The sequence below is a fragment of the Methylosinus sp. Ce-a6 genome, from assembly GCF_009811655.1.
Lineage (GTDB): Bacteria > Pseudomonadota > Alphaproteobacteria > Rhizobiales > Beijerinckiaceae > Methylosinus.
This window is the reverse complement of record NZ_BGJX01000018.1, coordinates 1-55,084: the sequence shown is the minus strand read 5'-3', so window position 1 is coordinate 55,084 and position 55,084 is coordinate 1. Positions and strand designations below refer to the sequence as shown.

The window sequence follows — 55,084 nt, the reverse complement described above, 5'->3', positions numbered from 1 at the left end:
CGGCGGCAAGGATTATTGGACCTATGGCGTCGACGAGCTCGCCACGGCCGCGAGAGCGCGCGGTTTCGCGCTCGCCATCGTCCCGGGCGATACGCATCGCGACGAGCGATTGGAGCGCGCCTCCACCGTTCCGCCCGAAGACCTCGAGCGCATCTGGTCCTTCTTGCGCGACGGCGGACCGGAGAATCTGCGTTCCCTCCTCGGTTTCGCCGCGACTCTCGCCGGAACGCCCACGCCCTGGCGCGAAAGCGCGCCCGTCCCGCTCGCCGGCCGCTGCGAAGAAGCCTGCCGCGCCGTCCTTGGCGCCAACCCTCCCCCTCATGCCGAGGAGGTCGCGAAGCGACCGTCTCGAAGCACGAGGGGGCGCTCCAAAACGCGCCGCGAAACGGCTCCCTCCTCCTTCGAGACGCGGCCTTCGGCCGCTCCTCAGGATGAGGGAGCCTCGACCCGAGCAACTGCGCCCCGCGCGCTTCTGACCTTCTATCGTTCCGCCTGGCTCGCCGGCGATCATGCGCCGATCGTCGCGCTCGCCGATGCTCTGCATTCGCGCGGCTTCGCCGTGGAGGCGCTTTTCGTCTCGAGTCTCAAGGACCGCGCCTGCGAAGAGCGTCTCGCGAAAACGCTGGCGGAATTTCGCCCCGATGTGATTCTCAACGCGACGGCGTTTTCCGCACGCGCGGACGGCGGCTCGATTCTCGACCGCGCCGACGCGCCCGTTCTGCAGGTCGCGCTCGCGACCTCGACGCGCGAAGCCTGGGAGAGCTCCAAGCGCGGCGCCAATGGCGCCGATCTCGCGATGAATGTCGTGCTGCCGGAGGTCGACGGCCGCATCTTCACCCGCGCGATCTCCTTCAAGGCGCAGACGCGTCTCTACGCCGCGAGCGAATTCGACGAGATTCGCCATGCGCCGGAGCGCTCGCGCCTCGACCATGTCGCGGCGCTCGCGCGCAATTGGGCGCGTCTGCGCCGTCTCGACGATCGAGAAAAGAGCCTCGCGCTGGTGCTCTCCGACTATCCGGCGCGGCGCGGACGCGGCGGCTATGCGATCGGGCTGGACACGCCGAGAAGCGTGATCGCTATCTGCGATGTGCTGCGCGAAGCGGGTTACGACCTCCGCGATTCTCATCCCGCCCTGCGATCGCGAGAGGCTGCCGGCGATCTGATGCGCGCGCTGGAGGAAGGCGCGCATTTCGCCGAGCTGCCGCTCGACGACTATCGCCGCCTCTTCGCCGCTCTTCCCGACGATTTCACGCATCCGCTGCTCGCCGCCTGGAGCGCGCCGCAGGACGATCCCGCGCTCTGCGACGGCGCCTTCCGCTTTTCCTGCTTCGAGACCGGCAAGCTCGTCGTCGCATTGCAGCCGGATCGCGGAAGCAGGGCGGAGCGTCGCGCGACCTATCACGACGCCGAGCTTCCGCCGCGCCACGCCTATGTCGCCTTTTATCTGTGGCTCCGGCATATCCGGCGCATCGACGCGCTCATGCATCTCGGCACGCATGGCACGCTGGAATGGCTGCCCGGCAAGTCGGTGATGCTCGGCCCGTCCTGCGCGCCGGAGGTCCTGCTCGGACCGACGCCCCTCGTCTATCCCTTCATCGTCAATGACCCCGGCGAAGCGGCGCAGGCCAAGCGCCGCACGAGCGCGGTGACGATCGGCCATATGACGCCGCCGCTCGTCGAAGCCGGCCTCGCCGCGGAGGCGGAGGAGATCGAGAGCCTGCTCGACGAATATGCGAGCGCGGCGACGCTCGACCCCCGCCGCGCGCGGCTCGTCGCCGAGACGATTCTCGATGTAGCGGAACGCGGCGGCCTCGCGGAAGAATGCGGCGTCACGCGCGCAACCGATCGCGCCGAGGCTCTGGCGCGGCTCGACGCCTGGCTCTGCGACGTGAAGGAGATGCGCGTCGGCGAAGGGCTGCATGTGTTCGGCGAAGGCCCGTGCGGAAAAGCCGAGACCGACGCGCTGTTACGCGCGCTTGCGGGACGCTTCGTCGAGCCGGGGCCGGCGGGCGCCCCCTCGCGCGGGCGCGCCGACGTGCTGCCGACGGGACGCAATCTCTTCTGCATTGATCCGCGCCATGTTCCGACGCGCACGGCCCATGACATCGGCGCCCGCGCGGCGCGCGAGGTGATGATGCGCCATGCGCAGGAGCATGGCGAATGGCCGCGCAACATCGTGCTCGATCTCTGGGGCAGCGCGACGATCCGCACCGGCGGCGAGGATTTCGCGCAGGCGCTGGCGCTGATGGGCGTCGCCCCGCTCTGGGATCATGCGAGCGCGCGCGTGTCCGGCTTCGAGATTCAGCCGCTCGCCAAGCGCGATTTTCCGCGCGTCGACGTCACGCTGCATATATCGGGGCTGTTCCGCGACATGTTCCCCGGCCTCATCGCGCTTTTTCATGACGCCGTCGCCGCCGTCGCCGCGCTCGACGAGGACGACGAGTCTAATCCGCTCGCCGCAGCGCGTCGCGCCGGCCGCTCGCCGGAGCGCATTTTCGGCGCGGCGCAGGGGACTTACGGCCTCGGCCTTTCGGAGGCGATTTCGTGCGGGCAAACGCGCGAGCAATTGGGCCGCGCCTTTCTCGCCGCTGGCGGCCACGCGTTTTCGCGCAATGGCGAGAGCGCGCCGGCACGTGAGGCCTTCGGCGAGCGCGTCGGCGCCGCGGATGCGCTGGTGCATGTGCAGGACATGGCGGAGACCGATGTGCTCACCGGCGCCGCCTTCGCGGAATTCGAAGGGGGTTTTGCCGCCGCCAATGGCGCGCTCGGCGGCGCGGCGGAAATCGTCCATATCGACGCCACGCGTCCCGCCGCGCCGAAATTGCGCTCGCTCGACCGAGAGATCGCGCGCGTCATTCGCGGCCGCGCCTCCAATCCGCGCTGGATAGAAGGGCAGATGCGCCACGGCCATCGCGGCGCCGCCGAGATCGCCGAGACGATCGACAATCTCTTCGCCTTCGCCGCGACGACAGGATTGGTGCGCGACGCGCAATGGGATTTGATCTTCGACGCGACGCTCGGCGCGCCGCGCGTGCGCGATTTTCTGCTGGCGGCAAATCCGCGCGCGGCGGAAGCGATCGGCGATATTTTCCGCCGCGCCATCGCGCGCGGCTTCTGGGGCACGCGGCGCAACAGCGTCGCGGCGGCGCTCGGGGACGGGGCAAAGCAATGACCGCCGCGCCGAAAATCCAAGGCTGGTGCCCCGGCGCGCTGCGGCCGATGCAGAGCGGCGACGGACTGCTGTTGCGCGCGAAAACTCTGCAGCCGCGCCTTTCGGCGCATCAGGCGCGCGAGATCGCAGGCATCGCGCGCGACTGCGGCAATGGCCTCGTCGATCTCTCGCAACGCGCGCAATTGCAATTGCGCGGCATTGGCGAAGCGCGGCTCGAAGAGGCGCAGCGTCGCCTCTTCGCGCTCGGCCTGCTCGCAAAAGACGCTGCGACGGAAAGCGTGCTCAATTTCCTCGTCTCGCCTTTCGCCGGCGAGCGGGCGAGCGCTCTCGTCGAGCGTCTCGCGCAGGCGCTGTCGAATGACGCAGTATTGCAGGCGCTGCCCGGCAAATTCGGCTTTCTCGTCGACGACGGCGGCGCGCTCGGCCTCGTCGCCTCGGCGATGGACATTCGCCTCGAAGGGCAGGACGAAAAAATTGCCGTCATCGCGGACGGCGCGCGCGAATACGCCTTTCTCGCGGAGCCCGATGCGGCGGCCGATATCGCGCTCGCGCTCGCCCGCGCTTTTCTCGTTTTGCGCAAAGGCCGCGAATTCGAATTGCGCCGTATGCGCGGCGTCGTCGCCGCTTTCGGCCTCGATGCGCTGGCGAAAGCGGCGAGGCTGAACCCACAGCCCTATCGGTCTTCCTGCCATGCGGCGCCGGCCGCGGAGATTTTCGGCGTTCGCCCCCTCCCCGGCCCTCCCTCGCCTGCGGCCGGAGAGGGCGCATACGCCGGGGTCGGCGCGTCCTCGGGACGCCTGCGCGCCGACGAGCTCGCAGAACTCGCAAAGCTCGCGGAGCTCCACGGCCTCGGCGAATTGCGCCTCACGCCCTGGCGCGCCTTGCTGCTGCCCTGCCCTACGGGGGAGGCGGCGCAAAGGATCGTCGACGCCGCCGCGCGGCGCGGGCTGATCGTCGATTCGAATGATCCCCGCCTCGCGGTGATCGCCTGCCCCGGCGCGCCGGAATGCCCGCAGGCGCATGCGCCGACCCGCGCGCTCGCCGAGCGCCTCGCCCCATTCGCCGCGCGGCTTGCGTCGAACGGCGCGAAGCTGCACATATCCGGCTGCGCCAAGGGCTGCGCCTGTCCCGCTGCGGCGAAGGTCGCGCTGACGGCGACGCCGCGCGGCTTCGATCTCGTCGAGGACGGGCGCGCGAGCGACGCGCCGGCGCTTCGCGGCCTCGGCGCGAGTGAAATAGAAGACGCGTTGGACGCGCGCATCGCGCGCGCGAGCACGAAACAGGAGCCGCCATGTCCGGCGCATTCATGTCCGGCGCATTGACCTATCTACGCGACGGCGCCGCGATCTACGACCGCTCCTTCGCCATCATCCGCGCGGAAGCGCGGCTCGGGCGCTTCTCGCGCGAGGAGGAGCGCGTCGCCGTGCGCATCATCCACGCCTGCGGAATGGTGGAGATCGCCGACGACATCGTGTTTTCGCCCGGCATGGCGGCGGCGGCGAGCGCGGCGCTGCGCGACGGCGCGCCCATTCTCTGCGACGCCAATATGGTCGCACATGGCGTCACGCGCGCGCGCCTGCCCGCCGATAACGAGGTGATCTGCACGCTCGCCGATCCGCGCACGCGCGCGCTCGCCGAAGAGATGAAAACGACCCGCAGCGCCGCGGCGATGGAGCTGTGGCGAGACAAGCTCGCCGGCGCCGTCGTCGCCATAGGCAACGCCCCGACCTCCCTGTTCCGCCTGCTCGAGCTCTTCGACGAGGGCGCGCCGCTTCCGGCGGCGGTGATCGCAATGCCGGTCGGCTTCGTCGGCGCGGCGGAATCGAAAGAAGCGGCGCTCGCCGACGGGCGCGTTCCGACCGCCGTCGTGCGCGGCCGCAAGGGCGGCAGCGCCATGGCGGCGGCTGCGATCAACGCGCTGGCGAGCGAGAAAGAATGAATATCGTCGATGCGAATCTGCGCGCCGAAGACGATGCGCGCATCGCGCTCGGCGCGCTTCTCGGCGTCGGCCTCGGCCCCGGCGATCCGGAGCTGATGACGCTGAGAGCCGCTCGGCTGGTGAGCGAAGCCAAGGTCGTCGCCTATTTCTCCAAGCGCGGAAAGCCGAGCCATGCGCGCGCCATCGCCGCGCGCTTTCTCGCGAAGGATTGCGAGGAAATTCCGCTCGCCTATCCGATGACGACGGAAATCCCCTTCGATCATCCGGACTATGTCGCCGCGCTCGCCGCTTTCTATGAAGACAGCGCGGCGCGCCTCGCGCTGCATTTGTCGCTCGGCCGCGACGTCGCCCTGCTCTGCGAGGGCGATCCGATGCTCTATGGCTCCTTCATGCATCTGCAGACGCGATTGTCGCCGCGCTTTCGCGTGGAGGTCTGCGCAGGCGTCTCCGGAATGTCCGGCTGTTTCGCGGCGGCGCGCCAGCCGATGACCTGGGGCGACGATGTGCTCACCGTCATTCCCGCCACTCTGCCGCGCGAGACGCTCGCCGCGCGGCTCGCCTCGACCGACGCCGCCGTGGTGATGAAGCTCGGCGGCAATCTGGCGAAGCTGCGCCTCGCGCTCGCGGATGCGAAGCTCGTCGAGCGCGCGATCTATGTCGAGCGCGGCACGATGGCGGACGAGAGAATCATGCCCTTCGCGGAAAAGCGCGACGACGAGGCGCCCTATTTCGCGCTCGTCCTGATTCCCGGCAACGGACGCCGACCATGACGAGCGGCCGCCTGTTTGTCATCGGCCTGGGGCCGGGCGACGAGCGTTTTCTCACTTCGGAGGCGCAAGAGGCGCTGCGCGCGGCGCAGGATATCGTCGGCTATGCGCCCTATGTGGCGCGCGTTCCCGTCACGCCCGGACAGACGCGCATCGCCAGCGACAATCGCGTCGAGATCGCGCGCGCCGAAGAAGCATTGCGCCTCGCCGCGAGCGGACGCAATGTCGCCGTGGTCTCGGGCGGCGATCCCGGCATTTTCGCCATGGCGGCCGCCGTGCTCGAGGCGATCGACACTGGCGATCCGGCCTGGCGCGATCTCGACATAGAAGTTCTGCCCGGCATCTCCGCCATGCAGGCGGCGGCGGCGCGGCTCGGCGCCCCGCTCGGCCATGATTTCTGCGTGATCTCGCTCTCCGACAATCTGAAGCCCTGGGAGACGATCGCCGCGCGGCTCGAGCTCGCCGCGCGCGCCGATTTCGTGATGGCTTTCTACAATCCCGCCTCGCGCGCGCGGCCGCAGCGCATTCACGACGCATTCGCGCTGCTGCGCCGCGCCTTGCCGGAGGATCGCATCGTCGTCTTCGCGAAATCCGTCGGACGCGCGGAAGAGGACATCGTCGTCACCACGCTCGGGCGAGCCGATCCGAGCGTCGTCGACATGTCGACGCTCGTGCTCATCGGCGCGAGCGGCACAAAGCTGATCCCGCGCGACAATGCGCGCCCCTTCGTCTACACATCGCGGAAGGCGCTATGAGCGCGGCGCGCTGGCTCTTTCTGATCGGCATAGGCGAGGATGGGATCGCTGCGCTGACGCCCGCCGCGCGCGTTCTCATCAGCGAGGCTTCGCTCATCATCGGCGGCGCGCGTCATCTCGAATTGATCGGCCCGCAAAAAGGCGAGACGCTGCGCTGGCCGTCGCCGCTCTCCGCCGCGATGGAGACGATTTGCGCGAGGCGCGGCGCGCCGACCGTGGTTCTGGCGAGCGGCGATCCTTTCTTCTTCGGCGTCGGCGACATGATCGCGCGCCATATCGCGGCGGAGGAAATCCTCTGTGTTCCGGCGCCCTCCTCCTTCGCGCTCGCCGCCGCGCGCCTGATGTGGAGCCAGCAGGATTGCGCGCTGCTCTCGCTGCATGGCCGCGCCTTCGAGCGCGTGACGCCGCATCTTCAGCCTTCACGCCGTCTGCTCATCCTCGCCTGGGACGAGACGACGCCCGCGCGACTTGCCGCGCATCTCGCGGCGCTCGGCATGGGAAACTCGATCATCCATGTGCTCGAGCATATGGGCGGGCCGAAGGAGCGCGTCCGCAGCGCGCTCGCGCATGAATTCTCGCTTCGCGACATCGCGCCGCTCAACACCATCGGCGTCGAGATCGTCGCGGGGCCGGATGCGCGCATTCTGCCGCTGACGCCGGGCCTGCCGGACGATTGGCTCGAGCATGACGGGCAGATCACCAAGCGTGACATTCGCGCGGTGACGCTGGCGGCGCTCGCGCCGCGCCGCGGCGAGCGCCTGTGGGACATAGGCGCGGGCTCGGGCTCCATCGCGATCGAATGGATGCTCGCCGATCCCGCCAATCGCGCCATTGCGATCGAGCAGAAGGCGACGCGCGCCGCGCGCATCGCGCGCAACGCCGCCTCGCTCGGCGTTCCCGATCTCGAGATCGTCGAAGCCGCCGCGCCGCAGGCGCTCGCCGGATTGCCGACGCCGGACGCGATCTTCATCGGCGGCGGCGGCGATGCGGAGGCCATCGAAGCCGCCTGGAGCGCGCTGCCCGCCCGCGGACGCATCGTCGCCAATGCGGTGACGATCGAGACGCAGGCGCTGCTGATCGACGCTTTTCGACGCAAGGGCGGCGATCTCGTGAACATAGCGATCTCGAAAGCGCGCCCGATCGGCGCCTATCATGCGCTGGAGCCGGCGCTGCCGGTGCTGCAATGGCGGGCGGCGAAGAATTGAGCGCGTGCCGGCCCGTTGCGCGCTACGCCATAGGGATCGGCGCGCGCAGCGGCGTGGACGCGCAGGAGCTGGTCGCGCTGATCCAGAAGGCTTGCGAAACCTATGCGCGCGCCCCTTCTCCCGCCTGCGGGAGAAGGGGGCCCGGCCATAGGGCGTCCGTGAGGACGCCCGTCGCAAGCGCCGGGCTTATGGCCGGGTCGGATGAGGGCTCGTCGCGCCGCCAGCGTCTCGAGGAGACGAGCGGAAAGGACCCTCATCCGACCGCGCTTCGCGAGGCCGCCTTCTCCCACGAGTGGGAGAAGGAGTGGCGCGTCGAGAAGGCGCTCTTCACCATCGAATCGAAACGCGGCGAAGAGGGATTCCATGAGGCGGCGCGGTTGCTGAATATGCCGCTCGTCCTCCTGCCTCTCGCAGCCCTCCTCGCCCGCGAGGACGAGCTGCTCACCCGCTCGCCCCGCGTCGCGGCGCTCACAGGCGTCGGCAGCGTGGCGGAGGCGGCGGCGCTCGTCGGCGCCGGGCCGGGAAGCCTGCTCCTCGGCCCGCGCATCACAAGCGCGCATGCGACCTGCGCGATAGCGCGAAATGCGCTAGACGAAAGCCCATGACCATACATTTCATCGGCGCCGGCCCCGGCGCGGCCGATCTGCTGACGCTGCGCGGCCGCGACATGCTCGCGCGCTGCCCCGTCTGTCTCTACGCCGGCTCGCTGGTCGCGCCGGAGATTCTCGCCCATTGCCCAAAGGGCGCGCGCATCGTCGACACGGCGCCGCTCTCGCTCGACGCCATCATCGCCGAGATGCAGAACGCCCACGCCGCCGGGCTCGAGGTGGCGCGGCTCCATTCCGGCGATCTCTCCATCTGGAGCGCCGTCGGCGAGCAGACGCGGCGGCTCGAGGCGATCGGCGTTCCCTACACCATCACGCCCGGCGTGCCAGCCTTCGCCGCCGCCAGCGCCGCGCTGAAACGCGAGCTGACGCTGCCGGAAGTCGCGCAATCGGTCGTGCTGACGCGCACCTCGGGCCGCGCCTCGGCCATGCCGCCGACGGAGACGCTCGCCGCCTTCGCCGCGGCGCGCGCGACGATGGCGATTCACCTCTCCATCCATGCGCTCGACCGCGTCGTCGCGGAGCTCGCGCCCTTCTATGGCGCGGAGTGCCCCATTGCGCTCGTCTATCGCGCCTCCTGGCCCGATGAGCGCATTGTGCGCGGAACGCTGGCGACGATCGAGGGGCTGGCCGGGGCCGCGCCGATGGAGCGCACAGCGCTCATTCTCGTCGGCCCTGCGTTGGCGGCCGAGGACTTCCGCGAGAGCGCGCTCTATGACGCGGGCTATGACCGGCGCTTCCGCCCGACCGGAGCGCGAAGCTGAGCGCGCCCGGACTTCTCGTCGCCGCCGTCCGCTCCGGCGCCGGAAAAACGACGGTGACGCTCGGGCTGATGCGCGCTCTGGCGCGGCGAGGCCTCCACGTCTGCGGCGTGAAATGCGGGCCGGATTACATCGATCCCGCCTTTCATGCCGCCGCGACCGGGCGCGACAGCCTCAATCTCGATTCCTGGACGATGGAGCCCGAGCTTCTCGCCCAATTGGCGCTGCGCGCGAGCGAGGACGCCGATATCGTCGTCGCGGAAGGCGCGATGGGCCTTTTCGACGGCGCTCCCGGCGCGCCGGGGCAGACCGGGGCCTCCGCCGATATCGCCGCCCATCTCGGCTGGCCGACGCTGCTGGTCATGGATGTCTCCGGACAGGCGCAGAGCGCCGCGGCCATCGCGCGCGGCGTCGCTCTCCATGACGCGCGCGTGAAGCTCGCCGGCGTGCTGCTCAACCGCGTCGGCTCCGAGCGCCATCGCAGGCTCGCGCAGGAGGCGATCGAGGCGGTCGGCATAAAAGTCTTCGGGGCCCTGCCTCGCGATGGCGGGATCGCCCTGCCCGAGCGCCATTTGGGGCTGGTGCAGGCGGGCGAGACGCGAGAACTCGCTTCCCTGCTCGATCGGCTGGCGGATCGCATCGACGCCCATGTCGACCTCGACGCGCTGCTGGCCGCCGCCGCCGGCGGGCCGAGGGGCGTCGCGCGCGGGCCGCTCGACGTTCCGCGGCCGCCGGGCGGACGCATCGCGGTGGCGCGAGACGAGGCCTTTTCCTTCTTCTATCCGCATCTTTGCCGCGCCTGGCGCGAGGCGGGCGCAAAGATCGCTTTCTTTTCGCCGCTCGCCGATCAGGCGCCGCCCGAGGATTGCGACGCCTGCTGGCTCCCCGGCGGCTATCCGGAGCTGCACGCCGGAAGGCTCGCGGCGGCGGGGAGTTTTCTGGAGGGTCTTCGCCGCTTTGCGGCGACGCGCCCGGTCCATGGCGAGTGCGGCGGCTATATGACGCTCGGCCGAACGCTGACCGACGCCGAAGGGCGCGTTCACGCGATGGCCGGCCTGCTCGATCTGGCGACGAGTTTTGCGCAGCGCAAACTCAATTTGGGCTACAGACGCGCGCGCCTTTCCTCCGATTGCGCGCTCGGCGCGGCGGGCGATGAACTCGCCGGTCACGAATTCCACTACGCCACCATAGTGAGCGAGAAGGGCCCGCCCTTTGCGGCGGTTACAGACGCCTATTCGCAGGAGGAGCGGCCCGCCGGCCTGCGCGAAGGCCTCGTGACGGGGAGCTTTTTCCACGCCATGACGAAAAAAAAGGGCCGCCGGTAACTGCCAGCGGCCCAAGTCAAGGGAGGAAACGCCCAAGGAGGGCTACGGAGCGAGACAATCTCTCGCTGCGTCGCACTGTTGTATTGCTGCGGCGCACAAGTGTCAAGCGCAAATTTAGAAGACCGCCATAGTGTCGCATCGGGAACGAATTTGCGGCGGTCGTTCGGGCGCGCGCGCCACAGCCAATAGCAACGCTGCCGGCGCCTTTTTTATGTCAATGCAGGCAAAATTGAGACGATCCGCCTCTTCGGCGGATCTTTCCACCCCGAATTGGGGACCTTCGCCTCAGGGGCGAGCGGAGGGCGGCGGCAAGGCTTCCCGCAACGCCGGCGCGCCGGCGGCGACCTGAGCGACCTTGGCGTGACGCTCGCCGTCGAGAGAGGCCTGCGGCTTTTTCGCCGGATCGGCGGCGCGCTGCGGCGGCGGGGATGTCGGCGTTTGAGACGCCGCGGATTGGCGCGCCGCGTTCGGAGCGGATTTGATCGCGGCGGATTTGACGGGCCCGGCCTTCTGCGCCTTGGGAACCTCCGTCTTCGCCGGCTCCGCTTTGGCGGCCGGCGCGGCGGCTTCGCTCTGCGACGTCGGCGCGGCCGGCGGCTCCTTGGAAAAGCCGAGCAGCCCGCCGATCGAATCGGTCGCGCTGGCGAAGGCGCCGAGCTTGGCCGGCTCGACGAGCGCGGGCTCGACCGGCGTCACGGGCGGGACGCGCTGCGTCGTCGCGACCTTGGTCTCGGTCTCTTTCTCGGCCTTGGCGGCGAGCTTGGCGGCAGCCATGGCGACGACCGGCGAACGGGACTTCCCGCCGCGGGTCTTCTCGTCGAGGGCGATCTCGATCGGCGCGACCAACGCTTCCGGCCGGCTCACCTCGGCGACGCGGGCGTAGAAATCGGGATGCTGGCCGCCGTCCTGATAGACCAGGCGCACCGGCTTCACGCCCGCCGCCGCCAGCTCCGCCACTTTCGCCTCGTCGGCGGCCGCCTTTTGCGCGACCTGGACCTCGAGCTCCGCATTGCGCGTGAGCGGCGGGCAGGCCGCGGAAGCGTCGAGCGGCTGGCCATTGGCCGCGGCGGCGTCGAACACATAGCGCCGCCCGCAGACGCCGACCGTCGGCTCCCTGCCGGCGATCTCGAAATGATCGGAGCCTTCCTTCAGCTGCTTCCAGAAGCCGATATTCGGGTCCAGCCGGTGTTTGGCCAGATTTTCCGCCGTCATCTTGAACGGATAGGACTGCATCTGGATCGCGCGCTGGCCATTGTTGAACGACGTCCGCAGAATGGCGTAGATTTCTGCGATCTGCCGATCCGTCATCGAGAAGCAGCCGGCCGACGAGCAGGCGCCGTGAACCATTATGGAGCCGCCGCCGTGACCGAAGGCGCGGTCATAGGCGTTGGGATAGCCGACGTTGAAGGAGAGGTAATAGGCGGAGTTCGGATTCATCTGGCCGGGGGTGATGGAATAGAACCCCTCCGGCGCCTGGCGGTCGCCCTCCCGGACCTTGGGCCCGAGCTGGCCGGACCAGCGGCACATGGGGAAGGTCTTGACGAAAGCGTAGCGGCCGTCGGGCCGCTGCTTCCAGATTTGAAGCTCCGCCTCTTTCTTATAGGCGCGGATGAGGGTCGGCGATTCCTTGGCGACGCCGACCTGCTCCATCAGCGCCAGCGTCTCCGGCGGAATGGGCGCGAGCGAGCGCTGGGAGCCGGAGCCGAGATCATTGCAGGCGGAGAGCGCGAGAGCGGCCGCTCCGGCGAGGCCCAAATGGGCGCGACGCCCGGCTTTTCGGATGAGAGTCATTCTCGCCCCGCTTTTCTTTGGTCCCCGCCCGCGGGCGCGAATCGCGCCGGCAGATCCTAGCACGACGATAGACGCCGAATTGCCAACGTCCTTCTAACGCAAGCGGAAGATCAAGGCCAGAGCGTGGCCGTCATCGCCCGGATGAGGGCGCGAATTCTCCAGAAGGTTAATCGCTCGTTCACGCGAGGAGATCGGGCCGCCTGCGATTTTCGCTGGAGGAATTCTGCAAAAAGCCTCCATCCGTCTTTGTTTTCACGCGCTTCCGACGCCGAACCGGCGTGTGGTTCGGCTGGAAACGCTCTAGACCTTGCGCCCGACGGAGAGAAAACGCTCCGCCCGCGCCTCGACGATCTGCGCGCGGGAGAGATTGGCGAGGCCGGCCAGCGCGTCGTCTATTCCCTCGCCGACGGCGGCGACGGCCGTCTCGGGATCGCGATGCGCGCCGCCCGGCGGCTCGGCGACGATGACGTCGATGATGCCGAATTTCAGCAGATCCTGGGCGGTGATCTTCATGCTGGTGGCGGCGTCCTGCGCCTTGGAGGCGTCGCGCCACAGAATAGAAGCGGAAGCCTCGGGCGAAGCGACCGTGTAGACCGCATGCTCGAGCATCAGCACCTTATTGCAGCTGGCGATGGCTATGGCGCCGCCGGAGCCGCCCTCGCCCACCACCACGGCGACATTGGGCACGCCGAGCGACAGCGACACGTCGATGGAGCGGGCGATCGCCTCGGCCTGGCCGCGCTGCTCGGCGTCTATGCCCGGAAAGGCGCCGAAAGTGTCGACGAGCGAGATGACCGGCAGGCCGAATCGATCGGCGAGCTCCATCAGCCGGGCGGCCTTGCGATAGCCCTCCGGCCGCGCCATGCCGAAATTATGCTCGAGCCGGCTCTCCGTGTCGGAGCCCTTCTCCTGGCCGATGAGGCAGACCGGCTCGCCGCGAAAGCGCGCGAAGCCGCCGACGATGGCGGCGTCCTCGCCGAAGACGCGGTCGCCCGCGAGCGGCGTGAACTCGCTGAACAAAAGCCGCACATAATCGGAGAAATGCGGCCGCTGCGCATGGCGCGCGACCTGGATTTTCTGCGTCGGGGTGAGGCTGGCGTAGAGATCGGCGAGCGCCTTGTGCGCCTTGGCCTCGAGCTTGGTCAGCTCGTCGGCGATGGACACGCCGTCGCCCTTGGACGCCAGCGCGCGCAGCTCCTCCACCTTGGTCTCCAATTCGGCGACGGGCTTTTCGAAGTCGAGATAGGAACGCATGCGGCGGACGACACGGGATTGCGGCTCGGGAGCCTAGCGAAACGGCGGCGGAAACTGGCCGTAACGGCGCGGGAAGTCAAGAACGCGGCTCCTTCCCACCGCCCCGGAGGCCGAAAACGGCGAATTTTTTCTGCGCGGCGCGAAGCGCAGGATTTCCTCCGCGCGAGGCGACGCTCGCGTCCGTCGACGCGGGCTTCGGCGCAGATCGAGCAAATCCTTCCCGGGCGAAGGGGCGCCGCGGCGGCTCCGATTTGCCCTTCCCGCCAAAAGCGCGCTATCGCAGGGCGGAGCGCGGGCCGACACGCCACGCCATTGGCGCAATCTCGAGATTAGTGCGCAGCGAAGCGACGCTCCACGCGCATGCGGCGCGATGATTGAGAGGAATTGAGACATGCAGGCACTCGGCGCGGCCGTCGCCGTCTTCGCGGCGCTATCGCTCGCAGCGGGCGTTCATCTCGGCGACGCCGGTCTCTTCCTCCTCGCCGCGGGCGCGGGACTCTGCGCCTTCACCACCTGGCGCAGCGCAGCCATCTCGAGCTTCCTCAAAATCTTCGTCTCCGTCTTCTCGGTGGAGACGATCGTCTTCGGCGCCGCGCGCCTGCTCGAGGTCGAAGGGCTGTGGCCCGCCTCCCTCGCCGATTATGCGCTGCCGGAGAGCCTGTCGCTCACCGTCGCCGTCTTCTCGATCGTCGTTTTCGCCCTCTCCCATGTCCCGGTCGTGCGCGAGATGACGCGCATCGCCGACCTCTATTTCGATTCGCGGGAAAGGGGCGAGGTCGTTCTCCGCGGCCGTCCGCTCCTCGCGACGCGCGAGACATGGATCGCCGTCGCGATGATCGTGGCGCTGGTGCTCATCAATCAGGCGCAGGTCGCCATCGGCGTGCGCCTCTCCTTCATCCGCCGCGACTACTACACGGCGCTTCAGGAGATGAACGCGAGCGAGTTCTGGCGGCTGTTCCTCTATGGCTTCACGCCCTGGGCCTTCGTCGCCATTCTCTCCGCCGTCGTCGAATATGTCGTGCAGTCGACGCTCATCATCCGATGGCGCAAATGGCTGACGCTGCACTATGTCACGCGCTGGCTGGGCGGACGCCGCCATTACGCCATGGCGCTCGCCGGCGGGGCGACGGACAACCCCGACCAGCGCATCGCCGAGGACGTCAACCGCTTCATCGACGGCGGCGATTCCGGCTATGGAATCTACTCCTATTCGATCCTGCTGATCTCCAAAGTCAGCTCTCTCGTCTCCTATTCGATCGTCCTTTGGGACATTTCCAGCTCATTCACCTTCGGCGACATCGCCATCCCGGGGTTTCTGTTCTGGGCGGCGCTCATCTATGCGACATTCGGCACGGTGACGACGCATCTGATCGGCTGGCCGCTCACCACTCTGCTTTTCGAGAAGCAGCGCCGCGAGGCCGATTTCCGCTTCTCGCTGGCGCGCCTGCGCGAATATGGCGAGCAGATCGCGCTGCTCGGCGGCGAGAATGCGGAGCGCGCGACCCTCGCTCAGCGCTTCGGCGCGATCGTCTCCAACTATCTCGCCATCATCGACCGCCGCAAGAAGCTCGTCTCCTTCACGGCCACTTACGGCCAATTGTCGATCATCATTCCCTTCGTGCTGACCGCGCCATTCTTCTTCGCCGGCACGATCAAGCTCGGCGTGATGCGCCAAGCCGCCGACGCCTTCGGAAGCGTCGAAAGCGCGCTCGCATTCTTTATCGACTACTATGTCACGCTCTCCGACTTCCGAGCCGTGCTCGACCGTCTCGCCTCTTTCGACGCGGCCGCCGATCGCGCCGACGAGCTCCGGGCCGCGACGCCGACTCGCCCCGCCCAGACGCGCGACATAAAGCTCGACGTGACGCTCACTCTGCCGGACGGCCGCCGCCTCGTCGAAGCGAGGCGTCTCGAATTCGCGCCCGGCGAATCGGCGCTGCTGACCGGCCCTTCCGGCTCCGGCAAATCGACCTTGTTCCGCGCCGTCGCCGGCATATGGCCCTATTGCGACGGCCGCATCGAGATTCCCGCCGATGCGCGCGTGATGCTGCTGCCGCAGCGGCCCTATGTGCCGATCGGCTCGCTCGCCCGCGCCGTCGCCTACCCCGCCGAGCCCGAAGCCTATTCGCGCCATGACATCGCCGCTGCGCTGGAGACCGCGCGCCTGCCGGACTTCGTCGCCAGCCTCGAGGTGGAGAGCAATTGGGGCCAACGCCTCTCCGGCGGCGAGCAGCAGCGCGTCGCCATCGCGCGGGCGCTGCTCGCCAAGCCGGACTGGCTCTTCCTCGACGAGGCGACCTCGGCGCTCGACGAGAAGCTCGAGAGCGAGATCTACTCCATGCTGAAAGAGCGCCTGCCGCAGACGACCATCGTCTCCATCGGCCATCGCTCCAGCCTCTACGCCTTCCACCGCCGCCACATCGCGATGGAGCCCGCGGTCGATGGGACCTTCACGCCGCGCGAGGCCGTGCTCGCATGACGAAGGCAGGCGCATCGGGGCGCGAAGGCGGCCGCTCGCTGAAGACGCGCGTGAAGACGGCGAGGAAGCGGTCGCTGTCCTCGACGCTCTGGCTCGAGCGCCAGCTCAATGACCCTTATGTCGCCATGGCCAAGCGCGACGGCTATCGCTCGCGCGCGGCCTATAAGCTGCTCGAGATGGACGAGCGCTACAAGCTCTTCGCCCCCGGAAAACGCATCGTCGATCTCGGCGCCGCGCCCGGCGGCTGGTCGCAGATCGCGGCGCGGCGCGTGAAATCGGCCGAGGGCAAGGGCAAGGTCGTCGGCATAGATCTCCTCGAGATGGAGCCTCTTCCCGGCGTCGAATTCACGGTCATGGACTTCAACGACGAGACCGCGCCGGAGCGGATCAAAGCCATGCTCGGCGGCGAGGCCGACGGCGTGATGTCCGATATGGCGGCCAACGCCACCGGCCATAAGCAGACCGACCATTTGAAGATCGTCGCGCTGGCCGAGCTCGCCGCCGATTTCGCTCGGGACGTGCTGGCGCCGGGCGGCTTTTTCGTCGCCAAAGTGCTGCAGGGCGGCACGGAGGGCCAGTTGCTCGCGGCGCTGAAGCGCGACTTCGCGCAAGTGCGCCATGTGAAGCCCGCCGCGAGCCGCTCCGATTCGGCCGAGCTCTATGTGCTGGCGACGGGCTTTCGCGGCGGCTGAGCCGGATTTCGAAAAAAGTCTACTCAGGCCGATCCGTCGGCCGCCGCCGCCGCTTTTCCCGTGAGCCCCGCGCCCGCCATCGGCGCGAGCCCGCGGAAGATCAGCGCCGAAGAGGCCGAGACCGCCGCGACGGCGAGGAAGGCCGCGTCGAAATCCGCGAGCCGCAAGGCGCCGCCGCTATGCAGCGCGCGCGCCGTCTCGAGCGCGGCGGCGCCCAGCGACACGCCCGCCGACAGCGACAATTGCTGCCCCGCCGAGGCCAAGCTCGTCGCCCGGCTCATCGCCTGACGGTCGATATCGGCATAGCCGATCGCGTTCAGCGCCGTGAATTGCAGCGAGCGGAAGAAGCCGCCGACGAGCAGCACGCCCATGATGATCCAATGCGGCGTCTGTGGCGAAAATAACGCGTTGAAGCAGAAGAACGCCGTCGAGATCAGCGCATTGACGATCAGCACGCGCCTAAATCCGAAACGCCCCAGAATGGGCTGCGCCGTGGTTTTCATGGCTATGGCGCCGATGGCGGCGATGAAGGTCAGCGATCCCGATTGAAAGGCCGTGAGGCCGAAGCCGGTCTGCAGCATCAGCGGCAGCAGGAAGGGTACTGCGCCGAGCCCCATGCGGAACAGGAAACCGCCGACAACGGCGGCGTGAAAGGTCGGCACGCGCAAGAGATCGAGATCGATGATCGGATGCGGCGTCCGCCGCGCGTGGCGCACATAGAGGAAAAGCGCGGCCGCGCCGCCCGCCGCGAGCCCCGCCGCGACCGGGACGGGGACTATGCCCTGGCCGATGACGCCGAGCCCGAGGACGAGCGCGGAGAGTCCCGCTCCCGAGAGAAGAAAGCCCGTCACATCGAGCGGCGGAACGCGCTCCTCGCGCAGATCGGGAATATAGCGGGGAACGAGCGCGACCCCGAGCAAGCCGATCGGCACATTGATCCAGAAGATGTAGCGCCAATGGAAATAGGTTGCGATGAAGCCGCCGAGCGGCGGCCCGACCACGGGGCCGATCAGCGCCGGAATGGTGAGATAGGCGAGCGCGCGCACGAGCTCGTGACGCGGAGCGACCCGCAGCAGCACCAGCCGCCCCACCGGCGTCATCATCGCCCCGCCGAGCCCCTGCACGATTCGCGATGAGACGACGCCGGCGAGCGAGGTGGAGAAGCCGCAGAGAATAGAGCCGAAGGTGAAGACGAGGATCGCGGCGCGAAACACCCGCCGCGCGCCATAGCGATCAGCGACCCAGCCGGAGAGCGGAATAAAGACGGCGAGCGACAGCAGATAGGAGGTGAGCGCGAGCTTCAGCGCCACCGGGTCCTCGTGCAGATCGGCGGCCATGGCCGGCAGCGCCGTGGCCAGCACCGTGCCGTCGAGATTCTCCATGAACAGAGCCGTGGCGATGATGAGCGGCGTGGCGGCGAAGAAAGACAACGGACCTCTTATGCTGTCTCGGGGGGATAGTGATGGCGCAGTCACGACCCGGGCCGCCTTGGCGCACCATGCGTTTGGAGCGCCGGCCGCGCCTTTATGGCTCTGCAATCGCAGCCCGCCGCCGTGACGCTGATCCCTCGCGCGCTCTGGCGGTCAAGCGGAGGTCAACGGCCCGATTTCCCGCCGCCGATTTTTCCGGCCTTGCGTTTATTGTTCTGGCCCTCTTTTCTTGCAGATGCGTCCGTGCTTTCAAGCTCCACGTTCTGATTTTGGAGGGGGTTCCCCATGGTTATTTGCCCCCTGACGAACAGAGTGACCAGCGGTATGATTACTGCGGCTCCGAGCGCGCTGCCGGCAATTTGTTTATCGTTATAGATAAGTAAAACGCTTCCGATAATGGAGACGGTCGCGAGCATGAACCCGTAGAACTGCCCTCTCGTCACATAATCCGCAACGCGCCGTTCCATGAAATGCCCATGCGCGAGATCCGCTTCCGCCATCTTGAATATTCTATCCGCCAAACCTTTTTGAACGCTCTCATATCCCTCGATTATAGAAGGAGGCGGATAGTCGCCGTCCCAGCTGGAGTGAGTTATGCTGAGCGTTGCGCCTCCGACCTTCGATAAAACCGCGCGCTGTACGTCGGCAGGGAGCTCCAGGAATTCCGGCGGGAGCTCTCCCTCTATTTTTCTTTCGATTACAGGGACAATTTCATTCGCAGAGATGTCGCCGGGCATCCGATTTTCACTTCTGTCGTCTGCCATTTTGCTCTTGCATCAGCTGTTGGACACCGCGATTCAGCGTCACGCCGACAGAGCGGAACGACTTCCCTACGCCCGTTTTGCTGTGCAGCAAATCGACAGTATTATGGGTTGGAAAAACCCTCAACGGAGACGTCACCCCGTCGATGACCCCACGCAAAAAGGCCGACGAGTTTGCATGGTTCCGCTTGAAGAGCTGTCCGCTCATGGCTGAAGCTCCATCATGGCCCCGCCCTAGACAGCGGATCAGAGAGAAGAACTGAAACAGTCGGCTGATTTGGCCGCCCTTGTCAAGCTTCTGCCCACCGGCGGCTCTGTCATTGGCGACGCGCTCAATAGCCATGTGTTCTACGCGGATCCTGCTGAACGGCGACTAAACATCGCCAGCTTACGCCGCGATATCACAAGGCCTATCTAATAGGCGTTCGAAGATTTTTCCATCTGCCTTTTTCACGCAAGTCCCGTCGACGATCGTTCGTCCTCCCGCATGGCCCTGGCGACGGGAAAACTCAAAGGCCGAGCTGCGCCGCGCGCTACGGCGCGTCCTCAAATGAACTTCAGCCCCTTCAAGCTCGAATGCCCATTGCGCCCGACGATCAGATGATCGTGCACGGCGATGCCGAAGGGCTGCGCGATGGCGATAATGTCCAGCGTCATGCGGATATCCGCGGTCGAAGGCGTCGGATCGCCGGAAGGGTGATTATGCGCCAAGATCAGCGCCGATGAGCCCAATTCCAGGGCGCGGCGCACCACCTCGCGCGGATAGACGGGCGTGTGGTCCACTGTGCCGACGCCCTGAACCTCGTCCGCGATCAGTCCGTTGCGCTTGTCGAGGAAGAGGATGCGGAACTCCTCGCGATCGCTATAGGCCATAGCCGCGCGGCAATAGTCGATCACATCGACGAAGGAGGAGAGCACGGCGCGCTTTTGCAGATTGCCGCGCGCGAGGCGGCGCGCCGCCGCCTCCACGAGCTTGATCTCGCAGATCGCCGCCTCGCCGAGCCCGTCGATCTCGCGCAGCCGCTCCGGCCGCGCGGCGACGACCTCGGAATAGGAGCCGAATCGGGCGATCAGCGATTTGGCGAGCGGCTTCACGTCCCGCCGCGGAATGGCCCGGTAGAGCACGAGCTCCAAAAGCTCGTAATCGGCGAGGGCGGCCTCGCCCGCCTCCAAAAAACGGTCGCGCAGCCGCTGCCTGTGCCCGTGGAAATGCGGAGCCTCCTCGCGCAGCCCGTCGGCGGCCTTCACGCCGGCCGCTCGCCGCCGGGGCGCGCGCGGCTCGCTCACGCGGCGCCCGGGGCCGCGTTCGGATTGTCGAGCCCGGTGGGCGAAGCGGTGAAGATTTCGACGCCGGTCTCGGTCACGCCGAGCGAATGCTCGAACTGAGCCGAGAGCGAGCGGTCGCGGGTGACGGCGGTCCAGCCGTCGGAGAGGATCTTCACCTGCGGCCGGCCGAGATTGATCATCGGCTCTATGGTGAAGAACATGCCCGGCCGCAGCTCGACCCCTTGGCCCGCGACGCCGTAATGCAGAATATTGGGCTCGTCGTGGAACAGCCGGCCGAGCCCATGGCCGCAGAAATCGCGCACGACGGAGCAGCGCTCGGCCTCCGCGAAGCGCTGGATCGCCGCGCCTATGTCGCCGGTCGTCGCGCCGGGCTTCACCACGGCGATGGCGCGCATGAGGCTCTCATAGGTCACGTCGATCAGGCGCCGGGCGCGGCGCGGCGTCTCGCCCACGGCGAACATGCGGCTCGAATCGCCGTGCCAGCCGTCGACGATGAAGGTCACGTCGACATTGACGATATCGCCCTCGCGCAGCGGCTTCTCGTCCGGAATGCCGTGGCAGACGACATGATTGATCGAGGTGCAGATGGATTTGCGATAGCCGCGATAGTCGAGCGGGGCGGGATAGGCGCCGCTCGCAATGGCGAAGTCGAAGACGAGATCGTCCAGCGCCTTGGTGGTGACGCCGGGCTTCACATGCGGCACGAGCATGTCCAGCGCCTCGGCGGTCAGCCGGCCGGCGCGACGCATCCCTTCGAAATCCTCGGGTCCGTGGAGCTTGATCTGGCCGCTCTTGCGCCCTGAGCCCGCGAGGTGGGACTCGACGAATGTCATGCTGTGCTCTCTGCTTGGTGTCGCCGGCTTTGGCTTATAAATTAAGAAATTGGCGCCGCAAAGCAAGATGCGGCCCGGGCCTGCGAGGGCCCGGAGGCTGGCCTAGGCGGCGGCCGTGGCATAGAGTCTCGGCGAGACTGGCCTTTTGGGGAGCGGCGCGATGGCGCGCGAAGACATAGTTACCGCCGCCGTGCTCGTGATCGGCGACGAGATCCTGTCCGGCCGCACGCAGGATCTCAATACCAATTATATCGCCAAATATCTCGGCGAATTGGGGATCGACCTGCGCGAGGTCCGCGTCGTGCCGGATGTCGAGGAGGAGATCGTCGCCGCGCTGAACGCGCTCAGGACGCGTTACAGCTACGTCTTCACCACGGGCGGCATCGGCCCCACCCATGACGACATCACCGCCGACGCGGTGGCCAAGGCCTTCGGCGCGCCGATCGCCGAGGACGAGCGCGCCATCGCCATGCTGCTCGAGCGCATCGCCCCGCAGGATCTCAATCCCGCCCGCCGGCGCATGGCCCGCATCCCAGAGGGCGCCGAGCTGATCGAAAACGCCATCTCCAAAGCGCCGGGCTTCATGATCGGCAATGTGATCGTCATGGCCGGCGTGCCGATCATCATGCAAGCCATGCTGGACGCCGCCGCCGGACGCATCGTCAAGGGCGTGAAGGTGCAGGTCGCGACCGTCGACGCGCATAACATTCCGGAAGGTCGCTACGCCGCCGATCTCGAGCGCATCGCCGGGGAGCACGCGCGCGTGACGGTCGGCTCCTATCCCTCCTTCTCCAGCGCCGGCGTGCGCAATCAGATCGTGCTGAGGAGCCGCGACGGGGCCGAGCTCGAGAAGGCCGCGGAGAAAGTGCGCGCGCTGATCGCGCATCTTTCCGCCAATGGAACGCCGCTCTGACGAGCCGAGGAGACCCAATGGAGGACAAAGCATTTCCCGTGTCCTGGGACGCCTTCCACCGCGACGCGCGCGCGCTCGCCTGGCGGCTCTCGGCGGTCGGCGGCTTCTCGGCCATTGTCGCGGTGACGCGCGGCGGGCTGGTGCCGGCAGGCATTGTCGCGCGCGAGCTCGGCATTCGCGTCATCGATACGATCGGCGTGGCGAGCTACCAGGAAGAGACGCAGCGCGGCGAGGTCCATCTGCTGAAGCCGCTTTCGGAGACCATTCTCGCGCGGCCGAGCGAGGAGGTGCTCATCGTCGACGATCTCGTCGACACGGGCGCGACGGCGAAGGTCGTGCGCGCCTTTCTGCCGAAGGCGCATTTCGCGACCGTCTACGCCAAGCCGCAGGGCCGGCCGCTGGTCGACACTTTCGTCACCGAGGTCTCGCAGGACACTTGGATCTATTTCCCCTGGGACACCGGCCTCACCTTTCAGGCGCCGATCGCCAAAGGATCGTTCTGATCCGGCCTATTCGGCCGGCCGATAGGCCGCGCAATCGAAGATCGCGTAATGCTCGATCGGCGTCCATTGCGGCGCGCCGCCGGAGAGATGCAGCGAATAGCGCAAGGGGCCGCGCCACAGCCGCGCCTCGAGCCCCGCGGCCAGAGCGCTCGGCGATTCGATCGCCCCGACGACAAAGGCCGGCGCGTCGGCGCGCCCGCACAATCTCTCCAACGCGCCCCGCGTGAATGGTGGAAAATCGATGTCGTCGCCGCGGTGCGGCGTCAAAGCGGCGTCGGCGACCCATCCGAGATCGCGCAAAAATCCCATTCGCTCCCACCAGACCAGCGCCAGATCCCGCGAGAATATGACTCCAGATCCCTGCACACGCGACGCCCAATTGGCGCGGCCGAGCCACAGCCAAGGCGCCAGCTTCTCGTTCAGCCAGAGAATTTCGCCCGCATGGGGCGCGACGATCTTCGCCAGCGCCGGCGAGCGGACATCCGCCGAGCGCGCCGGGAAAGGCTCATATGTCCAGCAGAAAGCCGCGAGCGGCGGGGCGACCGCCGTCGCGCAGGCGACGAGGAGCGGACGCGGCCGCCATTGCGCGACCAGCATGGCGAGCGCGACGAAGAGAAGCGGGACATAGGCCGGCTCGGCCGCGCGCAGCACGGAGGACAAGACCGGACCGTCGCTCGGCGCCGTGCGGGCGTATTCGCGCGCGAACCATAGCGCCACGCCGAGCACGGCAATCGCGCAGAGACCGCAAATAGCCATAGAGGCCTGCTCGAGCGTCGCGAAAGACATGCCGCGCCAGCGCTCCCGGCTCCGCCAGGCGAGCACGGCGACGATAGCGAGCAAGGCGCTCTCCGGCTCCGCCTGCAGGATCCAGCTCGTCACGAGAAGCGTGAGAACGATGCGGCCCTGCGCGCCCTCGCGCCACAGGACCGGCGCGGCGAGACCCAGCGCCAGCGGCGCAAAGGCGGAGGCGAGCCAGAGCGCGCGCCAGCTCTGCGCCTGCGCGGCGAGCTCGCTCATGAAGAGATCGCCGAGCAGACAGCTCGCCGTCAGGCCGAGGCCGGCCGCCGCGAGGACACAGAAGAGCAGACGCCGCACAGGCGCCGGCGCGAGGCTCGCCGCCAGCAGCAGCGTGCTCGCCTGCCGCATGATCGCGGTCCATGCGCCCGCTGGCCAATAGGAGAGGAAAACATAGTCGCTCCGCGCCGCGATGATCTCCGCCCATTGCGCGTCGATACGCGTCGTCAGCCGATCGAGCAGCGGCGCGCCGGCGAGCGACGCGACGAGGAGAGCCGCCGCGCCGACGAGCGCGGCGATGAGGATGCGCCGGTCTATCAGCCCCTCATAGAGGAGAGCGACGAGACAAGCGGGCGCGGCGATGATCGGATGGAACGCCGTGGCGACGGCGAGGCAGAGAAGGGCCGCGCCTCGGCGCTCCGCGAGCAGCGCCGCCAGAGCGGCGAGCGCGAAGGCCTCGGCGAAGGGTCTCGGCGTCGCGAAGGGCTCGGCGATGTGAAAGACGCCGAACCCGCCATAGGAACCGTCGAAACAGGCGACGAGCAGCAGCAGCGCGAAGACATGGGCGCCGCGCGCGAGCCGCGACGCGAGCGCGGCCATCGCCGCGAACCAGAGCACGCAGCCGGCGAGAGCGAGCGCTTTCGCCGCTCCCGCCACTCCGAGCAGCGGAATGAGGCCGTCGACGAGCCGAGAGAAGACGCTGAATCTCGATTGGCCGTCGAAGCGGAACATGATGTCGCGGCCGACGCCCTCCGGATCGAGATCGGCGAGGCCGCGGCCCATATAGATCACCGCGTCATGGTCGAGTCCGTAATAGGGGCGCAGCAGGAGGAAGATCGCCGCGCAGGCCGAAAGCGGCGCGAGGACGCGAAAGGCGAGCGGCGAAGAGCGCGCCTCGGGCTTGTCGTCGCCGCTCGGTTCGCGGACTGCGCCGCTGTCGCGCCGCGAGACGAGATCGAGCGAAATGGGCATTCGACTCCCCAGCGATTCGCGCCCGATCAGCGGCTGCGATCATCGAGGCGCGCCGCCGAGACCTATCCGCCCCATGGTTAACGCGAAGTTGCGGGGGCGAGCGGTTTGCCGGCTTCGGCGCGTTGCGCTATCAGGGCTCGCGAGACGTGGCGAAGGCCGTGAAACGGAGCGCTCAGCGCATCGGCCGATCCACAAGGGCGGACGTGGCGGAACCGGTAGACGCAAGGGACTTAAAATCCCTCGGGCCATGCCCATGCGGGTTCGATCCCCGCCGTCCGCACCAGCTCAGCTCGTCACGCGCCAGCCGCCGTCGGGCTTCTTGCAGCCCTGGCCCTTCGCCTGCTGCGGCCGTCCGTCGATGAAAATCTTATGCGTATAATCCCGGCAGCCGCCGAGACCGGCCTCCGGTCCCGGCTCTATGAAACCATAGGCGCCGTGAGCGCCGCGCCAGCTCTTGCGCTGGCCGGAGGCGACCGCCTCCTGCTGCGCGGCGACGGCCGTCACGCGATCCGCCGCGTCGAGCTCGCGGCCGATCGCCGCGCCGACGACGCCCGGCGCCGGCGGCTCGGGCGCGGCGACGACGGCCGCGGTCGGAGCGGAAGGCGCAGCGGAATTGCAGCCGGAGAGAGCGAGCGCGGCGCAGGACACGCCTGCCGCCGTTGCAATTCTGACGATCGCCGAACTTGCCCGTGCCGACATGAGCTCTCTCCGCTGGCGCAATCGTCTCTTCTCTTGCCGGAAGGCTTTCGCCCTGTCAAAGGCCGGGCAGACGCGCCTGCGCGCGCAACCCGCCGAGCGGGCTGTCGCCGAGGGCGAGCGCGCCGCCGTAATCGGCGGCAAGATGCGCGACGATCGACAGGCCGAGCCCCGTTCCCGGCTTCGTCTCGTCGAGACGCTGGCCGCGGCGCGTCGCCTGCGCGCGAAACTCCGGCGCGAGGCCCGGACCATCGTCGTCTATGGTGAAGACGAGCTGGCTGCGCCCGGCCGCGGCGCTCTCCAGCGTCACGGAAAGACGCACCTCGCTCGCCGCCCATTTCCCGGCGTTGTCGAGCAGATTGCCGACGATCTCCTCCAAATCCTGACGCTCGCCGAGAAAGCGCAGCTCCGCCGCCGCCTCGCCGGAGAAGACGACTTTGCGCTCGCCGTAGATTTTGCCGAAAGTGCGCAGAAGCGCCGCCACGACGGGCGCGACCTCCGTCGTCGCGCCGATCGCGCCGGCGCGCGCCGCCGCCCGCGCCCGGTCGAGATAAAAGGAAATCTGATCGCGCATCAGCGTCGCCTGCTCGCTCACCTTGGCGGCGAGCGGCGAGGGCGCGGCGTCCGCCTCATTGACGATGACGCTGAGCGGCGTCTTCAACGCATGGGCGAGATTGCCGACCTGCGTGCGCGAGCGTTCGACGATATCGCGATTGGCGGAGATCATCAGATTGAGCTCCTCGGCGAGCGGCGCCACGTCGGACGGGTAGGCGCTCTCTATGCGTCCGCGCTCGCCGCGGCGAATGAGCGACAACTCCCGCTGCAGCAGCCGCAGGGGCCGCAGGCCGACGCTCACCTGCACGGCGGTGGCGAGCGCGAGCGCTATGGCGAGCAGCGAGAAGGCGACCGTCAGCGACCAGCGAAATCGCGCGATCTGATGCTCCGTCTCCTCGGTCGTCGCGGCGACCTGCACGAGATAGACGCCGATGTCGCCGACATCGATGACGCGCTCGACGATGCGCAGCCAGCGCCCGTCCGGCCCGAGAGCGTCGCCGCGCCGCACGCCTCCGGTCTCCGCCGGCACATGGAGGTCCGAGAGCTTGGGCAGGCGCGCGGCGAAGAGCGAGCGCGAGGCTTTGATCTCATGCGCCTCATTGTCGAGACGGGTGATCTGCCAATACCAGCCGGAGCGCGCGAGCTCGAATTGCGGGTCGCCGAGCTGCCCCGGCCCGCTGCGGCCGTCCTCGCCCGATTCGGAGACGTCTGCGACAATGGCGCGCAGATAGACGCCGAGCCGCTGCTCGAAGACATCCTCCGCGGTCCGGCGGTAATATTCGGTGAGGGCGAGACCGGCGATCATCAGCACGACGGAGCTCAGCGCCGCGGCGGCGAAGAACAGCCGCGCCGCGATCGACCGTCCCGGAAAGCCGAGCCGCCGCATCGCGCTTCAGCGCTTGGCCGGTTCCGGCGGCGCCGCCATATAGCCGAGCCCGCGCACCGTCTGGATGAGATCGACGCCGAGCTTCTTGCGCAGCCGTCCGACGAACACCTCGATCGTGTTGGAGTCGCGGTCGAAGTCCTGATCGTAGAGATGCTCGACGATCTCGCCGCGCGACACCACACGCCCGGAATGATGCATCAGATAGGCGAGCAGCCGATATTCATGCGAGGTGAGCTTCACCGCGGCGCCGTCGACGACGACGCGCCCGGCCTTGGTGTCGAGCCGCACGGGACCGCAGACGATCTCGCTCGTCGCATGGCCCGCCGCGCGGCGCAGCAGGGCGCGCAGCCTGGCGAGCAGCTCCTCCATATGGAAGGGTTTGGCGACATAATCATCGGCGCCGGCGTCAAAGCCCTGCACCTTGTCGCTCCAGCGGTCGCGCGCGGTGAGGATCAGCACCGGCATGGTCCGCCCGGCGGCGCGCCAGTCCTCGAGCACGGTGACGCCGTCCTTCTTCGGCAGTCCGATGTCGAGCACGACGGCGTCATAGGGCTCGGTGTCGCCGAGAAAATGCCCCTCCTCGCCGTCGAAGGCGCGATCGACCGCATAGCCCGCCTGCTCCAGCGCGGCGACGAGCTGCCGGTTCAAATCCCTGTCATCCTCCACGACCAGAAGCCGCAAGCTTCGCTCCATCCTGTCGAAGGCAGTGGGCGATAGGCAGTCGGCAGTAGCGACCGCCCTACTGCCTACTGCCTACTACCCTCTCACCGCTCTTTATGGCCAGCATGGGGCTTGCCGGTCGCCGCGTCGAGATAAATCCGCACCACCCGCCCGTCGCGGCGCAGCAGGCTGATCTCATAGACGAGCTCGTCATCGTCGCGGCAGAGCCTGGCGTTGATCGGCTCGGCGTGGGCGGCGAGGCTCGCGGCCTGCATCAGAGCGAAAGGATCGCCGAGCCGCCGGTCGGCGATGAGCTGGCGCGTCTCGGCGACGGCCAGGCATTGCAGCGCCGGCCGATCCGCGGCGAAGGCGGCGGCGGACGACAGCAGGGCGGCGGCCAGAGCGAGGATTTTCGATTCCTTCGAATGCATTCTCGGTTTTCCTCGCCAATCTATGCGAGGCGTCTGCTGAACGCCGCGTGAACGCCCGGCGAAAGCGGCGCCGAAGAAGGGTCCCCGGCGCCGCGAGCCGTCAGGCCGGCTTCTGCTCGGGCACGACGATGGCGAGCAGGCCGCCGATGGCGGCCCCGGCGGCCAGCAGGCCGTCTGCGATCGCGCCCGGCGCGATCGAATGCACGACCGCGGCGACGACGCCGGTTCCGGCCCAGGTGCTGGGCTCGGCGGCGCGCGCCAGAAGCCAGCCGGCGGCGGAAGACAGAGAAAGACTCATCTTTTCGTCCTTTCGTTTCGCCGGGAGACCGCCCGGCGCGGGCCGCTCGCCGCGGGAGAAGACGCGGCGATCACGGATAGAGCGCGAAGGGGAGCTGGTAGTGCGGGCCGTCTTTCAGCGTGCGCCAGTCCCCTCCCCATTCGATCGTCACATGCTCGGCGAGCGCCGCGGCCTTCATCGCCCGGGCGATCGGATAGATTTGCGGCCACAGCCATTGCGGCCGCCCTTCGACGAGCGGGACGAGATCGACCGCATGGCCGACGAGCCCGTATTTCGCGTCCTGTGTCGGCACATGCCGGCATCGGAGCGGATTTTTCAGCGCCGACGCCCCGCGCGCGATCAGGCTGCGCTCGCGCGCGATCGTGCGCACGCCTTCGAAGACGATGAATTTCTGCTCGCAGCGCGCCGCGGCCGCCCGCACCACGCGCACGAGATCCGGGTGCACGCCGATGAGCTTCGCCTCGCAGGCTCGGCCCAGAGCAAAGCCCGCCGGCGGCGCGCTTCGCGCCGCAGCCTTCGAATCGGTCATGCCGAATGTCCTTTCGTCAGATCGGAAAGAGGCGCTTTACGCGGGCCAGCCCGCATCGATATCGATCGACGCGAGCGCCGTGGCGTCGACCGCCGCGTCGATCGCCGCGGCGAGCTGCGCCTCGCGATCGAAACAGTTTTGAACATGCGCGCGCACGCCCTGCGCCGCGGCGATCAGAGCGGCGTGATCGAACAGCGCGAAAGAGCCATCGGCGAGCTTCCAATTCACCGCATAGGCGTTGTCGAGCACGCTGGCGACGACGGCCGCCGTCAGCTTCGCCTGCGTCTTCTCGTCGGTCGACATGCTCATGCCATTCACGCGCGTTCCCGCCGTCTCCGCGCGCCGGCGGCGCTCGACGAGGGCGGCGCGTCTTTCCGCTTTCAGCTCGGCGAGCGTCGGCTTCTCGGGGAGCGTCGCCGCATTGCCGACGGCGACCCAGGACAGGAACGCGCGATAATCGCGATTGCCCGGATCGGGGGGAATGAGCGCGCCATCGGCGTCGCGCCGGACGCAATCGGAGCCGGCGAGCAGCGAGTAGGACATGTCAAAGCTCCGCGCTGAATTCGAGCGCCACATTCGAGCCGAGAAGCACAGCTCCCGGCTCAGGCGCGAATGTAGCGTCCACAACATTGATGACGGACCGCTCAGGGCATGTGTGCGGGGCGATGACCACTGCGCCGGTCTTCGTCGAGGCCGCGACATATGGCAGCACGAGCGACCATAGAGCGCTGCCGCTCAGATTGACGCCGGGCGTCGACGTGTAATTGGCATCCGTCAGATTGTGCGTCACGGTCGGCGTCACGCGCATGAGGACTGGGAAATCGACCTCGAACTGATGACTGCTGCTATTGCCGCTCACGGCAAACTGCGAGCGCGTGTCACCGAAACCATTCACGCGATAGTAATAGCGCTGACACAGCCCCAGTTCGACCGGCTGCGGACGGCGCTCGAAAGGGGAGCCATAGGCGCCCGGCTCGAATTGCGGCCGCAGAATCGTCCCCGCCCCGAATTCGACATTGGTCTGCGCATCGGCCGAGAGTCCTGCGACGACGAGCGGCGCGCCGCGCGGCGCTGCGGCATAGGCGCCCGTGCCCGCAGAGCCCGTCCCCTGCCAGACGCGGGCCGAAGCCGTCCCCTCGTGCGACAGCGCATAGGAGCCGCCTTCGATGAGACGATCCTCGATCGGAAGGATGAGCGAGCCGGCTGATATCGTCAGCACCGTGTCGAGCCCGCTCGTCGCGAATGTGTAAGCGGCGCCCGACGCGCCGGCCTTCACGCCGTCGTGGCCATATTGCCCCGCCGCCAGCGTCGCCGTCCCGGACACGGCGCGTTGGTTGATCGCGAACGAGGCGTTGCGCAGTCGATTGCGGAAGCTTGCCGGCGCCCCGTCGCCGGCGCCGCTCGGAAATGCGACGCGGCCGGTCGATCGATCGATGATGAGCGCCTCGCGCCAGGTCGATCCGTCGGCCGAGACCTTCACATGGAAATCATCATCGCCGATGAGCCCGGTCTCGGCGCGGCCGGACCAGCTCGACTGATAGAGCTGCGAGACCGTAAATCCCGCCGCTTCCTTCTCGAGCGTGACGCGCAGATCGCCGCCGCCGCCATCGGCGACCGTCTTCGCCGCGAACAAGGCCGCATTCGTTTTGACCGAGAGTGGATTGGCGGCGTCCGCCGTCGTTCCGAGCCCGAGCAGCGAAAGATTTTGAAGAGCGCGCAGCGCGATCCCGGCGTCGATCCATGTCGAGCCGTCGTGGAGCAGCGACCTCTGCTCCGCTGCGACGAAGACGAGCCATCCGGCCTTCGGCGAAAGGAATATCCAGCCGCCGGCGAGCCATGCGGCGATCTTCCCCTCCGCGCCGGCGAAAGCGCCGGCCGCCGCCGCCACGACGAGATATCTGTCGCCATCGGCCAGGGCGCTCGGCGGTGTGGAGCGGCGCTCGAGGACCGATAGTTGCGTCAGCGCGTCGAGACGCTGCAACGCCTCATTATGCGTGATATGTTTTTGCGCCTGCGCCGCATCGATGAAGGGCAGCGCGAGGTGGATGGTTTCCGTCATGGGGCCTCACTCGATGGAAAGCGTCGCAGCGAGCGGAAAGCCCCGGCCGACGCGCGCGCCGATCTGAAAAATCTGCACCGACAAACTCGTCTGCGGCGCGCCGAAATCGGCGAGCTCATCCGTCGCCGCATAGAGAACGGAATTGGTCGAAGCGCTCAGCGCGCGCGCGCCGCCGGGCGCCGCGATGACGACCTCATAGGCTTCGCTCTCTTCGCCGAGCGGAATCTCGACGCCCTCCCATGCGTCGGCGTCGATGCGCCCGCGCCGCGTGAAGGAGATGACGACGCCTTCCGCGACCCGCCGCGCCCGCGCATGGGTCGGCGAATAGGGCGCCAAGGACTTACGCGTCGCGGCGACCTCGAGCTCGACATAGGTCGGATCGCCATGATCGCGATCGGCCGGGCCGATGCGATAGACTCGCGCCGAATCGATCTGCGCGGCGTCGGCGGCGAGCGGAACGACGGCGTCGTCCAGCAGCACGACCGTCGCCCCCGCCGCCACGCTGCGCAAAGCGAGCAAATCCTCGCCGCCGATCCCGCGCAGCAATCGCGACAAGCGATAAGTGTTCGTCGCGATGAGCTCCGCGCGCGTGAAGGCGAAGATCTCCCAAGCGCCGTCGGCTCCGCGGATCGCCATGGCCGAACGCAGCGCGAAGGCGCTCGCGTCATCCACCGAAGCGAGCGCGCCGGAAGACAGCTTCACGGTGAGGCTCGCGCCGCGATCGAAGCGTCCGAGCGGCCCCGGCGCCAGCACGTCCAAAGTCTCGCCGATCGTCGCCCGCGTCTCGATCAGCCCGATCGACTCGAAAGACGAGCCGATCTTGCGCCATAGGGCGAGCGCGCCGGGCCAAGGATCCGCGAAGCCCGCGACATAGGACAGCGCCGTCGCCCCATTCCTCGCGATCGCGAGATCGAGAACGACGACGCGCGGAGGCCCGATCACGCCGGGCGCCGCGAGCCTGCGCCGGGCGACAGCCCGCGCGCCGACGTCATGGACGCTCGCATCGATGGCTCTCGCCTCGATCTCGCGCGCGTCGCCATCGGTGACGCGCGTGATCTGCCATAGCCGATCCGGCGTCGCCGCCAGCGCGACGACATCGCCCGGCTCCAGCGCGACGAGATTCGGCCTCACCGAAAATCGCGCCGTCTCGCGGCCTGCCCATATGTCCTGCAGCCAGACCTCCGCCAGGCGCTGCGCATCGGCGCGGCCCATCATCACCGCCGTCTGCGCCTCGCTGCGGCGCGAGGAATAGCCCTCGAGCCGCCGCGACAAAACGCGGCCCGTGCGATAATCGAACTCCGAATCGCAGAACGAGAGCGCGATCTCATGCGGCAACTCGCTCTCCTGCGCGCGCCGCAGCTCGATCAGCGTTCCGTCCTTGCTCGGAACGAGGTCGTCGTCGCCGATCTCCCGCACGCTCTTCGTCGCACGACAAACGAAACGCAGCCGGCCGCCGCTGACGACCACGTCGAAGCAAAACAGCGAAGCGAGCGGCTCGATCGCCTGGCGCGGCGACATGGCCGCATCCAGAACATAGCCGTCGACGAAACCCTGGATCGCCGGACGCTCCGCCGCGAGCTCGTCTGTTCCGACGGTCGAGGCGAGCGACGCGACGAGGCGGTCGAGCGGCGCGCCTTCGAGCCGCCCGTTCAGCCAATGTCCCGTCTCCCAATTCGGCGCGTCGGCCCAGACGTCCGAACATCCCGGAAAAGCTGGAAACGGCCGCGCGTCCCAGCACCAGAGATGAATGCGCGCCGGATCGACCATGCGACCGCCATAGACGGGCGACAATGGATTGCGCGCGTCGCCCCCCTCCGTCGTCGGATCGAAATGCGCGATCATCGCCTCGATGAATCGCGCCTGCATCAGATCGTCGCGTCCGCCGCGCGAGAAATACGGCAGCCCGCCCTCCGACGACTGCGCGTCGGGAAACACATTCGGCGCATTGGCGCCGCGATCGACGGCCGGACATCCTGTCTCGACGATCCAGATCGGCTTGCCATAGGGCGTCCAGGCGGTCGGCGCCGCGAGCTCGGCTCCGCCGACCCTCTCGAAATGCGCATTCGACCACCAGGACACGAGGTCCTTGACGCGAAACGCCCAGGCCTTGCCGAGCCCATCGACGATCGGCGCGCGAATTTGCGCCAGACGATCCGCTTCAGTGGCGTAGAACCAATCATATCCCTCGCCCGCGGCGACGCGCGTCGTGAGATAATCGACGTCATAGACGCTCGAGGCGATCCCGGCGTCGAGATGATCGCCGCCGTCGCGCCAATCGGAAAGCGGCCAATAGACGTCGATCCCGACAAAATCGATCGCCGTCGACGCCCATAGCGGATCGAGCGGAAAACGAAGCTCGCCTTCCGCGGGCACATGCCCGCCATATTCGGTCCAATCGGCGGCGTAGCCGATCTTGGTTCCGCTGCGCAAAACGCCCCGCACATCGGCGGCGAGCGAACACAGCTCCGCCACGGCCGGATAGACGCCCGGCGCGGAGCGAATACGCGTGAGCTCGACGAGCTCCGAGCCGATGACAAAGGCGTCGACGCCGCCCGCCTCCTCGCAGAGAGCAGCGCAATGCAGCACGAAGCTGCGATATTGCGCGAAGAAGGCCGCGACCTGCGTCGCCGCTGCTGTCGTTCCATCCACTGTTGCAACGCGTCCCGGCGCCGGATCGCAAGTGATGCGTCCGCGCCAGGGAAAGGCCGGCTGGCCGGCGACGCCCGTGCGCGGATCGGGAAGAACATTGCCCGCCGGCACATCCATCATCACGAAAGGATAGAGGACCACGAAGAGTCCGCGCGCCCTCAGATCGGCGATGGCGGCGCGAACGGACGCGTCGCTCGGCGTGCCGCCGAAGGCCGCCTTTCCGTCGATCTGCGAGACGAGCCGCGCGCTGGCGCGAAAGAGGCCCGCGACCGACCAATCCGCCGGCCAATAGGGCCCATAGACATAATCGAACTCGCCGATCGTCTTGAATGTCGCGTCGACGCGCGGCGCGATCGCGCAATGCGCGGCGCGCAAATCATCGCCGAACCAGGACACGACGAGCGCGACGCTCTCGAGATTGGGACAGAGCGCCTGCAGCGCATCGATCGAGGCAGTCCAATCGCTCGCCGCCGTCAGCTGATGCCTGTTCTCCGCGACGCTCACGCCGGGCGAAGAGAAGTTCAATTGCAGCGACGGCTGATAACCGGCCTCGGTCGCGCCCGGAATCACATCGATGGCGCGAATCGCTCCGCCCAATCCCGCGACCGGCCGCGTCACCTCGAAGGTGAATTGCGGAATGCGATTGCCGAAGGGCGCGAGCGCCAATTGCTCGAACACGATATAGGCGAGCCCGCGATAGGCCGGCGCAGATTCTGCGCCCTCCTTCGCGACAATCAGCGGATCCGGAAGCTGCTGCTCGTCGCCCTTGTAGATTCGGATCGGCAAGCTCGTCATATCGAGCTCATTGCCGTCCGCGAAAATGCGCCGCACGAAAGCGATCGGCCCCTCGCAGAGGCCGATCGCGAAATTCGCGTAATAAGAATAGGTGACATCGATCGTCTGCGGCGATCCGCCGCCGCCCTTGCCGCGACTGACTCCGCCGCCGAGCGAGACATTCGTCTGCTCGACAAAACGCGTCGCCCAGATCATCTGCCCGCCGATTCGCGCGCGGCCATAGACGCGCGGTATAGCCGCGCCCTCCGTCGAGGCGACGCCGTCCATCGCCTTCAGACGCGGGCCGATCTCATAGCGCGTCGCCGCGCGCGGCTGCAGCGCGGCGTCCACCAGCGCGCCGCCCACTCCGACGAGCACATTGTCGAGTATAGAGCCGATCGACGCCACTCCCGCGCCGACCGTCTGCAACAGAAGTGTCGCCATATCGTCCTCGAAACATCAGTCCGTCACGCCAGGAAAGGCGAACGCGCCGACCAATCTTTTTCGCCAAATTCCGATCGCCGCTTCGGCGACGCAGGCGCCGCCATGGGCATGGACCATATGCGTCGCGCTCGTCGCTATGCCGAGGTGCTTGGCCGGCGCATGGTCCCGAAAACGAAACAGCAGCACGTCTCCGGCGCGAAACGCATCTGCTCGAGCGCTCGCAAAATGCCGATGCGCCGCCAGCGCCAAGGTCTCCTCGCCGCGCGCCTCCGCCCAATCCGGCGAATAGGGAGGCGCGCGCTCGGGCTCCGGCCCGACCAGCGCGCGCCAAACGCCGCGCACCAGACCGAGGCAATCGCAGCCGACGTGAATGAGCGAGGCTTGATGTCGATAGGGCGTGCCGATCCATCGTCGCGCCTCCGCGACGATCGCCGCGCGCGCGAGGCCGCTCATCGAAAATAGCTCCCGCCGTCCATCGTCGGCGCGAGCGAGCTCGGATAGGAGATGACGACGTCATTGCCCGGCATATGCGGAACTCCGCGAAAATTGACGATGTTCCCGAATTTCCCGTGGCAGGTCGCGGCGGTCTTGTCGCATCCCGCGACGAGCGCGAGAGCGTCGCCCGCGGCGATCGCGCCCGCGAGCTGCGACCACAATGCAAGATCGGCGTTTGCGCCGGAGCGCCGATGCGATCTGATCGCGACTTTCGCGCCCGCATTGGCTCCGCTCGTGACTGTCAGCGTTCCCCCCGTGAAGAAACCATCGCCGAATTCGCTCGCGAGATTTGCGACGATCGCGCCCCGCGCCATCCCGACCACGACGCCGGTCGTATGGAGCCCCGCCGCGCCGAGATCGATCTTGCAGCGCCCGTCGCCGAGATCGGCGGAACATCCGCGCTGAAAACTGTCGCCGCGCGTCTCGTCGAACAAATGCGCGAGCGAGCGCAGCTCCGCGCGAAAGGCGAATTCGCTGCGCGTCACCTCGCCGATCGTCGCGGCGTCGACGAGCAGGCGATTATCGATATTGGTCCAGTCGACCAGCCAAATCTCCACCGCGGCGCCGTCATAGAGGCCGTTGGCCAGATCGCGCTCGACGAGCCCGTCCGATTTGAGCGCGCCGACCACCTCGCCGCTTCCCACCGCGAGGCCGACGACGGCTTCGATCCGACCGGCCGAAAGCCCGGAGGCGGCGCGATAGGCGACGCCGGCAAAGGAAAGATCGCGATCATGATCGGTGAACCCCATGATCGCGCCATCCTTGCGCGCGAGCCGCCAGCAATTGCAGAGCGTCGAGGCGCAGGCGTCGAGACTTTCCCGCATGGACGATGAAATCGAGCGCATCTCTTCTCCTTCACGGCACGATCTCGACGATCGGAATGTTCGGAATGGCGCCGGCCTCGAAGGACGAGACGTCGATCTCGAGATAATCCGTGTCGAAGCGCGCGGGCACATCGAAGAGAAATCCCGCCGTCACCGCCGCGCCGCTCACAGGAATGGCCAATGGCGAGAAAGTCACGACGCCAGTCGTGGCGTCGACGTCGAAATCGACGCCATACGCCTTCTCGACGCCGGCGACCGCGACGCGCACGCTCCCGGCGACCGGCTTGGCGATCGCGCGCGCATAGGGCGCAAAGCTCGCGCCATAGGTCTTGAGCAGCTGAAATTGCGCGCGGGCGCCGTCGCCTTGGCCGAGCGCCTGATCGATCGGCCAAGGCGCTCCGCCCTGCCGCGCCGAGGAGAAATCGCTGCGATCGCGCCAACGAAAGCCGATCAGCCGTCCGCGCCGCTCCTCGAAAAATTCGATCACCGCGGCGAGCTGCGCCAGCGATTTGACGCCATAGCCCGCCTCATAACGCCGACGCGAATTCGCCCATCGCGCATTGCGCGCCTCGCGATTGGAGCCGAGCGCGACAATATCGGTGCGCCGCTCCGGTCCTCCGCGTCCATTCACCGACACGTCGAGCGGAAAGCGCGTCTCGTGAAACTCCAGCATGTCCGAGGCTCCTCACAGACTGCGCCGGCCGCGCGCAACGGCGCGCGCGAGCATCGCCGATATCTGCCCTTCCGAGCGACGAAAGCTCGCGACATCCTGCGTTGCTATATTGACCGTGACCGCGACCGGATTCGTCGTCCCCTGCATCGCCACGCCGAGCCGTCCGTCCGGCCCGCGCGCGAGCGGCATGATCGCCTCGGCGCCGCGCTCGCCCATCAGCCCGACGGCGCCATTCGCGCCGAAAAAGGTCGGAGACGCGACGACGCCGCCATCGGCGAAAGGCGCGACCGAAACGCCGCCGCCGCCGCCGAAGCCGCCGGAGATGAGCGCGCTCAATCCGCTCGTCACGCCTTGCGTCAACGCATGCGCGCCGGCGCTCACGCCGAGCTTGGCGAGCGACCGCGCAATGGAGGCGAGCGTCGCATCGAAGCTCTTGCCGCTGACGGCCGCGCTGGCGAGGCCGCCCGACAAGGTCTTCGTCGCCGTCGATGCGGCGACATTGATATCCTGCAGCAGCGACCTCGTCGTCCGCAGATCGAGCGCTTGAAACGGAAGATCGAAGGACGCCTGCGATGCCGCGCCGTCGCTCGTCGTCGAATCGGTCATTTTTGTTCACCGTCCGGAAATGCGCGCATCAATGCGGCGAGCGTGTCGCGAGACGGCGCGCCGCCCGCGCGCCCATAGACGCCCTCCGCCGCGCTCGCCAATTCGCGCGGCGTCATCGCCCAGAAGTCGTGCGACGAAAGCCGCAGAACGCCGAGCCCGAAGGCCATGGCCCGCGCCCAGGGAAAGGGCTGCGGCCTCACCCGCTCGCGTCCTGCGGCGGCCGAGGGTTTGCGCTTTCCGTCCCGCCGAAGGTCGCCTCCAGCAGCTCTGCGACGATTTTCACATAAGCGCCGAGTCCGCCCGCGACGGTCATGCCCGCGACCTGATCGTCGCTCAACCCATATCCGCCGCCGCGCAATCCGCATCCGATGATGCGAATGAGATCCAGCGCGCCGAGCCGACGCCCTTCAAATCTTTCGGCGAGCGCGACGAGATCGCTCGCGCCGAAGCCGCTCTCGAGCTCGGCGAGCGCGCCGAGCGTCAGACAGAGGCGATAGGTCTCGCCGTCGAGCGTCGCCTCGATTTCTCCGCGTTTCGCATTGGCCATGGCGACCGCCTCACACCGGCGTGAAGGAAAGGGCGCCCGCCGATTCGAGCCCGAGGTCGAAGGTCATCTCGGCATTGTGCTCGCCGCGATAGTCGAGACTGGTGATCTGGAACAACCCCGCGACGACGCCGAAATCCGGAACGACGATTCGCCATTCGCGCAGCAGCCCGTCGAAGAAGAGCTGGCGGATGAGCGCATCGGACGCCTGGTCCTTGAAAATCCCCGTTCCCGCGAGGCTGGCGCGCTTCACGCCGGCGCCGTCGAGCAACTCGCGCCAACGCCCGACAGATTCCGCGTCGGTCGCATCCACCGTCTCCGCGTTGAGCGAGATCCGGCGCGTGCGCAGACCCGCGACGGTGACGAAGACGCCGCTTCCATCGTCGAGCTTCAGCAGCAGATCTTTTCCTTTTTGTGCGGACATGCGAAGGCTCCCCAATTCGAAACAGCAATGTCAAATCGCTTCCGTCGTCGCGCGAAAGCGCAGATCGAGGCGCGCGAAGCGGCCGTTCTGCTCACGCCGCGTTTCGCTCGCCTGATGGCGAAGATCGACGAGACGGTGGCCGTCGAGCGCGAGCGGCGCCTCGTCGAGCAGGGCCAGGATTGTCTCTCCTATGGCGAGCGCCTCAGCCGCCCCGCGTTGGATCGAGACCACCGAAAGCGTGATCGATTGCTCGGAGCCCTTCGATTCCGGCGTCGACCAGTCGCGCCATCTCGTATCGGCGAACAGGACGTAGGGAGATTCTGCGCCGCGCGGCGCTTCATCATAGATTTTCGCGCCGCCGAGCGCGGAGAGGAGCGACGCGTCCGCGGCGAGGCGGGCGCGCATCGCCCTGCGCAAGGCGAGAATCGGCGAAACGCTCATTTGCGCCTCCTCATGCGATCTCCTCGCAGCGACAAATCAGAATGCGGCGTCGGCCGTCTGGATCATGAACCGATGTGACGCGCAGCCGTCTCGCGCCGGCGACGAGCCGCATCTCGCTCGTCACATCGGATCGCCAGCGAATTTGCGCGATCCATCCGATCGCCTGCTCCTGCCGGCCGGCGATGAACTGCGCTTCGCCGGAGAGCGGCGTGAGCTTCGCCCATATTTGGCCGAGCGCGACATAGCCGCGCGTCATCGCGCCGCTGTCGTCCGCAGTGTCGACAGGCGCTTCGAGCGACATGCGTTGGCGCATCTCGCCGATCGTCGGCGCGCTCATGTCAGGCGCTCGCGTCGAAACGGCTTGGCGAGCGCGCGAACCAGCGTCGGCAGAGGCGCGGCGATGTCCTCGGCGTCTCCGCGATTCTCGTGCCAATGCGCGACGAGCGCGAGAATGGCGCGCCGCAGCGGCTCCGGCGTATCCGCCGCCGCATCTCCATATCCGGCGACGATATCGATCTCTATCGCGTCATAGTCGCGGCCGGGGTCCGGCGGCGCCTCGACAAAAACGATGCGCCCCGCGTCCCGAGACGGCGCCGCGCGATAGGTCGCCGCAGGAAGAGTCTGCGCCATATCCGCGGAGTCGAACACGCGGATCGCCGCGACGCTGCGCAAAGGCGCGAAGGGAACCGCCAATGTTTTTCGACGCAGCGCCTGCGCAGGCCAGCGATTGAGACGCATCCGCCAGCTCTGCGTCACGAAGAAGCGCCGCGTGTAGGCTTCGAGAGTCAAGCGCGCGGAGACGATCAGCGCCGACAACAGCTGATCCTCATCGTTCGAATCGAGCCGCGCCCAAGCCTTCGCGTCGCCGAGCGACACGGGCTCCAGCGCCGGCCCCGAGAGAAGATCGGGAACCATGCGTTCGTCCGTTGCGTGAGTGGTGAAACATCATGCGAGCGGCGGGCGGCGCCGAGAGCTGCGCTCCGCCCGCCTGTCTCGTCGCGCGATCAGACCGTGCCGAACTTCAAGAGCTTGATCGCCTCGAAATCCTGCACGCCGCCGCCGACTCGCTTCGTCGTATAGAAGAGCACATAGGGCTTGGCGGAATAAGGATCGCGCAACACCCGCACGCCGAGCCGATCGACGACGAGATAGCCGCGCGCGAAATCGCCGAAGGCGACGGAGAAACTATCCGCGCCCATATTCGGCATATCTTCGGCTTCGATGACGGGGAAATTGAGCAGCGAAGCCGATTGATCGAGGCTCGCCGGCGGCGCCCAGAGATATTCGCCCGTCGTCGATTTGAATTTACGGATCGCCGATTGCGTCTGCCGATTGAGCACGAATTTGCCGTTCTGCCGATAGCCCGCGCGCAGCGCATAGATCAGATTGATCAGCGCGTCGGCCGGATTGCTGGCGGCGAATCCGGCGGAGACGCCCGTCGTCACATAGCCGATATTGCCCCAGCTCCAGCTCGCGTCGGCGACCGTCGTATAGGCGAGAAAGCCCTTGGGCTTGTCGGTCCCATTGCCGCTCACGAAAGCCGCGCCTTCCTGCTCCGCGAAGACGGTCTGCACTTCCTCGGCGATCCATTGCTCCACATCGACGGCGGAATCGTCGAGCAGAGTTTGCGTCGCCGCCGGCATTGCGTAGAGCTCCATCGCCGGAAAGGTGAGATCGACGATCTGCTGGCTGTTCGTCTGCGGACGCGGATCGGCCTCCGCCACCCAGCCGGCGGCCGGGCCCTGCGTCGAATAGGCCTTGCGCAGCGAATGCGTCGAAATCTCGCGCACGGTGGCGATGGCGCGAACGGGCGAGAGACGCGCGAGACGGCGCAAAATCTCCTGCTCCGCCGGCGTCGGCACGAGATAGCCGCCGTCCGGGCCCGAGCCTGCCGACAGCGCCTTCGATTCCAGCGCCTTCAGGCCGAGTGTTTCGCCGCTGCGCATATAGAGCGCGAAAGCCGATTTGTGCTCGCGCGCGGGCGCATCCTCGTTCGGCGCGGCGGAAAGGCGCGGGCGTGCGAGATCGAGCGCGACGCGATCGATGCGGCGCTTCGTCTCGTCGATCGCGCGATCGATGCGCTGCAGCTTCTCCTCGGTGAGCGCATCGACGCCCATTCGCGTCTCGAGCTGCGCGAGCCGCTCCTCATTCGTATCCTTGAACGCCGTGAAGGCGCGATGAAGATCGGCGAGCGCCTCCTCGCCGGAGAGCGTTTTGGTTTCGAGAGACGACATTGGGAGCAACCTCTTTCTTTCCGACAGGAAGGCGCGCGAAGGCGCCGCGCGGAATGCGCGGGCGTTCTGGCGCCGGGTGGAATCGCAAGGTCGTCGCCGCATGCGCCGCATGCGGCGAAGGCCGAGACACGCGTTTGCGGACGCCGAACCGGCGTCCACTTCGGCTGGAAACGCTAGCGCCGATCGAACGCAATCGACGCGCGCCGCAGCCTCGTCTCGAAGCTTCTCGCGGCGCTCTGCATGCGCAGCCGCGCGAGCTTTTGGCCGAACTCTACGGCGGCGTGCCGCGGCGCCGCGGCTGAAAAGGGCGCCGCGCCGATGCGCGCTTGCGGCAGCGCGGGAAAGGTGACGATCGAAATCTCGATGAGATCGATCTCGAGCAATCGCCGCGCGCCGGTCTTGGGATCGCTCGCCGCGCGCAGCGTGCGAAAGCCGATCGACAGCCCGTCGAGCGCGCCGGCGCGGATCAACGACAAGGCCTCGCGCGCCCGCCCGACGGAGAGGTCGAGCCGCCCGCGCACTTTCAAGCCGCGCGCATCCTCGACGATCTCGGTCCACACGCCGATCGGCTCGTCGGCGCGATGCTGCCACAGCATTTTGACGCTCGCGGCGCCGCGTCGGCGAAGGCTCGCGACGAATGCGCCCGGCGCGACGATGTCGCCGCAAGTGTCGCGCACGTCGAACAGGCTCGCGTAGCCTTCGAACGTCCCATCGGCGCCGATAGCCGCCGGCAGCGGCGCGCGCTTCGTCTCCAGCCTCTGGCTCGCGACGTGCATGTCTCGCTTCAAAGCTTGCGCCATCAGGCTTTCTCCCGCGTCGCGCCGATCGCCGCAGGGCCGCCGCCGCGCGGCGCCTCGCGCAGACGCTCCAATGCGCGCACGAATGTCTTGAACACGATTTCGGCCTCGACGCGCGGCGGCCTGCGCGGCGCGCGACGCTTCACAAAGCGAAGAGGTAAGGCGGAAAGACTCATTCACTCGCTCCCATAGCGGCGGTTGAAGCGTGCGAGCTCGCGCACGAAAGCATCGAGCCGGCGCGTCGAGCCGCCGAGCTCGCGCAATGCGCGCAGCGCGAACAGCGTCGCCGCGCTCGCCCAGAGGAAAAGCGCGAGATGGGCGAGATCGCCGCGCTCGATGATGGAGGTGACGATCTCGGACATGGCGGACCTATGAAACGCAAAGAGCGACGACCGCGCGAGCGTGGTCGTCGCCCCGAAATTCGCCCTGGGCCTCTCGGTCCTAGAGCGATGTGATGTCGTTCAGCGCAAGGCGGGTCGGCTCACAGCGAGCAGATCGGGTCGCGAGCGAGACGCATCGACGAGCTTGTTGGTTGGCGGCTGCTCCTCGCAATTGCGGAACGTATTGTCGCCCGCCAGGCCGATGAGCAGCGGCGGCACGCCGAAGGCGAGCGCGGTTTCGCGCGAGCCCGTGCGCGCCTGCGCCACAATTGTCGAGCGGCGCCTTATTCTTGAAGCCCAGGCGCCCATCCGCGAGCCTCTTGGATAGCTACTCTGTTTCGCGCGACGCGAGCGAAGTTTCGAGCGCGGCGCGTATCAGGCCGAGAAATTTCTCGGCAGGGGCCGGCATGCCGAAGCCGCCGGATCCGGCGGGGCTCTTCGACCAAATGTCAATGAGCTGCTCGCGGCTATATTTTCCACTCAACAATTCGTCGAGATAATCCTTCGCGATCCGCATCTGCTCGGGCGTCAACTCGGAGATGCTCCCACGTATCGCGCTGTCCAACGAGTTATGAAACAGAAAGGTGTCTTGGTGAAAGGAGTTGGCGATTTCGTTGAAGGCGTCGGGGATCGTCATGCGCGCGCTCTATCGGTTGGCGGGGAAAGCGGATTGCACTCTATATCCGTGCGGCGATGTTACATCGTGCCTCAAGGCCACGGCAACGCCCCATGTGTCGCGAATTTCTGGCCGCCCCCGAACGCTAGGGACATAGGCTTCCTTGCCCGTGGGCGAATTGAACCAGCCATTGATCCGTTTGGGTTCGGTCACGCCGAGTTCGCCGCTCGCGACGAGATCGACAATTTCCTGATTTTGCGCGATCGTCGAATTGACGAGCTTTTGCGCGGCTTCGAGCGAAGGGAACGAACCGACACGCGGCGCGAGGTCGATCAGACCCAATTGAAAGCGCATGCTCTGGAGACGCCGTATCAAATACTCATCGCTCTTGCCGACATGCTCGCTGATGGCGTGTCCGCCATTCCCTTCCTCATCCCGCAGATCGATAAAATCGGCGATCTGCGTAACGAGCCCGCCCGCGTCGCTCACGACATTGGCGATCGTGTTCAGCGCGACCTGCGCGAGGTCGCCGCCGCCGCTCCCATCGCCGCTCGTCCACTGCCCGCCCTCGGGCGAGCCGGCGGAAACGCGCGGCTGATCCGGCGAATATTTCACCCGCTTCCCCATCGGGCCGTAGCCCGCCGCCTCGCGCTGCTCGTCCACGGTGAGGAAGGCGGCGGCGCCGATGCGGCTCCATTCGAGCGCCCGCTCTTTCGCCAGAGCGTCGATGCGGTCGGCGTCGTAATCGAGGCGGAAGGGCGAAAAGCCGGGCTGCGCCCAGGCGTGAAACGCCTTCTGCAAGCGTTGCACGAGCGGGATGATTGTCTGGCGCCAGAAGGCGCGATTGGCCTCCTCGTAATTGCGAAACGTATTGTCACCCGGCAGGCCGATGAGCAGCGGCGGCACGCCGAAGGCGAGCGCGATCTCCCGCGCGGCGGAGGCTTTCGTCTCGGAAAAATCCATGTCCTTCGGGGAGAGCGACAGCGCCTTCCAGTCGAGCCCGCCTTCCAGCAGCAGCGGACGCCCGGCGTTGAAGGCGCCGGAGAAATTCTCCTCCAATTCCTGCTTCAATCGCTCGAACTGCTCGTCGGTGAGATGCCCGCCGTCTGGCCCCGCATAGACCAGCGCGCCGGAAGGCCGCGCGCTATTGTCGAGCAGCGCCTTGTTCCAGAAGCTCGCCGCATTATGCGTGTCGAGCGCCGTCTGCGCGGCGGCGAGCGGCGCGAATCCGTAAACATCGTCGAGCGGATTGAACAAGCGAATATGCAGGATCGGCTCGACGCCGCGGCCCTGCAGCTCGTAACGCACGCTGTCGCCGCCCGCCGAATAGACATAGGCCGCGGGCCAGCCATTGCGCGCCGCGACGACGCTCATGCGATCGGGACGCAGGCAATAGGCCTCGCGCAGCAGTCCGTCGACGAAAGCGCCTTCCACATAGGCGTTGCCATAGAGCAGAAGATTGGAGACGAGCGCCTCGATGAAGGAGACGCTCGTATCGGACGGATTGGGCCGCTCGATCAGCCGCAGCAGCGGATGCTCGGGATTTTCGACGCGCCCTTCATAGGCGAGCCAGGGAATGGAGGCGCAGCCTTCCGCCACCATGCGCACGGCGCGATAGCAGACGGCGTTGCGCTCATAGCCCGCGCGCGTCAGCGCGACAGCGTTGCGCGGCGTCCATTGCGGCGCGCCCATGGAATGCAGCGAGAGCATGGCGCGCGAAGCCTTCTGCTCCGGCGCGCGCGCGCCGAACAGGCGGGAGAGGAATGAGGGCATTGAAGATTCCGTTTTTGAAATGGGCGGCGGGCGATCGGCGATAGGGAGTGGCATTCGGCAATAGGCAGTGGTTACTTTGACTGGCGACTGGCGACTTCCTATTGCCTATTGCCTATTGCCTCCTTCACAATCTCCGCATTCGTGGCTCGCTGGCGCGTGGGCCCAGCGCCAGCGCATGAACGGCCCACACCAACGCGTCGAGTCGATCGGGACTTCTCCCCGAGGAGAGGCCGTCGGTTCCGAAATCGCACATTTCATCCTCGAGTTGCGGAAAGGCGCCGACATGGCGCACACGGCCCTGCTCATAGAGCTGCGCGACGGGCGCCGCGCGCAAATATTTGCCGCGCGTCGCGCGCGCCTCCTTCACCGGCACGGAAGGGTCGGCTTCATGAATGACGGCGCGCACCATCTCGCCGCCCTGATTGACCTCGGCGATCAGCGCATCGGCCTCTATCCTGTGATAGAGCGCCACCGCGGCGCGCGCCCATTGCGCCGGACGCGCCGCCTCGAGCGTTCCATCCTCGAGCACGAAGAGGCTTTCATTCGCGATCCCCGCCGCGACGATGCCGCAACGATCGGCGCGCTTGGTCGAGGAGGCCGGCGGATCGACGGCGACGACGATACGCTCGAGCGGCGGCGACGCGGCGACGCGGGCGCTCTCCAACATCTCGCGCGACCACAGCGCGTCGGCGCGCTCTTCGACGATTTCGCCGTCGAGCTCCTGGCGGCCCAATCGCGTGCCGGCATATTGCGCGACGACGCTCTCGAGAAAGGAGGGCGCGAGATTGGCGGCGTTCTGCCGCGTCGTCGCGCGCGTCGTCACGACGCCTCTCTCGCTCATCAGCCGCTTCAGCAAAGGAATGGGCCGCGGCGTCGTGGTGACGATCTGGCGCGGCCATTCGCCGAGGCGTAGTCCGAATTGCAGCATGTCCCAGCTCTCCTCGGCGTAGCGCCATTTGGCGAGCTCGTCGCACCAGGCGGCGGAAAATTGCGGGCCGCGCAGGCTGTCGGGATCTTCCGCCGAAAAAGCCTGCGCGACGACGCCATTGTCGAAGGTGAGGCGCTTGCGCGAGGGCTCCCACAAAGGCCGCTCGCTTCGCTCATGCGCGGCGAGAATTCCGGAGACGCCCTCGATCATCACATCGCGCACATGAGCGGCGCTCTCGCCGACGAGCGCGATGGGCGACAGCGGCCGCGGCGCAAATTGCGGGCGTCCGCGCGCGACGGCGCGCACCCATTCGGCGCCGGCGCGCGTCTTGCCGGCGCCGCGTCCGCCCAATATCAGCCACACGCGCCAAGGCGCGCCATCGCCGGCGAGCAAGGGCGGCCATTGATCCTCGCGCGCGCAGAACTCCCAATCGGAAAGCAGCGTCGCGATCTCGCGCGCGGAAAGTCCTGCGATCAGCTCATCGAGCCGTCCCTTCGCCGCACATGCGCTCGAGGCGGCGAGCAAGCTCCTCGCGGAGTTCGGCCAATCGGCGGGGAGGCTCGTCGTCGAAAGCGTCTTTGCCACGCCCGTCCTCCTCTCGCGCCGCGCCGGCGTCTCGATTCATGCGCTTCAATTCGGCGAGGCTGCGCACGAGGCTCGCGAGCACCCGCGCGCTCGTCTCCATCGTCTTCGGCGCCGCCTTGGCGCCGCCGGTCGCGAGCATCGCTTCGGCGCGGAGGAACTCCCGCTCCACCGCTTCTTCGAGCCGCGCGATGAGGCCGCGCGAGTCGCTCTTGATCGGCTCCTTCTCGGTCGGCTCCTTCTCGGTCGGCTCCTGCGGAGCGCTCTCCCGCGCCAGCGCCGGCGCGCCGCTCTTGCGCCTGATCGGCGAAGGCCGCAAACGCCATCCCTCGCTTTCACGAAAGCTGCGGAATGCGCGCTCATTCATGCCGAGCATCGCCCGCACCTCGGCGAGCGGCGTGACGCCGGCGTCATAGAGAAGCTTCGCCTGCGCGACGGTGTCGGGCGAGAGCGCGTCCTGCTTGCGCGCCATGCGTCGGCCTCCATGCTATGCGCAAAAGGAGTGGTTGCGTATTTGACCAACCACGCGAGAATTACCTAGGCTGCCTACTGTTTTAATAGTCGGAGGTCGGCAAATGCGAGGGGCGGCTACAGACACGTCGGCCAATGTTACTGGAACGGCGAAGCAGGTTCCTAACGTCTCTTTTCAGGCGTCTCTGTTGAGACTTGCGGACTAACGGTCGCCTTGCTCTCAATAGATTTATCGAAAAGGTTGGCCAACTTATCGATCGCGTCGATGAGCTGATCGACTTTCGTCTTCGTTTCGTGCTTGGCTTCACACATTGCCTTTACAATTTCTTAGGCTGAGGCTTCTTTTCGCCCGCGGGAGGTCCAACTGACGGCTTATGCCGCGCAAACTTCTTCAGAGCTTCGTCGAAGCTCGCGAAGGCTTTGTCACGCGCGGGCAGCCTACGCGCGCTAGCGTTGCTGGTGATCGTGAAGGCTCGCGGTCCAATCTCGGGCCCCGCCTTCCCTCGCGCCAAGCGCAATTGTGGAGCATGGGACTTGTCTATAGGATCAGCGTCCCACAGTCAAGGAATATTTTCACATATCTGCTCAGGCGCGAAAATCGTCGCGGAAACGATCGATCTGATGCATGCGCTCGGATGTCGCCGTTCGACAGCCTTCGCCAATAGACGACATGCCGCGCGTATCGAAAGAAAAACCCATCGACGCCGAACTCCGCCGGAACGGGCCTCGACATCTCCCCATGCGTCTCGATCTTGTCGAAGGCGTCGAAGAGTCCGCGAATGTAGCGATCCGCCTGCTCGTTTCCCCAGCGGTCCCGCGTGTATCGATAGATCTCGTCGAGACGAAAAGAGACGGTCAGCTCCGGTTTCGCGCGATCACCTCATCCGCGGACAGCGTCGCATAAGCGGCTTCCGGCGTGGCGAACGCATGAGCGAGCTCGGCTTTCAGCCGCTCGAAAGCGTCTTTCTCCGCCCGCTCCTTATCGCGGCGAATGAGATCGCGGATATATTCGCTGACATTCTCGTAGGAGCCGTTCTCGCCCACATTCGCAGCGACGAAATCGCTCAAAGCGCCGCTGACGCGGACGGTCATCGTCGTGGTCTTGGACATGGCGCGGCCTCTCGAAGCTCGTATGCAATATCATCGATATCGAATGCGCCGCAAGCGCGCCTCACGCCACCCGCCCCTTCTTGCGCCGCGGCCAGCGCTTGGGCCACAGCACGATGAAATTGGGCAGATCCTCGGTCTCCACCTCCTCCTCCCGCGCCGCCACGCGGCCGCGCACGGAGACGCCGGCTTCGCGCACGCTGTCGGGATCGCCGGTCAGGAGCGGATGCCAGTCGGGCAGCGGCTTGCCTTCGGCGCGCAGGCGATAGGCGCAGGTGGGCGGCAGCCAGGCGATCGCCTCGAGCGCCTTCACGGTCAGCCGCACGCAGTCCGGCACCTTGCTCTGGCGGCCCGCATAGTCTCGGCAGCGTCCGGTGTCGCCGTCCAAAAGGTCGCAGCCGACGCTCGTGTGATAGATTTCCCCGCTGTCCTCATCCTCGAGCTTGACCAGGCAGCAGCGCCCGCACCCGTCGCAGAGCTTCTCCCATTGCGACCGCGTCAACTCGCCCAATGGCTTCGTCCAGAACGGCTCGCCCGTCTCTTTGTCTCCCTTTGTCGCCATACTCTGTTTTCGACCCTCGTCCCGGGCGCAGCGCGCGCTTTATTCATCGTGCCGGCCCGACCATCGTCAAGGCGGCTCGAGGAGTGCTATCATCCGCTCCCGGTTCGCATGATGCCCGGATGGGCCAAAGGGAGCGGCGCAATTGCTCGAACCTATTCGATCCTCGCGCTTATACAAGCGGGCGGCAAGGCTTCTGCTGGCGCTCGACGCCTATATCGACTCCTGCCTCTTCGACTCGAGCCGCGGCGCCCGCGAGACCTACGAAAATTTCTCGGCCTTCATGAACCGTTTCCAGATGCGCGGCCTGCGCCGGGCGGCGGTGGAGGCGGGCTGCGAAACGCTTACGCTCGCGCTCGGCGGCGGCGTCGTCGCGCTCGCATTGTCGGTCTCCGCCATGCGGATGACCAGCGACGATTGGCTGAAGAAGCAGGACCTCTCCATCACTTTCCTCGATCGCTATGGCGCGGTGGCGGGACAGCGCGGCATCAAGCACGATGACGCGGTGCCGCTCGACCAATATCCCGATTTTGTCATCAAGGCGGTGCTGGCGACCGAGGACCGCCGTTTCTACGAGCATTTCGGCATAGACGTCGTCGGCACCGGCCGCGCGCTCACGGTGAATGCGCGTTCCGCGGGCGTGGTGCAGGGCGGCTCCTCCATCACGCAGCAGCTCGCCAAGAATGTCTTCCTCTCCAATGAGCGCACCATCACGCGCAAGATCAACGAGGCCTTTCTCGCGCTCTGGCTCGAGCAGCGCCTCACCAAGCAGGAAATACTGAAGCTGTATCTCGACCGCGTCTATATGGGCGGCGGCGCCTTCGGCATTCAGGCGGCGGCGGAATTCTATTTCGGCAAATCCGTGCGCGACGTCTCGCTCGCGGAAGCGGCCATGCTCGCCGGCCTCTTCAAGGCCCCCACCAAATATGCTCCGCATGTGAATCTGCCCGCCGCGCGCGCCCGCGCCAATGACGTGCTCGACAATCTCGTCGACGCCGGCTTCATGACGCAGAGCCAGATCGTCGCCGCGCAGCGCAATCCGGCGACGCCGATGGAGCGCAAGCGCGACCAGAGCCCGGACTGGTATCTCGACTTCGCCTTCAAGGAGGCGCAGCGTCTCTCCGAGGCCGGCAAGTTCGGCGACGATCGCGTGCTGACGATCCGCACCGCGCTCGATCCCAATGTGCAGAAGCGCGCCGACGAGGTGGTCGAGGAGAATCTGCGCGAGAGCGGACGCGCCTACCATGCGAAGCAGAGCGCCTCCGCCTTCATGGATCTCGACGGCGCGGTGCGCGCTATGGTCGGCGGGCGCGATTATGGCGCGAGCCAGTTCAACCGCGCGACGGAGGCGCTGCGCCAGCCGGGATCCTCCTTCAAGCCCTATGTCTATTTGACCGCGCTGATGACCAATAAATTCAAGCCGACGACGGTCGTCACCGACCGCCCGACCTGCATCGGCAATTATTGCGTCCATAATTACAGCGGCGGCTACGCCGGCTCGCTGCCGCTCTCGCTGGCGCTCGCCAAATCGCTCAACACCATCGCCATTCAACTGTCGATCGCCATCGGCAATGGCGATTCGCACGCCGGCCGCGCCAAGATCATCGACACGTGCCGACGCCTCGGCATCACCACGCCGCTCGAGGACACGCCCTCTCTGCCCGTCGGGCAGAGCGATGTGATCCTCCTCGAACATGCGGCCGGCTACGCCGCTTTCGCCAATGGCGGCAAGAAGACCATTCCCTACGCCGCCGTGGAGGCGCGCAACAGCCGCGGCGATATTCTCTATCAGCATGATCGCGACGCGCCGCCGCAGGAGCAGGTCGTGCCCTTCGAGAAAGTCGCCGAGCTCGACACGATGATGAAGCGCGTCGTCGACGAGGGCACGGGCGGCAGAGCGCAGCTCGGCCCCGGCGTCGACGTCATCGGCAAGACCGGGACCACCAATGGCTACAAGGACGCCTGGTTCTGCGGCTACACGGGCAACATGGGCGGCTGCGTGTGGTATGGAAACGACGACAACGACGCGATGAACAATATGACCGGCGGCACATTGCCGGCGAAGACGTGGCACGACATCATGGCCTTTGCTCATCAAGGAATCGCCATCAAGCCGATCCGCGGCCTTGCTTCGCCCGCGACCCTCGCGGCCGCGGCCGCCGCCCAGCCCAAGATCGTCGAGCTCGGCGCGCCGGCGCGGCCGGCCGCGCTGTCGCGCGGCGCTCTGGAGGCGCTCGGACAGATCGAAACGAAAATGAAGCGCGACGACGCCAGACCCGCCTCCGAGACATCGGAGGCGCCCTCCGCCGATAAGCGCGTCGAGCGGCGCTGAGCAGCCATGACAAACTACATCAGAGCCTTCGCCGTGATGATCGCGGGCCTTCTGCTCGGCTTCGCCATGACCGCCGTCTCGCTCGGCCTCGGCCGCGGCTTCGGCGCGTTGCACGCCGGACCCTGGACCGCATGGCCGCGACATGGCGGCGCCGACATCTCTCCTTACGCGCGCGCCGTGCTCGCGCGCTCGGGCGAGGCGCCGCTCGGCCGCGACGAGGGCCTCGCCTTTTTCGCCCCGGCCGATTCGAGCGGCGCGCCGCTCGATGGACGCTGCGACTATCGCGTCGCGGACACGGCGCCCGCAGCGCGCTTCTGGACGCTCGGCGCGGTGAGCGCCGCAGGCCGGCTCATCGACAATCCCGCCGCTCGCTACGCCTTCACCTCGAGCGAAATCGCGCGGCGCGAGGGCGGCGCCTTCGAGATCGAGATCGGCGCGCAGGCGCGTCCCGGCAATTGGCTGCCGGTCGCACGAGAGCCTTTCATGCTGGTTCTGCGCCTCTACGACACGCCGCTCGACGTCGAGTCCGCCCCCGATCCCGCGACATTTCCGAAGATCGTGAAGCTCCATTGCGCATGAAATTTTCCCGCGACTATCTCGACTGGCTGCCCTGGGCGCTCGCGACCGTCTGCGTCGCGGGCTCCGTTCACATCGTCTCCGTGCTGCTGATGCCGGAGGTCGCGCCGCGCAACGCCTTCGCGCGCTTTTCCGCCGCGGCGCGGAACGTCGAGACGACGCAGAACGGCGTCGCTCTGCTGCCGCGCGCCCTGCCCGGCGCGGAGGTCACGCCCTTCGAGGATGCGGCCTTCGCCGAGGGCGTCTGCCTCTTCGATCTGTCGAAAGGATTGATTCGCGTGCGCGCGGACTCCGATCCGGACGATTTCCTCGCGCTCTCCTTCCATGCCCGAACCGGCCGCATCTTTCATTCCGTGACCGACCGCTCGGCGATCAAAGGCAAGATCGACGTGCTCATCGGCGACGCGCGCCAGATCGAGGCGGTCGAGGGCGAGGACGAGGAGGCGCCGCCGCAGCAGGTGCGCGTGACCTCGCCGACGAAGCGCGGCTTCGTGCTGCTGCGCTCGCTCGCCAAGCGCCCGAGCGACCGCGACCGCGCCGAGCAGCGCCTGCGCGCGGTCTCCTGCGAGACCGTCGCCGAGCCGGAGAGCTGAATTCGCCTCGCTCCGCCGCCCACGAGACAAGTCGCCGCATTCACTCCGGCCGAGCGAGCCCCCACATCGAGAGTGGAGGCCGTTTCAGGAGGGGAAGCAGATGAGATTCGCCACAGCAATCATCACGGCCGCGGCTCTGGCGGTCGCCGCCGCTCCGATCGCGGCCACGGCTCAGACCGCCGCGCCTCCCGCCGCCGAGAGCGCAAAGCCGCAGGAAGGTCACGGCGGCGAGCACGGCGCCGACGGCCATGAGGGCGGCTGCTGCAAGATGATGCATGAGATGCATCAGATGCATGAGCAGATGATGGATCACATGAAATCCATGCATCAAGGCGGCCATGGCGGCGGCGAGCAGGGCGGCGGCCACGAGCACGGCGGCGCGCCCAAGGCCGAATAAGGCGATCCGGCCCGATAAGGCCTTTATTTCGCGAACTCTCGACGCGCGTCCCTTCTCCCACTCGTGGGAGAAGGTGGCCCCGCGAAGCGGGGTCGGATGAGGGCGCGAGCGCGGCGCGTTCTCTCCAGCGTCGGCTGTTTCACGCGGGCTCGGAGGCCCTCATCCGACCCTCGCTGACGCGAGGGCCGCCTTCTCCCGCGGAGCGGGCGAAGGGAGCGCCAACGAGCCCTGCCGCGTCACGCCGTCAGCGTCGGATAGTCCGTATATCCTTTCGCTCCCGCCGCATAGATCGTCTCGCGATCGACCTCGGCGAGCGGCGCGCCTCGGCGCAGACGCTCGACGAGATCGGGATTGGAGATGAACGGCCGGCCGAAGGCGATGAGATCGGCGCGCCCGCTCGCGAGCGTCTCCTCGGCGAGCTCCCGCGTGTAGGCGTTATTGGCGATATAGGCGCCCGGAAAGCTCTTACGCAGCGCGAGATAGTCGAAAGGCGCTATGTCGCGCGGCCCTTGCGTCGCGCCTTCGATCACATGGATGAAGGCGAGCTTCTTCTCGGCGAGCTTCTCCACGAAATAGCCGAACAGGCTCTGCGGATCGCTGTCCGACATGTCATGGACCGGGCTGACCGGCGAGATGCGCGCGCCGACGCGCGCGGCCTCCCATTCCTCGAGCACGGCGTCCACGACCTCGAGGCCGAAGCGCGCGCGATTCTGCGGCGAGCCGCCATAGGCGTCGTCGCGCCTGTTGGAGCCGTCGCGCAAGAATTCGTCGATCAGATAGCCATTGGCGCAATGGATCTCGACGCCGTCGAAGCCGGCCTCCCGGGCGTTGCGGGCGGCCTTGCGATAATCGGCGACGATCCCGGGGATTTCCCGAAGCTCGAGCGCCCGCGGGGTCGAGCAATCGACGAAGCCGGTCTCTATCGCCACCTGCTTCGTCGTGGCGATGGCCGATGGCGCGACCGGCGCGCCGCCGCCCGGCTGCAGCGAGACATGCGACACGCGCCCGACGTGCCAGAGCTGCAGGATGATGTGGCCGCCGGCGGAATGCATGGCGCTCGTCACCTCGCGCCAGCCGGCGACCTGCTCCGGCGAATAGATCCCTGGCGTGAAGGCGTAGCCCTGCCCCTGCTGGGAAATCTGCGACGCCTCGGCGATGATGAGCCCGGCCGAGGCGCGCTGGCGGTAGTGCTCGGCCATCAGCGCATTGGCGGCGTTGGTCCCATGGGTGGCGCGCCGGCGCGTCAGCGGCGCCATGACGATGCGGTTGGCGAGCGTCAGATCGCCGAGTTGAAAAGGTTCGAACAAAAGTTTCGTCATAGTCGCGATTTCCTTTTGGCCTCCGCCGCATGCGCGGCCCTTCCCCACTCGCCCCTCGCCCCTTGGGAATTGATCGCAAATTTGTTAGGTCCGGACCAGATGGAATGATTTTCTCGGGAAAGGGTCCCATGATCGGCGACGCAGATATGACCGACGACGCAGACTTCCGCCGCCGCCTCGACGAAGCCGCGAGCGCGACCGAGGCCACGCTCGCCGCCCTGCTCGGCGCGGAGCCGCTCGCGGGCGAGATCGCCCGGCCGGCGCGGCTCCTCGAGGCGATGCGCTATGTGGCGCTCGGCGGCGGCAAGCGGCTGCGGCCTTTCCTCGCGCTCGAATCCGCCCGCCTCTTCGGCGTCGAAGGCGAAGGCGCGCGCCGCGCCGCCGCGGCGATCGAGATGATCCATTGCTATTCGCTCGCCCATGACGATCTCCCCGCCATGGACGACGACGATCTGCGCCGCGGCCGTCCGACCGCCCATAAGGCCTTCGACGAGGCGACCGCCATTCTCGCCGGCGACGGCCTGCTCACCTACGCCTTCGACGTTCTGGCCGATCCGGCGACCCATGCGGACGCGCAAATCCGCGCCCGCCTCGTTCTGGCCCTCGCTCGGGCGGCGGGCCTCGGCGGCATGGTCGGCGGCCAGGCGCTCGATCTCGAGGCCGAGACGGCGACGACGCCGCTCTCGCAAGCGGAAACTCTCCGCCTCCAGGCAATGAAGACCGGCGCGCTGTTGCGCGTCTGCGTCGATTTCGGCGCCGTTCTGGGCGGCGCTTCGGCGCCCGTGGCGGCTGCGCTCGGCCGCTATGGCGATGCGCTCGGCGCCGCCTTCCAGATCGCCGACGATATTCTCGACGCCGAGGGCGACGAGGCCGCGCTCGGCAAACGCGCCGGCAAGGACGCCGAGCGCAACAAGGCGACGCTGATCGGCCTGCTCGGCCTCGACAGAGCGCGCGAGCGTCGCGACGCGCTCGTCGAGGCGGCGATCGCCGCCCTCGCCGAGACGGGGCTCGGCGAGGCGACGGGCGTGCTCGCCGAGGCCGCGCGCTTCGTCGCGCTGCGCAGCAATTGAGCGGCGCGATGAACAGAGGCGGCGAGGCGAACCGCGCGCGGCGGGCGCCGGAGCTGCGCGGCGGGCCGATCTTCCCAGGAGCCGAGCCGCCCGGCCATATCGATTGCCTCGTATGAGACAGCGCGCTTTCTTGTCGGCGGCGCTCGTTTCGACGGCGCTCGCGCTCGGCAACTCCTACGCGGCCGAGGTGCGGATCGAGAATTTCGCTTTCGCGCCGGAAAAGCTGACCGTGAGAGCGGGCGAGACGATCGTCTTCGTCAATCGCGACCAGGCGCCCCATTCCGTGATCGGAACGATGGGCGAGGATGAAATCTTTCATTCGCCCGAGCAGCTGGACGAGGACGAGACTTTCCGCGTCACCCTCGCGCGTCCGGGCGAAGTGGCGTTTCGCTGCGGCCTGCACTCTCACATGAGCGGAACGATCTTCGTCGTCCCGTAGCTTTCGAGGCGGACGCCGGCTTGCGAGCCTTTCAGGCTCGCACGCATCGCCGCCAGAGTGAAAGACGCGCGTCGCCGTCAAGCGACTCGCTCGCGCTCATTTCTTCGCCGCCTGCGCCGTCCAAGGATCGGAGAAGCGCGGCGACGTCAGCAGCGTCTCATCGGTCAGCGCTTTCAAAAAGGCGAGAAGATCGGCCTTCTCCTGCGGCGTCAGATCGATCTTGACGATCAGCGGGCTCTTTAGCGGATTGAGCGCCCCGTCGCCGGCGTGCGGGCCCGTCGCGATCTTGCGGCCGCCCCGCGCATAGATGTCGACGACCTCTTCGAGCGTCGCCACCGTCCCGTCATATGGTTTCCTGCTGATCGCCTCGGCCCTGCAAATACAATCCCCTCATCCTGATGGGTGGACGGCCCCCGACGGCATCATTGTGCCAAGCTGGCCGGTGATGATTCGAACCAGGCTGGG

General features: G+C 67.3%; 60 protein-coding genes, 1 tRNA gene and 1 pseudogene (1 of these 62 cut by a window edge). 20 read left to right on the top strand and 42 right to left on the bottom strand.

All coding sequences use genetic code 11. The annotated features are described in order from the left end of the window. The 9 genes from cobN to Mspo_RS12535 form a co-directional block, all read left to right on the top strand. Window positions 1-3,172, top strand: the 3' portion of a protein-coding gene (cobN, locus tag Mspo_RS12575) for a cobaltochelatase subunit CobN (protein WP_159730230.1). 257 nt of this gene lie to the left of the window's left edge; the window shows 3,172 of its 3,429 coding nt (coding positions 258-3,429); its start codon lies off the left edge, out of view; the stop codon is at window positions 3,170-3,172. Next, window positions 3,169-4,494 (top strand): precorrin-3B synthase, encoded by a 1,326-nt coding sequence (gene cobG, locus Mspo_RS12570; protein ID WP_159730228.1) that lies wholly within the window; start codon window positions 3,169-3,171, stop codon window positions 4,492-4,494. The genes cobN and cobG overlap by 4 nt, the downstream gene beginning before the upstream one ends. Continuing rightward, entirely contained in the window at window positions 4,479-5,111 is a 633-nt protein-coding gene (locus Mspo_RS12565) for a precorrin-8X methylmutase (protein WP_159730296.1), read from the top strand. Before cobG ends, Mspo_RS12565 begins: the two co-directional genes overlap by 16 nt. After that, window positions 5,108-5,881, top strand: a complete 774-nt coding sequence (locus Mspo_RS12560) for a precorrin-2 C(20)-methyltransferase (RefSeq protein ID WP_159730226.1) — start codon at window positions 5,108-5,110, stop codon at window positions 5,879-5,881. The genes Mspo_RS12565 and Mspo_RS12560 overlap by 4 nt, the downstream gene beginning before the upstream one ends. Beyond that, complete coding sequence (gene cobJ / locus Mspo_RS12555; RefSeq protein WP_159730224.1) at window positions 5,878-6,633, top strand: precorrin-3B C(17)-methyltransferase; 756 nt, start codon at window positions 5,878-5,880, stop codon at window positions 6,631-6,633. The genes Mspo_RS12560 and cobJ overlap by 4 nt, the downstream gene beginning before the upstream one ends. Next, entirely contained in the window at window positions 6,630-7,838 is a 1,209-nt protein-coding gene (gene cbiE / locus Mspo_RS12550; protein ID WP_159730222.1) for a precorrin-6y C5,15-methyltransferase (decarboxylating) subunit CbiE, read from the top strand. Before cobJ ends, cbiE begins: the two co-directional genes overlap by 4 nt. 188 nt (window positions 7,839-8,026) lie before the next feature. After that, on the top strand, window positions 8,027-8,443 hold the full coding sequence (locus Mspo_RS12545; RefSeq protein WP_244613423.1) for a cobalamin biosynthesis protein: 417 nt from the start codon (window positions 8,027-8,029) through the stop codon (window positions 8,441-8,443). After that, window positions 8,440-9,207 (top strand): precorrin-4 C(11)-methyltransferase, encoded by a 768-nt coding sequence (gene cobM / locus Mspo_RS12540; protein ID WP_159730220.1) that lies wholly within the window; start codon window positions 8,440-8,442, stop codon window positions 9,205-9,207. The genes Mspo_RS12545 and cobM overlap by 4 nt, the downstream gene beginning before the upstream one ends. Then, complete coding sequence (locus Mspo_RS12535) at window positions 9,204-10,529, top strand: cobyrinate a,c-diamide synthase (protein WP_159730293.1); 1,326 nt, start codon at window positions 9,204-9,206, stop codon at window positions 10,527-10,529. The genes cobM and Mspo_RS12535 overlap by 4 nt, the downstream gene beginning before the upstream one ends. Before the next feature lie 285 nt (window positions 10,530-10,814). Here the strand turns inward: Mspo_RS12535 and Mspo_RS12530 are convergent, their stop codons facing one another. Next, complete coding sequence (locus tag Mspo_RS12530; RefSeq protein ID WP_159730219.1) at window positions 10,815-12,320, bottom strand: murein L,D-transpeptidase family protein; 1,506 nt, start codon at window positions 12,318-12,320, stop codon at window positions 10,815-10,817. A gap of 300 nt (window positions 12,321-12,620) precedes the next feature. After that, a complete protein-coding gene (locus Mspo_RS12525) occupies window positions 12,621-13,574 on the bottom strand; it encodes an acetyl-CoA carboxylase carboxyltransferase subunit alpha (RefSeq protein WP_159730217.1) in 954 nt (317 codons plus the stop codon). A 391-nt stretch (window positions 13,575-13,965) separates the two neighbouring features. Between Mspo_RS12525 and Mspo_RS12520 the strand changes: the two genes are divergently transcribed. Together Mspo_RS12520 and Mspo_RS12515 are read left to right on the top strand one after the other, a co-directional pair. Then, a complete protein-coding gene (locus Mspo_RS12520) occupies window positions 13,966-16,053 on the top strand; it encodes an ABC transporter ATP-binding protein/permease (protein ID WP_159730215.1) in 2,088 nt (695 codons plus the stop codon). Beyond that, entirely contained in the window at window positions 16,050-16,745 is a 696-nt protein-coding gene (locus Mspo_RS12515; protein ID WP_159730213.1) for an RlmE family RNA methyltransferase, read from the top strand. Before Mspo_RS12520 ends, Mspo_RS12515 begins: the two co-directional genes overlap by 4 nt. 23 nt (window positions 16,746-16,768) lie before the next feature. Here the strand turns inward: Mspo_RS12515 and Mspo_RS12510 are convergent, their stop codons facing one another. The 5 genes from Mspo_RS12510 to map all read right to left on the bottom strand — a co-directional run bounded on the left by Mspo_RS12510 (window position 16,769) and on the right by map (window position 21,056). Then, a complete protein-coding gene (locus Mspo_RS12510) occupies window positions 16,769-18,175 on the bottom strand; it encodes an MDR family MFS transporter (RefSeq protein WP_159730211.1) in 1,407 nt (468 codons plus the stop codon). 164 nt (window positions 18,176-18,339) lie between these two features. Continuing rightward, window positions 18,340-18,939 (bottom strand): DUF2335 domain-containing protein, encoded by a 600-nt coding sequence (locus tag Mspo_RS12505; protein WP_159730209.1) that lies wholly within the window; start codon window positions 18,937-18,939, stop codon window positions 18,340-18,342. Continuing rightward, window positions 18,920-19,279, bottom strand: coding sequence for a hypothetical protein (locus tag Mspo_RS12500; RefSeq protein ID WP_159730207.1), 360 nt, complete (start codon window positions 19,277-19,279; stop codon window positions 18,920-18,922). Before Mspo_RS12500 ends, Mspo_RS12505 begins: the two co-directional genes overlap by 20 nt. A 203-nt stretch (window positions 19,280-19,482) precedes the next feature. Beyond that, entirely contained in the window at window positions 19,483-20,184 is a 702-nt protein-coding gene (gene radC, locus Mspo_RS12495; protein ID WP_244613422.1) for a DNA repair protein RadC, read from the bottom strand. 35 nt (window positions 20,185-20,219) lie between these two features. Beyond that, entirely contained in the window at window positions 20,220-21,056 is an 837-nt protein-coding gene (gene map, locus Mspo_RS12490; protein WP_159730203.1) for a type I methionyl aminopeptidase, read from the bottom strand. Window positions 21,057-21,216: 160 nt separating this feature from the next. On the opposite strand from map, the gene Mspo_RS12485 reads away from it, so the two are divergent. Together Mspo_RS12485 and gpt are read left to right on the top strand one after the other, a co-directional pair. Beyond that, window positions 21,217-21,969 (top strand): molybdopterin-binding protein, encoded by a 753-nt coding sequence (locus Mspo_RS12485; protein ID WP_159730201.1) that lies wholly within the window; start codon window positions 21,217-21,219, stop codon window positions 21,967-21,969. Window positions 21,970-21,986: 17 nt separating this feature from the next. Then, window positions 21,987-22,472 (top strand): xanthine phosphoribosyltransferase, encoded by a 486-nt coding sequence (gene gpt, locus Mspo_RS12480; RefSeq protein ID WP_159730199.1) that lies wholly within the window; start codon window positions 21,987-21,989, stop codon window positions 22,470-22,472. Window positions 22,473-22,478: 6 nt separating this feature from the next. On the opposite strand, the gene Mspo_RS12475 is transcribed toward gpt, so the two are convergent. Continuing rightward, entirely contained in the window at window positions 22,479-24,458 is a 1,980-nt protein-coding gene (locus tag Mspo_RS12475) for a hypothetical protein (RefSeq protein WP_159730198.1), read from the bottom strand. Between the two features lie 197 nt (window positions 24,459-24,655). Between Mspo_RS12475 and Mspo_RS12470 the strand changes: the two genes are divergently transcribed. Further along, window positions 24,656-24,741: transfer RNA gene (locus Mspo_RS12470), tRNA-Leu, on the top strand. A gap of 2 nt (window positions 24,742-24,743) precedes the next feature. Here the strand turns inward: Mspo_RS12470 and Mspo_RS12465 are convergent. The 32 genes and pseudogenes from Mspo_RS12465 to Mspo_RS12315 all read right to left on the bottom strand — a co-directional run bounded on the left by Mspo_RS12465 (window position 24,744) and on the right by Mspo_RS12315 (window position 47,896). Continuing rightward, a complete protein-coding gene (locus Mspo_RS12465; protein WP_159730197.1) occupies window positions 24,744-25,157 on the bottom strand; it encodes a hypothetical protein in 414 nt (137 codons plus the stop codon). A gap of 55 nt (window positions 25,158-25,212) precedes the next feature. Further along, window positions 25,213-26,595, bottom strand: coding sequence for a sensor histidine kinase (locus Mspo_RS12460; protein WP_159730196.1), 1,383 nt, complete (start codon window positions 26,593-26,595; stop codon window positions 25,213-25,215). A gap of 6 nt (window positions 26,596-26,601) precedes the next feature. Then, the gene (locus Mspo_RS12455; RefSeq protein WP_159730195.1) at window positions 26,602-27,276 is read right to left on the bottom strand and encodes a response regulator transcription factor; all 675 of its coding nucleotides are present in this window, start codon (window positions 27,274-27,276) and stop codon (window positions 26,602-26,604) included. 83 nt (window positions 27,277-27,359) lie between these two features. Next, the gene (locus tag Mspo_RS12450; protein ID WP_159730194.1) at window positions 27,360-27,686 is read right to left on the bottom strand and encodes a PepSY domain-containing protein; all 327 of its coding nucleotides are present in this window, start codon (window positions 27,684-27,686) and stop codon (window positions 27,360-27,362) included. A gap of 100 nt (window positions 27,687-27,786) precedes the next feature. Further along, the gene (locus tag Mspo_RS12445) at window positions 27,787-27,984 is read right to left on the bottom strand and encodes a hypothetical protein (RefSeq protein WP_159730193.1); all 198 of its coding nucleotides are present in this window, start codon (window positions 27,982-27,984) and stop codon (window positions 27,787-27,789) included. A gap of 70 nt (window positions 27,985-28,054) precedes the next feature. Further along, window positions 28,055-28,513, bottom strand: a complete 459-nt coding sequence (locus Mspo_RS12440; protein WP_159730192.1) for a M15 family metallopeptidase — start codon at window positions 28,511-28,513, stop codon at window positions 28,055-28,057. Window positions 28,514-28,549: 36 nt separating this feature from the next. After that, window positions 28,550-29,056, bottom strand: coding sequence for a DUF4376 domain-containing protein (locus Mspo_RS12435; protein ID WP_159730191.1), 507 nt, complete (start codon window positions 29,054-29,056; stop codon window positions 28,550-28,552). A 1-nt stretch (window position 29,057) separates the two neighbouring features. Next, the gene (locus tag Mspo_RS12430) at window positions 29,058-30,572 is read right to left on the bottom strand and encodes a DUF2793 domain-containing protein (RefSeq protein ID WP_159730189.1); all 1,515 of its coding nucleotides are present in this window, start codon (window positions 30,570-30,572) and stop codon (window positions 29,058-29,060) included. Between the two features lie 6 nt (window positions 30,573-30,578). Next, the gene (locus Mspo_RS12425) at window positions 30,579-34,439 is read right to left on the bottom strand and encodes a glycoside hydrolase/phage tail family protein (protein ID WP_159730187.1); all 3,861 of its coding nucleotides are present in this window, start codon (window positions 34,437-34,439) and stop codon (window positions 30,579-30,581) included. 15 nt (window positions 34,440-34,454) lie between these two features. Then, the gene (locus Mspo_RS12420) at window positions 34,455-34,892 is read right to left on the bottom strand and encodes an NlpC/P60 family protein (protein ID WP_159730185.1); all 438 of its coding nucleotides are present in this window, start codon (window positions 34,890-34,892) and stop codon (window positions 34,455-34,457) included. Then, window positions 34,889-35,779, bottom strand: a complete 891-nt coding sequence (locus Mspo_RS12415) for a DUF2163 domain-containing protein (protein ID WP_159730183.1) — start codon at window positions 35,777-35,779, stop codon at window positions 34,889-34,891. The genes Mspo_RS12420 and Mspo_RS12415 overlap by 4 nt, the downstream gene beginning before the upstream one ends. A gap of 10 nt (window positions 35,780-35,789) precedes the next feature. Then, entirely contained in the window at window positions 35,790-36,431 is a 642-nt protein-coding gene (locus Mspo_RS12410; protein WP_159730181.1) for a DUF2460 domain-containing protein, read from the bottom strand. Window positions 36,432-36,443: 12 nt separating this feature from the next. Next, window positions 36,444-37,037, bottom strand: coding sequence for a phage tail tape measure protein (locus tag Mspo_RS12405; RefSeq protein ID WP_159730179.1), 594 nt, complete (start codon window positions 37,035-37,037; stop codon window positions 36,444-36,446). Beyond that, window positions 37,034-37,237 (bottom strand): rcc01693 family protein, encoded by a 204-nt coding sequence (locus tag Mspo_RS12400; protein WP_256366356.1) that lies wholly within the window; start codon window positions 37,235-37,237, stop codon window positions 37,034-37,036. Before Mspo_RS12400 ends, Mspo_RS12405 begins: the two co-directional genes overlap by 4 nt. Continuing rightward, the gene (locus Mspo_RS12395) at window positions 37,234-37,584 is read right to left on the bottom strand and encodes a gene transfer agent family protein (RefSeq protein WP_159730177.1); all 351 of its coding nucleotides are present in this window, start codon (window positions 37,582-37,584) and stop codon (window positions 37,234-37,236) included. Before Mspo_RS12395 ends, Mspo_RS12400 begins: the two co-directional genes overlap by 4 nt. A 10-nt stretch (window positions 37,585-37,594) precedes the next feature. Next, entirely contained in the window at window positions 37,595-38,005 is a 411-nt protein-coding gene (locus tag Mspo_RS12390; RefSeq protein ID WP_159730175.1) for a phage major tail protein, TP901-1 family, read from the bottom strand. Between the two features lie 30 nt (window positions 38,006-38,035). Continuing rightward, on the bottom strand, window positions 38,036-38,446 hold the full coding sequence (locus tag Mspo_RS12385) for a DUF3168 domain-containing protein (RefSeq protein ID WP_159730173.1): 411 nt from the start codon (window positions 38,444-38,446) through the stop codon (window positions 38,036-38,038). Between the two features lie 10 nt (window positions 38,447-38,456). Then, complete coding sequence (locus Mspo_RS12380; RefSeq protein WP_159730171.1) at window positions 38,457-38,783, bottom strand: phage head closure protein; 327 nt, start codon at window positions 38,781-38,783, stop codon at window positions 38,457-38,459. Continuing rightward, window positions 38,780-39,361, bottom strand: coding sequence for a phage head-tail connector protein (locus Mspo_RS12375; protein WP_159730169.1), 582 nt, complete (start codon window positions 39,359-39,361; stop codon window positions 38,780-38,782). The genes Mspo_RS12380 and Mspo_RS12375 overlap by 4 nt, the downstream gene beginning before the upstream one ends. 89 nt (window positions 39,362-39,450) lie before the next feature. Beyond that, complete coding sequence (locus tag Mspo_RS12370; RefSeq protein WP_159730167.1) at window positions 39,451-40,680, bottom strand: phage major capsid protein; 1,230 nt, start codon at window positions 40,678-40,680, stop codon at window positions 39,451-39,453. A 173-nt stretch (window positions 40,681-40,853) separates the two neighbouring features. Then, window positions 40,854-41,480 carry an HK97 family phage prohead protease gene (locus Mspo_RS12365; RefSeq protein ID WP_244613421.1) on the bottom strand — a complete coding sequence of 209 codons (627 nt, stop codon included), beginning with the start codon at window positions 41,478-41,480 and terminating at the stop codon, window positions 40,854-40,856. After that, the gene (locus Mspo_RS12360; RefSeq protein ID WP_159730165.1) at window positions 41,480-41,653 is read right to left on the bottom strand and encodes a hypothetical protein; all 174 of its coding nucleotides are present in this window, start codon (window positions 41,651-41,653) and stop codon (window positions 41,480-41,482) included. The genes Mspo_RS12365 and Mspo_RS12360 overlap by 1 nt, the downstream gene beginning before the upstream one ends. After that, window positions 41,654-41,839, bottom strand: a complete 186-nt coding sequence (locus Mspo_RS12355; protein WP_159730163.1) for a hypothetical protein — start codon at window positions 41,837-41,839, stop codon at window positions 41,654-41,656. It abuts the gene before it with no gap. 99 nt (window positions 41,840-41,938) lie between these two features. Next, window positions 41,939-42,124, bottom strand: a complete 186-nt coding sequence (locus Mspo_RS12350) for a hypothetical protein (RefSeq protein WP_159730161.1) — start codon at window positions 42,122-42,124, stop codon at window positions 41,939-41,941. A 61-nt stretch (window positions 42,125-42,185) separates the two neighbouring features. Further along, the gene (locus tag Mspo_RS12345; protein WP_159730160.1) at window positions 42,186-42,494 is read right to left on the bottom strand and encodes a hypothetical protein; all 309 of its coding nucleotides are present in this window, start codon (window positions 42,492-42,494) and stop codon (window positions 42,186-42,188) included. Window positions 42,495-42,503: 9 nt separating this feature from the next. Then, entirely contained in the window at window positions 42,504-43,100 is a 597-nt protein-coding gene (locus Mspo_RS19925) for an RNase A-like domain-containing protein (protein ID WP_244613426.1), read from the bottom strand. Beyond that, window positions 43,095-44,246: pseudogene (locus Mspo_RS12340) on the bottom strand (phage portal protein); the annotation flags it as partial. The gene Mspo_RS19925 and the pseudogene Mspo_RS12340, both read right to left, overlap by 6 nt. A 124-nt stretch (window positions 44,247-44,370) precedes the next feature. Beyond that, window positions 44,371-45,699: a DNA-packaging protein gene (locus Mspo_RS12335; RefSeq protein ID WP_159730287.1), complete on the bottom strand. Its 1,329-nt coding sequence runs from the start codon at window positions 45,697-45,699 to the stop codon at window positions 44,371-44,373. After that, window positions 45,653-46,228, bottom strand: coding sequence for a hypothetical protein (locus tag Mspo_RS12330; RefSeq protein WP_159730156.1), 576 nt, complete (start codon window positions 46,226-46,228; stop codon window positions 45,653-45,655). The genes Mspo_RS12335 and Mspo_RS12330 overlap by 47 nt, the downstream gene beginning before the upstream one ends. A gap of 537 nt (window positions 46,229-46,765) precedes the next feature. Then, entirely contained in the window at window positions 46,766-47,059 is a 294-nt protein-coding gene (locus Mspo_RS20290; RefSeq protein ID WP_368854808.1) for a type II toxin-antitoxin system RelE/ParE family toxin, read from the bottom strand. A gap of 23 nt (window positions 47,060-47,082) precedes the next feature. Next, window positions 47,083-47,337, bottom strand: coding sequence for an addiction module antitoxin (locus tag Mspo_RS12320; RefSeq protein WP_159730154.1), 255 nt, complete (start codon window positions 47,335-47,337; stop codon window positions 47,083-47,085). Window positions 47,338-47,398: 61 nt separating this feature from the next. Further along, entirely contained in the window at window positions 47,399-47,896 is a 498-nt protein-coding gene (locus tag Mspo_RS12315) for a YcgN family cysteine cluster protein (RefSeq protein ID WP_159730152.1), read from the bottom strand. Window positions 47,897-48,038: 142 nt separating this feature from the next. Here Mspo_RS12315 and Mspo_RS12310 point away from each other — a divergent pair, with 142 nt between their 5' ends. The 4 genes from Mspo_RS12310 (at window position 48,039) to Mspo_RS12295 (ending at window position 51,791) form a co-directional block, all read left to right on the top strand. Then, on the top strand, window positions 48,039-50,225 hold the full coding sequence (locus Mspo_RS12310; RefSeq protein WP_244613413.1) for a transglycosylase domain-containing protein: 2,187 nt from the start codon (window positions 48,039-48,041) through the stop codon (window positions 50,223-50,225). Between the two features lie 6 nt (window positions 50,226-50,231). Next, the gene (locus tag Mspo_RS12305; RefSeq protein WP_159730150.1) at window positions 50,232-50,804 is read left to right on the top strand and encodes a DUF1214 domain-containing protein; all 573 of its coding nucleotides are present in this window, start codon (window positions 50,232-50,234) and stop codon (window positions 50,802-50,804) included. Further along, window positions 50,801-51,394, top strand: a complete 594-nt coding sequence (locus tag Mspo_RS12300; RefSeq protein WP_159730148.1) for a DUF1254 domain-containing protein — start codon at window positions 50,801-50,803, stop codon at window positions 51,392-51,394. Before Mspo_RS12305 ends, Mspo_RS12300 begins: the two co-directional genes overlap by 4 nt. Before the next feature lie 100 nt (window positions 51,395-51,494). After that, the gene (locus Mspo_RS12295) at window positions 51,495-51,791 is read left to right on the top strand and encodes a hypothetical protein (protein ID WP_159730146.1); all 297 of its coding nucleotides are present in this window, start codon (window positions 51,495-51,497) and stop codon (window positions 51,789-51,791) included. A 236-nt stretch (window positions 51,792-52,027) separates the two neighbouring features. On the opposite strand, the gene Mspo_RS12290 is transcribed toward Mspo_RS12295, so the two are convergent. Beyond that, window positions 52,028-53,110, bottom strand: coding sequence for an alkene reductase (locus tag Mspo_RS12290; protein ID WP_159730144.1), 1,083 nt, complete (start codon window positions 53,108-53,110; stop codon window positions 52,028-52,030). A 146-nt stretch (window positions 53,111-53,256) separates the two neighbouring features. Between Mspo_RS12290 and Mspo_RS12285 the strand changes: the two genes are divergently transcribed. Together Mspo_RS12285 and Mspo_RS12280 are read left to right on the top strand one after the other, a co-directional pair. After that, the gene (locus Mspo_RS12285) at window positions 53,257-54,180 is read left to right on the top strand and encodes a polyprenyl synthetase family protein (protein WP_244613411.1); all 924 of its coding nucleotides are present in this window, start codon (window positions 53,257-53,259) and stop codon (window positions 54,178-54,180) included. Window positions 54,181-54,292: 112 nt separating this feature from the next. Continuing rightward, the gene (locus tag Mspo_RS12280) at window positions 54,293-54,619 is read left to right on the top strand and encodes a cupredoxin domain-containing protein (protein WP_159730141.1); all 327 of its coding nucleotides are present in this window, start codon (window positions 54,293-54,295) and stop codon (window positions 54,617-54,619) included. A 96-nt stretch (window positions 54,620-54,715) separates the two neighbouring features. On the opposite strand, the gene Mspo_RS12275 is transcribed toward Mspo_RS12280, so the two are convergent. Beyond that, window positions 54,716-54,955 (bottom strand): hypothetical protein, encoded by a 240-nt coding sequence (locus tag Mspo_RS12275; RefSeq protein ID WP_244613409.1) that lies wholly within the window; start codon window positions 54,953-54,955, stop codon window positions 54,716-54,718. Window positions 54,956-55,084: the final 129 nt, after the last annotated feature.

Coding starts and splice junctions, on each gene's coding strand:
- Mspo_RS12560 (WP_159730226.1), top strand. CDS start 5,108: ATGAATATCGTCGATGCGAATCTGCGCGCCGAAGACGATGCGCGCATC.
- Mspo_RS12390 (WP_159730175.1), bottom strand. CDS start 38,005: ATGTCCGCACAAAAAGGAAAAGATCTGCTGCTGAAGCTCGACGATGGA.
- Mspo_RS12290 (WP_159730144.1), bottom strand. CDS start 53,110: ATGACGAAACTTTTGTTCGAACCTTTTCAACTCGGCGATCTGACGCTC.
- Mspo_RS12515 (WP_159730213.1), top strand. CDS start 16,050: ATGACGAAGGCAGGCGCATCGGGGCGCGAAGGCGGCCGCTCGCTGAAG.
- Mspo_RS12305 (WP_159730150.1), top strand. CDS start 50,232: ATGACAAACTACATCAGAGCCTTCGCCGTGATGATCGCGGGCCTTCTG.
- Mspo_RS12530 (WP_159730219.1), bottom strand. CDS start 12,320: ATGACTCTCATCCGAAAAGCCGGGCGTCGCGCCCATTTGGGCCTCGCC.
- Mspo_RS12330 (WP_159730156.1), bottom strand. CDS start 46,228: ATGGCGCGCAAGCAGGACGCGCTCTCGCCCGACACCGTCGCGCAGGCG.
- Mspo_RS12460 (WP_159730196.1), bottom strand. CDS start 26,595: ATGCGGCGGCTCGGCTTTCCGGGACGGTCGATCGCGGCGCGGCTGTTC.
- Mspo_RS12565 (WP_159730296.1), top strand. CDS start 4,479: ATGTCCGGCGCATTGACCTATCTACGCGACGGCGCCGCGATCTACGAC.
- Mspo_RS12420 (WP_159730185.1), bottom strand. CDS start 34,892: ATGAGCGGCCTCGCGCGCGCGGCGATCGTCGCGGAGGCGCGACGATGG.
- Mspo_RS12430 (WP_159730189.1), bottom strand. CDS start 30,572: ATGACGGAAACCATCCACCTCGCGCTGCCCTTCATCGATGCGGCGCAG.
- Mspo_RS12285 (WP_244613411.1), top strand. CDS start 53,257: ATGACCGACGACGCAGACTTCCGCCGCCGCCTCGACGAAGCCGCGAGC.
- Mspo_RS12450 (WP_159730194.1), bottom strand. CDS start 27,686: ATGCATTCGAAGGAATCGAAAATCCTCGCTCTGGCCGCCGCCCTGCTG.
- Mspo_RS12545 (WP_244613423.1), top strand. CDS start 8,027: ATGGCCGGGTCGGATGAGGGCTCGTCGCGCCGCCAGCGTCTCGAGGAG.
- Mspo_RS12395 (WP_159730177.1), bottom strand. CDS start 37,584: ATGGCCAATGCGAAACGCGGAGAAATCGAGGCGACGCTCGACGGCGAG.
- cbiE (WP_159730222.1), top strand. CDS start 6,630: ATGAGCGCGGCGCGCTGGCTCTTTCTGATCGGCATAGGCGAGGATGGG.
- cobM (WP_159730220.1), top strand. CDS start 8,440: ATGACCATACATTTCATCGGCGCCGGCCCCGGCGCGGCCGATCTGCTG.
- Mspo_RS12295 (WP_159730146.1), top strand. CDS start 51,495: ATGAGATTCGCCACAGCAATCATCACGGCCGCGGCTCTGGCGGTCGCC.
- Mspo_RS12360 (WP_159730165.1), bottom strand. CDS start 41,653: ATGAGTCTTTCCGCCTTACCTCTTCGCTTTGTGAAGCGTCGCGCGCCG.
- Mspo_RS19925 (WP_244613426.1), bottom strand. CDS start 43,100: ATGGGGAAGCGGGTGAAATATTCGCCGGATCAGCCGCGCGTTTCCGCC.
- Mspo_RS12475 (WP_159730198.1), bottom strand. CDS start 24,458: ATGCCCATTTCGCTCGATCTCGTCTCGCGGCGCGACAGCGGCGCAGTC.
- Mspo_RS12485 (WP_159730201.1), top strand. CDS start 21,217: ATGGCGCGCGAAGACATAGTTACCGCCGCCGTGCTCGTGATCGGCGAC.
- Mspo_RS12405 (WP_159730179.1), bottom strand. CDS start 37,037: ATGACCGATTCGACGACGAGCGACGGCGCGGCATCGCAGGCGTCCTTC.
- cobJ (WP_159730224.1), top strand. CDS start 5,878: ATGACGAGCGGCCGCCTGTTTGTCATCGGCCTGGGGCCGGGCGACGAG.
- Mspo_RS12355 (WP_159730163.1), bottom strand. CDS start 41,839: ATGTCCGAGATCGTCACCTCCATCATCGAGCGCGGCGATCTCGCCCAT.
- Mspo_RS12500 (WP_159730207.1), bottom strand. CDS start 19,279: ATGGCTATTGAGCGCGTCGCCAATGACAGAGCCGCCGGTGGGCAGAAG.
- Mspo_RS12315 (WP_159730152.1), bottom strand. CDS start 47,896: ATGGCGACAAAGGGAGACAAAGAGACGGGCGAGCCGTTCTGGACGAAG.
- Mspo_RS12345 (WP_159730160.1), bottom strand. CDS start 42,494: ATGACGATCCCCGACGCCTTCAACGAAATCGCCAACTCCTTTCACCAA.
- Mspo_RS12425 (WP_159730187.1), bottom strand. CDS start 34,439: ATGGCGACACTTCTGTTGCAGACGGTCGGCGCGGGAGTGGCGTCGATC.
- Mspo_RS12320 (WP_159730154.1), bottom strand. CDS start 47,337: ATGTCCAAGACCACGACGATGACCGTCCGCGTCAGCGGCGCTTTGAGC.
- Mspo_RS12410 (WP_159730181.1), bottom strand. CDS start 36,431: ATGCTGGAGTTTCACGAGACGCGCTTTCCGCTCGACGTGTCGGTGAAT.
- Mspo_RS12440 (WP_159730192.1), bottom strand. CDS start 28,513: ATGACCGATTCGAAGGCTGCGGCGCGAAGCGCGCCGCCGGCGGGCTTT.
- Mspo_RS12375 (WP_159730169.1), bottom strand. CDS start 39,361: ATGGTTCCCGATCTTCTCTCGGGGCCGGCGCTGGAGCCCGTGTCGCTC.
- Mspo_RS12435 (WP_159730191.1), bottom strand. CDS start 29,056: ATGTCCTACTCGCTGCTCGCCGGCTCCGATTGCGTCCGGCGCGACGCC.
- gpt (WP_159730199.1), top strand. CDS start 21,987: ATGGAGGACAAAGCATTTCCCGTGTCCTGGGACGCCTTCCACCGCGAC.
- Mspo_RS12445 (WP_159730193.1), bottom strand. CDS start 27,984: ATGAGTCTTTCTCTGTCTTCCGCCGCCGGCTGGCTTCTGGCGCGCGCC.
- Mspo_RS12365 (WP_244613421.1), bottom strand. CDS start 41,480: ATGGCGCAAGCTTTGAAGCGAGACATGCACGTCGCGAGCCAGAGGCTG.
- Mspo_RS12300 (WP_159730148.1), top strand. CDS start 50,801: ATGAAATTTTCCCGCGACTATCTCGACTGGCTGCCCTGGGCGCTCGCG.
- Mspo_RS12505 (WP_159730209.1), bottom strand. CDS start 18,939: ATGGCAGACGACAGAAGTGAAAATCGGATGCCCGGCGACATCTCTGCG.
- Mspo_RS12280 (WP_159730141.1), top strand. CDS start 54,293: ATGAGACAGCGCGCTTTCTTGTCGGCGGCGCTCGTTTCGACGGCGCTC.
- Mspo_RS12465 (WP_159730197.1), bottom strand. CDS start 25,157: ATGTCGGCACGGGCAAGTTCGGCGATCGTCAGAATTGCAACGGCGGCA.
- Mspo_RS12525 (WP_159730217.1), bottom strand. CDS start 13,574: ATGCGTTCCTATCTCGACTTCGAAAAGCCCGTCGCCGAATTGGAGACC.
- Mspo_RS12415 (WP_159730183.1), bottom strand. CDS start 35,779: ATGCGCTCGATTTCATCGTCCATGCGGGAAAGTCTCGACGCCTGCGCC.
- cobG (WP_159730228.1), top strand. CDS start 3,169: ATGACCGCCGCGCCGAAAATCCAAGGCTGGTGCCCCGGCGCGCTGCGG.
- Mspo_RS12380 (WP_159730171.1), bottom strand. CDS start 38,783: ATGAGCGCGCCGACGATCGGCGAGATGCGCCAACGCATGTCGCTCGAA.
- Mspo_RS12370 (WP_159730167.1), bottom strand. CDS start 40,680: ATGTCGTCTCTCGAAACCAAAACGCTCTCCGGCGAGGAGGCGCTCGCC.
- Mspo_RS12520 (WP_159730215.1), top strand. CDS start 13,966: ATGCAGGCACTCGGCGCGGCCGTCGCCGTCTTCGCGGCGCTATCGCTC.
- Mspo_RS12385 (WP_159730173.1), bottom strand. CDS start 38,446: ATGAGCGTTTCGCCGATTCTCGCCTTGCGCAGGGCGATGCGCGCCCGC.
- map (WP_159730203.1), bottom strand. CDS start 21,056: ATGACATTCGTCGAGTCCCACCTCGCGGGCTCAGGGCGCAAGAGCGGC.